The following is a 48,022-nucleotide window of genomic DNA, read 5'->3' as shown; positions in this document are numbered from 1 at the left end:
AGCCGGGCCTGGGCGTGGAGCTGGACATGGCCGAGGTCGAGAAGGCCCACCGCCTGTACCTGCAGCACGGCCTGGGTGCGCGCGACGACGGCGTGGCGATGCAGTACCTGATCCCGAACTGGAAGTTCGACAACAAGCGGCCCTGCATGGTGCGCTGACGACCCGCCGCGGCCTGCGCCGCGGCCCGCCCATTCCAACAACAGGAGACCTCCGTGAACACAGTACCCCGACGCTGGCGCCTGCTGCCTGCCGGCATCACCGCCATCGCCGCCACCCTCGTCGCCTGCGGTGGCAGCGACGACAAGGGCGTGGACCGCAGTGCCTTCCGTGCGGCCGGCATGGTCTACGCCGCGCCGCAAGTCGCCACCGATGCCGCCGGCAACCAGACCGTCAGCGTGGCCGTGCTCGCCAAGGACGGCATGAAGACGTTGAGCACCACGGCGGTTTCCGCGGCGGCGGCCACGGCGATCAGCACCAAGCTCGTGCCCGGCAACCTGGTCGACTGGCTGCCGGCCGCGCAGGCCAACCAGGTCACCGTGGCAACGGACGCCGCCCAGACCTTCAACGTGGTGCTGTCCAAGGGCACTTCCGCTGCCGCGCAGTTCGACCTCGCCAAGTACGGCCCGGAAGTCAGCCGCAACAAGGACATCCCCGGCCCCATGGTCGCGGCGGGCTGGGTCTACGCCAAGTCGGGCAACAGCATCACCGTGGGCGACGGGCGCGTCGTGACGGCCGACATGGCCGGTCGGCCCTACGCCACGCCGATCAAGCGTTACGAGGAGACCTACACCCTCGCGCCGGACGTGAAGGTCTTCAACGTCGACACCAGCGACTACGGCAAGAGCGCAGCCTCCACGGTGGCTGCCATCCCGGTCACGGCCGACTACGCCTACAGCACCACGTCGCGCCAGGCCGCCTACCTGCTGTTCGACACCAACCACACCGAACTGGACAAGGCCAAGGTGGTGGCGATCTGGTACTTCACGCCCCAATCCACTAGCGACGGCAAGCCGGTCTGGGACGTGCCCTCGCAGAGCCCGCTGCTGGCCGACAAGGGCACGGACCCGGTCTCGGGCCAGGCCTACATGGCCATCAACGCCACGGGCGTCACGCAAGCGCCCTACACGCGCAGCACCGAGCCCTTCGAGATGGTCAAGGACACGATGTACTACGTGGGCGACAACGAAGTCGCCTCCTACATCCTGCGCGCCGACATGGGCACGCCTAACGACAAGTCGGACGACAAGCTCATCAAGATCGACGCGGGCTGGCCCAACAGCGGCTACCAGTACTGGAAGAACATGGAGCTGCTGGGCCTGGACCCGCGCGGCGTGACCGACATCTGGCTCACGCACGGCCACAGCGACCACTACGGCACCGTCGTCGAACAGCTGCGCATGATGGACAACGCGGGCAAGCCCATCAAGCTCTGGGCCTCGCGCGAGGACGTGACCGGGATCACGCAGGACCAGCGCGGCAACACCTGGAACATCGCTGGCGCGCTGCCGGCCTCGGAGACCGAGATCCGCGCGCGCACCACCGACTACTACCAGTACGACCAGTGGTACGACTACGGCAACGTGCAGATCATGGTGATCTGGTCGCCGGGCCACACGCCCGGCACCACCAACATGCTGTTCCGCGTGAAGAACCCGAGCGACGGCAAGTTCGTCACCTTCGGCTACCACGGCGGCTATGGCGTGAACGGGCTGACCACGCCGACCGCCGCCAACGGCTTCCTGCGCCTGTCGTTCCAGGCCGGCTTCAGCTACCTGCAGCAAAGCCTGGACGTGGACTTCGTCTCGCCGCAGCACACCAACCAGTTCCCCATCGTCGAGGTCTACCAGGCGCTCAAGGCCTACAACCGCGATCCGGCGAACGCCGGCAAGCAGCTGAGCATGCTGGACGCGATGCGCTCCAAGGTGTTCGACTCGCCGGCCATCAACGGCAGCAACATCACGAGCGAGTTCGCCAACCAGCTTGAGAAGCGCCGTTCGGTGATCTCCTACGCGGCCAGCGACGCGGCCAACAGCGCGTACAAGAGCATCGAGACCTCGGGGCCGTACAAGCCCGGACGCGAGGCGGGGGCCACGGTGACCGCCACGCTGCTGGACGGCGGCAAGATCGTGCAGGGCTTCGTCGGTCCGCAGAACAAGAACCCGGCGATTCCGCTGCTGGCCAACGGCATCGTGACGGCCACCGACCAGTACGTGAACGACCCCACAGGCTTCTACGTGCAGGTCGCGGTGCAGGTCAACGACGGCTACCAGGGCTACCTGCCGAACAACTTCGTGCAGTTCAGCCCCGGCGTGAACCAGACCATCACCTACCGCGGAGGGCCGGTGGAATCCGTGCACGCCAAGCCCGGTGAGGTGCTGCGCACCAGGCGCCTGAACTCGCTGGCCGAGGCCCAGGCCATCCTGGCGACGATCGCGCAGGGCCGCCAGGTCACCATGGGCCTGACGCCCGCCAGCGAGATCGTGGTGCCGGCCGATGTGACGCAGACCTTCCGCTGATGCGCATGCGGCAGGCCCTGCTCGCCGCCTGCATGGCGCTGGCCGGCGCCACCCAGGCCCAGCCTGCGCCCTCGGCGCCAGCGCTGGACGCCCAGGCCGTTTACGCCCGGGCCCGCCATTTCGCCGGCCTGACTGGCCAGGTGGTCGACCTGGCGCAGGCCCATGCCCATCTGCGCCAGGCCGCGGCGTTCGGCCACCTGCAGGCCCAGGTCGATCTGGCCTATCTGTACCTGGACGGCAACGCCCAGGTACCCAAGGACCCGGCCGCCGCGTTCCACTGGTTCCACCAGGCCGCGACCAAAGGCGCCGTACCAGCCCAGTGCATGCTGGGCGATTTCTACCTGAACGGCTGGGGCGGCGCCCGCAAGGACGCGGCCGAGGCCGTGCGCTGGTACCGGCGCAGCGCGGCCGCGAGCGACCCCTGTGCCTCGCGCGCGCAGTACGCGCTGTACCGGGCCCATGCCGAAGGCACCGGCGTGCGCCGCGACATGCGTGTCGCCATCGACTGGCTGCAGCAGGCGGCCGAGGCTGGCAACCCGCGCGCCCAGCGCGCGCTGGGCCGGGCCTACGACCGCGGCGAAGGCGTGGCGCGCGATCCGGCGCTGGCCCGCGTGTGGCTGCGCAAGTCGCGCGAGGGCGTGGCCCCGCACGACGACCACGAGCACGACATGCCCAGCTTCGCGGGCCCGCTGCTGTTCAAGAAGCTGGCGCCGTTCGCGCCGCCGGCGAAGGAGCCCTCGCCATGAACCTGTTGCGCCGCCGCGCCTGCGCGGCCCTGGCCTGCGCCATGCTGGCGCCGGCCTTCGCCAGGGAAGCCGTTTTCCGCACCATCGCCTGGGACGACCTGCTGCCCAGGGACTGGGACCCCTGGGCCGATTTCCACGGCGCCGGCGCGGATCTGCGCCGCCTGCCCGACGACGACCCGCGTGCGGCCGCCGCGCTGCAGCGCCTGCGCAAGGTCTGGGACGAGGCGCCGCTGGTCGCCGCGCTGGACGGCGCCGCGGTCCGCATCCCGGGCTACGTGGTGCCGCTGGAGACCACCGCACAGGGCCTGCGCGAGTTGCTGCTGGTGCCGCATTTCGGCGCCTGCATCCACACGCCGCCGCCACCTGCCAACCAGATCGTCCACGTGCGGCTGGCCCAGCCCCACAAGTCGCTGAGCACCATGGACACGGTCTGGATCAGCGGCCGGCTGCAACTGGCGCGCGCCACCACCGTGCACGGTGTCAGCGGCTACGCGCTGGCGGGGCAGCGCGTGGAGCGCTACGCCGCGCCTGCGCGCTGACCTCCTTCAGACAGCGACGGCCCCTGGGCCTGCGCCGTGCTCAGCGATGGCTCGGCGTGCCGAGCCGCCGCAAGCTGCGCTGCACCAGCCAGGCCAGTGTGACCGTTCCCACCAGGTAGACCCAGCCGGCCAGGTTCGGCGTCTGGCCCGATGGCTGGCCCATGGCATCGCGGATCTGCAGGTAGGCCCAACCCGTGAGCGGATAGTTGTCCGAGAGCAGGGCCAGCACCATGACCACCATGGCCAGCCAGTCGTCCTTGCGCTGGCTGCGTGCCTCGCGCAGGCGTTCGGGGGTGCGCGCCTGTGCGGCGCGGATCTGGATGGGTGCGGACAGCAACACCTTCGCCGCGGCGACGCACCAGAACAGCAGGGCCGCCGCGCTCATTTCGGGGACGGCGCCTTCGGTTCGCCGCGCTGGCGCTTGGCGGACAGCGTGACCAGCACCCAGCCCAGCAGCAAGGGCAGCACGATGGCCAGCATGGCCAACGCGAACGGCAGCAGTTCATTCGCCATGGCCGGTGGCCGAGGTGTTGCGCTTGCCGCCGCGGTGCGCCAGAACGGCGCGTGTGCAGCGCAGGAAGCCGACGAAGCACAGGCCGACGATCAGGACGAAGACGAGGTCTTGCAGGAGTTGGGGCATGCGTCTCGGCACCCGGAAACCAAGGTGCAGAAATCATCCTCCGGGCCTGCCGGCGGCGCCGTCAATTCGGCATCAAATCTTCATGCCCGGAGCGGCGCGCGCCGGCCCCGTCGGCAGATTTGACGGAGATTTGACGCGCGCGCCCGTTTCGCGAATGGAGACTTTACGGGGCCCCGTCGAATACTGGCGGCCGGCACTGTTGCCATTCGATCGCGAACAAGAACATGCGCTCCAAGCACCTGGTCTCCATGCAGGGGACCGCCGCACCGTGCGGTGCACAGATGGCCGCGCCGCTGCCCTTGACGGCAGCGGTCCGACGGGCGGGCACGGCAGCCCGCACCCGACGGCCCGGTCCTCATGTTCCCCATGCCCTCAAAGGCCTGCACCATGGTTGAAACCCTGCTTCTCTTCGCCGCGGCCATCGCGCTGGCCTGGCCGCTGGGCCACTACCTGGCCGCCGTGCTGCGCGGCGCGCCCATGCGTTCGGACCCGCTGTTCGCGTGGATCGAACGGCCCATCTACGCCCTGCTCGGCACGCGCCCGCAGATGGGCATGGGCTGGCGTGGCTACGCCACCGCCTTCCTGCTCAGCAACGGGGTGCTGCTGCTCCTCGTCTGGGCCATCTTCATGACCCAGGCCTGGCTGCCGCTCAATCCCAACGACGCGCCCAACATGACCTGGGACCTGGCGCTGCACACCACCGTCTCGTTCCTGACCAACACCAACCAGCAGCACTACGCGGGCCAGGCCCAGCTGTCCTACCTGGCGCAGATGACCGGCATCGTCGGCCTGCAGGTGGTCACGCCGGTGATGGCGCTCGGTGTGGTCGCCGCCACGCTGCGCGGCCTGTTCGGTGGCCGCCAGGCCATGGCAGGCCAGGCCGGCGCCACGCCCTCCAGCGGCGATGCCGACACGGTCGACGTGGGCAACTACTGGGCCGACGTCGTGCGCGGCTGCGTGCGCGTGATGCTGCCGTTGGCGCTGGTGCTGTCGGCGCTGCTGACCGCGCAAGGCGTGCCCGCCACGCTGCAGGGCGGCCCCACCGCCACGCCGGTGGAGGCCTCGGCGGAGTTCAAGGAACAGAAGATCCCGCTCGGCCCGGTCGCGCCCATGGTGGCCATCAAGCAACTGGGCAGCAACGGCGGCGGCTGGTACGGCCCCAACAGCGCCGTGCCGCTGGAGAACCCGACGCCGCTGTCGAACTTCCTGGAGACGCTGGCCATCCTGCTGGTGCCCGTGTCCGTGGTCTTCATGATCGGCCCGTTCACCGGCCGCCGCAGGTTCGGCGCCATGGTGTTCGGCACCATGCTGCTCATGTCCGCCGCCTCCACCAGCCTGGCGCTGTGGTCCGAGGGCCATTCGGGCACGGCGAGCGACCTGGCCCTCATGGAAGGCAAGGAAGTGCGCCTGGGCGCCGATGCCTCGGCCCTGTGGGCCACGGTCACGACCCAGGTGAACAACGGCTCGGTCAATGCGATGCTGGACTCCACCGCGCCGCTGACCGGCATGGTCTCCATGGTCAACATGCTCATCAACGGCATCTGGGGCGGCATCGGCTGCGGCCTGCAGCAATTCCTGGTCTACCTGCTGCTGGCGGTGTTCCTGGCCGGCCTCATGACGGGCCGAACGCCCGAGCTGTTCGGCCGCAAGATCGAAGGGCCGGAGGTCAAGCTGCTGGCCGTCATCGTGCTGCTGCAGCCCATCGTTCTGCTGGGCCTGACCGCCACGGCGCTGGCCGTGCCCGGCCTGGCCGGCAACTCCAACCCGGGCTTCCACGCCATCAGCCAGGTGTTCTACGAGTACACCTCGGCCTTCGCCAACAACGGTTCTGGCTTCGAAGGCCTGGGCGACGCCACGCCATGGTGGAACCTGTCCTGCGTGCTCGCGCTGGCGCTGGGCCGCTTCCCCGGTCTGGTGCTGCCGCTGGCCATCGCCGCCATGCTGGCCGCCAAGCGCCGCGCGCCCGAAGGCGCGGGCTCGCTGCAGATCGAAACGCCGACCTTCGTGCTCACGCTGATCGGCATCGTCATCATCCTCACGCTGTTGCAGTTCATGCCGGTGCTGGTGCTGGGCCCCGTGGCCGACCACCTGCAGCTGAACGCACTGCTGGCCCGTTAAGGACTGCACCATGTCCAACACACCATCCGGTTCCGCCGCTGCCGGCTTCGACTTCAAGCCGGCCATCGTCGACTCCTTCGTCAAGCTCGCGCCCCAGCACGTGGTCAAGAACCCCGTGATGGCGGTGGTCTGGCTCGGCACCGTGCTGACGCTGGTCGCCACGCTCGCGGGCTGGACCACGGCCGGCTTCGGCTGGGCCGTGACGCTGATCCTGTTCGCCACCGTGCTGTTCGCCAACTTCGCCGAAGCCGTGGCCGAAGCGCGCGGCCGCGGCCAGGCTGCCTCGCTGCGCAGCGCACGCAAGGACCTTGTGGCGCGCCGACTGCAGGACGGCAAGGAGAGCACCGTGCCGGCCGCCGCGCTGCGTCCGGGCGACATGGTCGTCGTCGAGGAAGGCCAGCTGATCCCGGCCGACGGCGAGATCGTGGAAGGCCTGGCCACCATCAACGAGGCCGCCGTCACGGGCGAATCCGCGCCCGTGCTGCGCGAAGCCGGCACCGACCGCTCCGGCGTGATCGGCGGCACCAAGGTGCTGTCCGACCGCATCATCGTGCGCGTCACGGCCGAGCCCGGCCACAGCTTCCTGGACCGCATGATCGCGCTGGTCGAAGGCTCCAACCGGCAGAAGACGCCCAACGAGGTCGCACTCGGCATCCTGCTGGTCGTGATGACCGTCACCTTCCTGGCCGTGGTCGTCAGCCTGCCCTTCATCGCCGGCTTCGTCGACGTGCAGGTCAACGTGGTGCTGCTGGTGGCCCTGCTGGTCTGCCTGATCCCCACGACCATCGGTGGGCTGCTGCCGGCCATCGGCATCGCCGGCATGAACCGCGCGCTCAAGGCCAACGTGCTGGCCAAGTCCGGCAAGGCCGTGGAGGTGGCCGGCGATGTGGACGTGCTGCTGCTGGACAAGACCGGCACCATCACCTACGGCGACCGCCAGGCCACGGCCTTCCACCCGATGGCCGGTGTCGACGCCGCGCAGCTGCGCGAGGCCGCGCTGCTGAGCTCGCTGGCCGACCCCACGCCCGAGGGCAAGTCCGTCGTGAAGCTCGCGCGCGAGAAGGGCGAGAAGCTCGCGGATCCCGAAGGTGCGCACTTCATGCCGTTCACCGCCCAGACCCGCATGTCGGGCGTGGACCTGCCTGGCGGCCGCCAGATCCGCAAGGGCGCGCTGGATGCGATTGCCAAGCATGTCAAGGCGCAGGACGGCCGCGTGCCGGCCGAGCTGCAGGCCCGCGTGGACGATGTGGCGCGCAAGGGCGCCACGCCGCTGGTGGTCAGCGACGGCCGCCATGTGCTGGGCGTGATCGAGCTGTCCGACTTGATCAAGCGCGGCATTAAGGAACGCTTCGCACGCCTGCGCGAGATGGGCGTGAAGACCGTGATGATCACGGGCGACAACAAGCTCACGGCCGCCAGCATCGCCGCCGATGCCGGGGTGGACGACTACATCGCCGAAGCCACGCCCGAGGACAAGCTCGCGCGCATCCGCGCCGAGCAGGCCGGTGGCCGCCTGGTGGCCATGGTGGGCGACGGCACCAACGATGCGCCGGCCCTGGCCCAGGCCGACGTGGGCCTGGCCATGAACTCGGGCACGCAGGCCGCCAAGGAGGCCGGCAACATGGTCGACCTGGATTCCGACCCCGCCAAGCTGCTGGCCGTGGTGGAGATCGGCAAGCAGCAGCTCATCACACGCGGCGCGCTGACCACCTTCTCGCTGGCCAACGACGTGTCCAAGTACTTCGCCATCCTGCCGGCGCTGTTCGCGGCCGCCATCCCGCAGATGGCCGTGCTCAACGTGATGCAGCTGCACAGCCCGAACAGCGCCGTGCTGTCGGCGCTGGTCTTCAACGCCATCATCATCCCGGCGCTGATTCCGCTGGCGCTGCGCGGCGTGCGCTTCAAGCCGGCCAGCGCCACCGCGCTGCTGCGCAACAACATGCTGGTCTACGGCCTGGGCGGCGTGCTGCTGCCCTTCGTGGGCATCAAGCTGATCGACCTGATCCTGGCCACGTTCTTCACCCTCTGAGGTTCACCATGGGCACTGCCATGAACTCCCTGTCGCACAAGACCGGTGCCACCACCGCGGCCACCGCTCCCGCAGAGGCCAACCGGGGCGCCCTGCGCGGCGCGATCGGCCTGGCCATCGTCACGCTGGCCGGCTTCGGTTTCCTCTATTCCCTGGCCGGCGTGGGCGTGGGCCAGGCGGTGGCGCCGACCGGCGCCAACGGCAGCCTGATCGAGCGCAACGGCCAGATCGTCGGCTCCACGCTGGTGGCCCAGCCCTTCGTGGGCGAGGGCTACTTCCAGCCGCGCCCGTCCGCGGCCAGTTACGACCTCATGGCCCTGTCGGGCAGCAACCAGGCCCGCACCAACCCCGAGATGCGCCAGCGCATCGAGGCGGCGCGTGCCGCCGTGGCCCAGCGCGAAGGCGTGGCACCCGAGGCCGTGCCCAGCGATCTGGTCACGCAGTCGGGCGGCGGCATCGACCCGCACATCAGCCCCGCGGCCGCGGCCATCCAGGTCGCGCGCGTGGCGCGCGTGCGCGGGCTGGCGCCCGACGCCGTGCGGCAGCTGGTGGCCCGGCACACGCAGGGCAGGCAGTTCGGCGTGCTGGGCGCGCCGCGCGTGAACGTGCTGGAACTCAACCTCGCGCTGGACGCATCGACACGCGGCTGAGGGGGCGGACCGCGCCAGAATCCAGGCCCATGTCCGCTGCCAACACCGAACAAGCCGATGCCCTGATGGGCGCACTGCGCCGCCAGGCGGCCGGGCGGCTCACGGTGTTTCTGGGTGCGGCGCCCGGCGTGGGCAAGACCTACGCCATGCTGTCGCGCGCGCGCGAGCTGCACCGCCAGGGCATCGACGTGGTGATCGGCATCGTCGAGACCCATGGCCGCGCCGAGACGCTGGCCCTCGTCGAGGGCCTGCCCCAGCTCGCGCGCAAGCGCGTGGAGTACCAGGGCCGCCAGCTCGAAGAGATGGACCTGGACGGCCTGCTGGCGCGCAAGCCCGCCATCGCGCTGGTGGACGAGCTGGCCCACCGCAATGCGCCTGGCAGCCGCCACGAACGCCGCTGGCAGGACGTGGAGGAGCTGCTGGACGCCGGCATCGACGTCTACACCACGGTCAACATCCAGCACCTGGAGAGCCTGAACGACGTGGTGCACCAGATCACGGGCATCCGCGTCAGCGAGACCGTGCCCGATGCGGTGTTCGAGCGCCTGCGCGACATCCGCCTGGTCGACCTGCCGGCCCGCGAGCTCATCGAACGCCTGAACCAGGGCAAGGTCTACCTGCCCGAGCAGGCGGCCCAGGCGCTGCAGGCCTTTTTCTCGCCCTCCAACCTCACGGCGCTGCGCGAGCTGGCGATGCAGACCGTGTCCGAGCATGTGGACGCCGACCTGCGCGAGACGCGCACCGCGCGCGGGCTCGGCAGCATCGCGCTGCAGCGCCACGTGCTGATCGCCATCGACGGCCAGGGCCAGTCCGAATACCTGGTGCGCGCGGGCTCGCGCATCGCCGAGCGCCGCGGCGCGCCCTGGACCGTGGTGACGGTGGACACCGGCGACTCGGCCGACGCCACCGTGCACGGCGCCGACCTGGCCGGCGAGGCCACACCGCGCCACGCCACCGCGCGCGCCGAGCAGCAGCGCCAGATGGAGCTGGACAAGGCCTTCGCGCTGGCGCGCAACCTGGGCGGCGAGACCGAGGTGCTGCACAACACCGACGTGGTGCAGGCCCTGCTGGACGCCGCGGCCGCCCGCGGTGCCCGGGCCATCGTGATCGGCCGCACGCGCGAGCGGCCGGTGGCGCGCATCTTCAACCGCACGCTCACGCAGCAGCTGCTGCAGCGCGGCGCGCGCTACGAACTGACCATCGTGAGCACACCGCGCGCACGCCAGCGCGGGCGCCGCTTCCAGGACCTGGCTGGCGAGCGGCTGGCCCCGCGCGAGCCCGCGCTGATCCTCACCGCCACGCTGGTGTCCGTCGCCGTGGCGGCACTGGCCGAACGCTTTCTCGGCCTGCAGGAGCTCTCGCCCGTGTTCCTGGTGGCGGTGATGCTGGTGGCCTCGCGCACGCGCATGGTGGCCGCCGTCATCACGGCCGTGCTGTGCTTCGGCGCCTTCGATTTCTTCTTCATCGAACCGCGCCTGACCTTCGTCATCAGCGCGCCGCGCGGCGTGGCCACGGTGCTGCTGTTCCTGGCGGCTGCACTGATCGCCGGCCGGCTGGCCTCGCGGCTGCGCATGCAGGTGACCGCGCTGCGCGCGGCCAACACGCACGCCACGGCCATGCAGAAGCTGGCGCGCCAGCTGTCCAAGGCGGCGGACCTGGGCCAGGTGATCGCGGCCAGCGCCGCGGTGCTGGAGTCCACGCTGCATGCCGAAGTCTGGATGCGCATCGGCGATGCCAGCGGACCCGAAGCCGCGCACCGCGCGCTCACCGAGAAGGACGACGGCGCCGCCGCCTGGACCCAGCGCCAGGGCCAGCCCAGCGGCCGCTACACCGACACGCTGTCCGAGTCCAGCTGGTGGTTCCTGCCGCTGCAGGACGGCGCGCAGACGCTGGGCGTGGTGGCGCTGCGCTTTCCCCCAGCCATGGCGCGGCTCTCGTTCGAGCAGCGGCGCCTGGCCGAGAGCATGACCGAAGACATCGCCCAGGCCGCCTCGCGCACGCGGCTGGTGGCCGAGCTGGAAGCCGCGCGCGTGTCTGGCGAGACCGAGCGGCTGCGCTCGGCCCTGCTGTCCTCGGTCTCGCACGACCTGCGCTCGCCGCTGGCCTCGATGATCGGCTCGGCCGACAGCCTGGCCCAGTTCGGCAAGGACATGGGCGAGGCAGACCGCGCCGAGCTGCTGGACACCATCCGCGTGGAGGGTCAGCGGCTGGACCGCTACATCCAGAACCTGCTGGACATGACGCGGCTGGGCCAGCAGGGCCTGACGCTGGCGCGCGACTGGATCGGCGTGGACGAGCTGATCGGCTCGGCCGCGCGCCGGCTGCAGCGCTACCTGCCCGACACGCGGGTGCAGACGCAGCTTGCGCCCGACCTGGGCCCGCTGCACGTGCATCCCGCGCTGATCGAGCAGGCGCTGTTCAACGTGATGGAGAACGCCGCCAAGTTCTCGCCGCCCGGCCAGGCCATCCGCGTTCTGGCCCGGCGGCTGGACGACGGCATGCTGGGCATCGATACCATCGACCAGGGGCCCGGCATCCCCGAGGACGAGCGGCGCCGCATCTTCGACATGTTCTACAGCGTGGAGCGTGGCGACCGCGGCAAGCACGGCACGGGTCTGGGCCTGACCATCGTGCAGGGCATCGTCGGCGCCCACATGGGACGCGTCGAGGCGCTGCCGGGGCCGGATGGCGTGGGCACCACCATCCGCATCGCGCTGCCACTGGATTGAGCCATGACCCTTTCCGCTGAAGTCACACCGCCGCCGCGCGTGCTGGTGATCGACGACGAACCGCAGATCCGCAAGTTCGTCGACATCAGCCTGCGCTCGCAGGGCTACGCCACGCTGCTGGCCGAGACCGGCCAGCAGGGCCTGAGCCTGCTGGCGAGCAAGGGCGCCGACATCGTGGTGCTGGACCTGGGCCTGCCCGACCTCGACGGCCGGGAGGTGCTGCAGGAGCTGCGCCAGTGGTCACGCGTTCCGGTCATCGTGCTGACGGTGCGCTCGGGCGAGGAAGAGAAGGTGGCCTTGCTGGATGCCGGCGCCAACGACTACGTGACCAAGCCCTTCGGCATCGGTGAACTCATGGCGCGGCTGCGCGCACTGCTGCGCAACGCGGTGCCGGCCGACCCGGTGGCGCCCACCTACGACGACGGCACGCTGCGCATCGACCTCGCGCGGCGCGAGGTGCACCTGCACGGTGAGCCCGTGGCGCTCACGCGCAAGGAGTTCGCGCTGCTGTCCATCCTGGCCAGCCACCCCGACCGGCTCATCACGCAGCCGCAGCTGCTGCGCGAGATGTGGGGTCCCACGCACACCGAGGATGCGCATTACCTGCGCGTGCTGGTGGCCAAGCTGCGCCAGAAGCTGGGCGACGCGGCCGCCGCACCGCGCTACATCATCACGGAGCCGGGCGTGGGCCTGAAGTTCGTGACGGAGCGCGCCGCCGGTTGAGACGGCGCGGCGTTGACGCATTCTTTGCGCACCGCTGCCGCGATTTGACAGCGGCTTGACGGGCAGGTCGCGACACTGGATGCCTCTCGACTTTGCGCTGAAGACCCATGGCTTATGCCGCGTACAAGGAGTTCACCCCGGCTGCGACCGCGCCGCGCCGGCCGGTGTTCCAGGTGCTCGATGTCACCGTGCCGCTGGCCGATGCGCACGCCGTGCGCCGCGCCGTGCTGGCCTGCGACGGCGTGGACATCCTGCGCTGCGAGCCGCTGCCGCGTTCGGCTGCCACCTGCGCCAGTGCGGCACCGCGGGCCCGCCTGACCCTGCACCTGGACGGCTGCAGTTTCGAGGCCGTCGCGCACTGCGTGCTGGCCTGTACGTCCGATGGCGAGTTCGGCCGCCTTGCCAGCTGGCGCGAGCACCTGCGCCATCTGGGCTTGCCCAGCGGGTCCTAGGTTCAATCGGCGACGAAGCCCGTCGCCTTGACGATGCGCGCCCAGCGCGCCGATTCCGCGCTCATCTGTTGCAGGAAGGCTTCGCCGCACAGCGGGGCCGCCGGTGCCAGGCCCGAGGTGGCCATGCGCTGGCGGAAGTCCGCCGAAGCCAGCACCTTCTGGTGCGCGGCCGTCAGCCGCTGCACGATGGGCGCGGGCAGGCCCTTGGGGGCCGACAGGCCGAACCAGACCGTGGTCTGCAGCTGCGGCAGGCCGATCTCGGCGACCGTGGGCACGTCGGGCAGTTCGGCCGAGCGCTGGCCCGCCGTGGTGGCATACGCCACGAGCTTGCCGGCCTTGATCTGCGGGCCGGCCGTGGCGGTCTGCACGAAGCCCAGCGGCGCGGTGCCGCCCACCATGTCGGTGATCTGGTTCGGGCTGCTGCGGTAGGGCACGTGGGTCATTTCGACCTTGAGCGCCTCGGCCAGCTGGTAGCCCAGGAAATGGGCGGGCGAGCCCGGCGCGAAGGAGGAGTAGGTCGGCGGCGTCTTCTGCGCCTTGATCCACTGCGCGAGTTGGGCGAAGTTGCGTGGGCCCAGGCCGGGGTGGCTGGCCAGCACCAGGCCGGCCTCCACGCCCTGGCAGATGGGCGTGAAGTCCGCGGGCACGTAGCGCGCCCGTGGGTTGGCGTTGGGCGTGATGGTCATCATGCCGGCCGTGCTGACCAGGAGCGTGTAGCCGTCGGCCGGCGTGCGCGTCATCGCCTGGGCCGCCACCATGCCGCCCACGGCCGGCGAGTTCTCCACCACCACGGGCTGGCCCAGTTCCTTGAACAGCAGGTCCGCGAGCGCGCGCGCGTAAGCGTCGGGCGGGCCGCCGGGCGTGGAGGGCGTGATGAGCTTGATCGGGCGCTCGGGCCAGGTCTGGGCCTGCGCCGGCAGGGTTGCAAGAGCGAGGAGCGCGGCGGCGCACAGCGCGCGGCGGGGGATGGTCATGTCTGTCTCCGGATGGTGGAAAGGAAAGCGGTCAGCGCTGCGGCATGTCCTTGACCGAATAGCCCAGGCTCACGGCTGCGTCGTCGGGAATGGCGGGCACCGTGGCCTCCCAGGCCAGCCAGTCGGCGCGCAGGCGTTCGAGCAGCTCCGGGTGCTTGTGCGCGAGGTTGGCGCGCTCGCGCGCGTCCTGCCGCACGTCGAAGAGGTACTCGTGGTCGTCGACCTTGAGGTACTTCCAGTCGCCGCGGCGCAGCGCGCGCTGGTGGCGGTGGCGCATGCGCCAGTACAGCGGGCGCTCGAAGGTCTGGCTGGGGTCGCGCAGCACGGCGGCCAGCGAGACGCCGTCGATGGGCACCTCGGGATGCGGCCGGCCGCCGCCCAGCTCCAGCAGCGTGGCCGACCAGTCCATGCTCATGCAGTGCTGCGCGCTCGTCGTGCCGGCCGGGATGGCGGCCGGCCAGTGCGCGATCCAGGGCACGCGGATGCCGCCTTCGGTCAGGTCCATCTTGCCGCCCACGAGTGGCCAGTTGTCGGAGAAACGCTCGCCGCCGTTGTCGCTCGTGAAGACGATCAGCGTGTTCTCCAGCAGGCCTTCTCCGCGCAGCGCGGCGACCAGATCGCCGATGCCCTCGTCCATGTGGTGGACCATGCGGCGGTAGGTCTCCACGTCGCCGCCGTCCAGGTGGAACAGGTTGCCGGCCACTTCGGCCGCCAGGTGGGCGTCGTCGCGCGTCTCCCAGGGCCAGTGCGGCGCCGTGTAGTGCAGGCTCAGGAAGAAGGGCCGGCCAGCGCGGGCGGCGGCGGCGCCCGCGTGCACGTGGTCCACGGCGCGGCGCGACAGCAGGTCGGTCAGGTAACCCACGTCGTGGCGCTCGGATTCGTTCTCGTAGAGGTCGTGGTCGCCCTGGCCCGAGCAGTGGCTGAAGTAGTCCACGCCGCCGGCCATGATGCCGTAGAAGTCGTCGTAGCCCGAACGCTGCGGACCGAAGGCCGGCGGGTAGCCCAGGTGCCACTTGCCGATCAGCGCGGTGGCGTAGCCGGCCTCGCGCAACAGCGAGGGCAGGGTCGGCATGGAAGGCGGCAGGCCCAGCGTGGGACTGCCCTTGCTGCGGCTGTTGATGGGCTCCTCCATGCCGCCGCGCAGCCGGTACTGGTAGCGCATGGTCATGAGCGCGAAGCGCGTGGGCGAGCAGACCGGCGAATTGCTGTAGCCCTCGGTGAAGCGCAGGCCGCCCGCGGCCAGCGCGTCGATGTGCGGCGACACGGGACCGAAGCCGGCCGGCCGGCCGCCGTAGCAGCCCAGGTCGGCATAGCCGAGGTCGTCGGCGACGATGAAGATGAGGTTGGGTTTCATGCGGAGGGCGACTGTAGGTCGGTGCAGGCCATCCGTAAAATTGAAAATTGCAACCCAAACAGAAGTTTTTTTATGGACCCGCGCCACCTCGTGCAGCTCGCCACGATCCTCGAAAAGGGCTCCATCACCCAGGCCAGCCGGCACCTGCACCTGACCCAGCCCACGCTCACGCACAACATGCAGACGCTGGAGATGCAAGCCGGCGGCGCGCTGTTCGAGCGCAGCCGCTACGGCGTGCGCAGCACGCCGCTCGGGGAGATGCTGGCGCGCGAGGGTCGGGCCATCATGCGGCGGCTCAAGGACGCGGCCGAGGTCACGGCGCGGCACCGCAGCGGCATCCGCAAGCAGGTGCGCATCGGCGCCGGGCCGCTGGTGGGCGCAGCGGCGGCGGGGGAGCTGGTGCGCGTGCTGTTGGAGCGCTTTCCCGACCTCGCGCTGTCGGTACAGAGCGACCGGCCGCATCTGCTGCTGGAGCAGCTCATCGACGGCCACCACGAGTTCGTGGTCGCGCCCGCCTGGCTGGAGCGCCCGCCGCCCGGCATCGAGCGCCGGCTGCTCGTCGCGGACGCGCTGGGCGTGTTCTGCGCGCGCACGCATGCATTGGCGCAGCGTGGCGGCGCGCTCGACGCGCAGCGCTGGATCAGCCTGGGCTCGGCCTCGCCCTTCGACCAGGAGGTGCGCGAGATGCTGGCCGCCGCCGGCGTGCAGGCCATGCGCGTGGATGTCACGGTGCTGGGCGAGGCCTTCGTCCTGCTCGACACGCTGGCCCAGGGCCGGCACCTCGCGGTGCTGCCGCGCTTTCCGCTGCGCCGGCTGGCCGAGCGCTTCGGCCTCGTGGAACTGACGCTGCCGGCACCTCCGCGGCCGCGGCCGATCTACCTCTGGTGCCGCGCGACCACGCTGGAGGATACGGGCATGGGATCCGTGGCGGAGGTCTTGCAGCAGACCATGGCGGCGCTGGCCGCCTGAGCGTCAGGCCGCCAGCGCGGCCTCCAGCGCATCGATGAACATGGCCGGCACGTCGAAGCCGGTCTGCTCGCTGATCTCCTGGAAGCAGGTCGGGCTGGTCACGTTGACCTCGGTGAGGCAGTCGCCGATCGCGTCCAGCCCCACCAGCAGCAGGCCGCGCGCGGCCAGCACCGGGCCCAAAGCCTCGGCGATCTCGCGGTCGCGTTCGGTCAGCGGTTGGGCCACGCCCTTGCCGCCGGCCGCGAGGTTGCCGCGCACCTCGCTGCCCTGCGGGATGCGCGCGAGCGAGAAGGGCACGGGCTTGCCGCCGATCACGAGGATGCGCTTGTCGCCTTGCACGATCTCGGGCACGAAGCGCTGCACCATGATGGTTTCGGCGCCGTCCTTGTTGAGCGTCTCGACGATGGAGCCCAGGTTCAGCCCGTCGGCCTTGACGCGGAAGATGCCCATGCCGCCCATGCCGTCCAGCGGCTTCAGGATGATGTCCTGGTGCTCGGCATGGAAGGCGCGCACCTCGGCAGCGCTGCGCGTGACCAGCGTGGGGCTCGTGAACTGCGCGAACTCCATGATGGCCAGCTTCTCGGGGTGGTCGCGCAGCGCGGCCGGCTTGTTGAAGACCCTGGCGCCTTCGCGCTCGGCCTGCTCCAGCAGGTGCGTGGCGTAGAAGAACTCGCTGTCGAAGGGTGGGTCCTTGCGCATGAGCACGGCGTCGAATTCGGCGAGCGCGCGCAGCGGCGTGGAGTCGATGCGGTACCAGGCGTCGGGCTGGCCGGTCAGCGTCAACTCGTTGACGAGGGCCTGCACCTGGCCGCCCGTGCGCCAGCCGATGTGGCGCGGCTCGCAGGACCAGATGCGGTGGCCGCGGCGCTGGGCCTCGCGCATCATCGAAAACGTGGTGTCCTTGTAGATCTTGAAGCTGTCCAGCGGGTCGGCGACGAAGAGGAGGTTCATGAGGGGATCTTTCGGGAAGCGCCGTACTGTTGCACAAACAGCGCGAGCGCGCCGGCCACCACCCCCCAAAAGGCCGAGCCGATGCCGGCGATGGCCACGCCCGACAGCGTGACCAGGAAGGTGATGAGTGCCGGCTCGCGGTGGCGTTCGTCGGCGAGTGCGGTGGCCAGGCCGTTGGCGATGGTGCCCAGCAGCGCCAGGCCCGCGATGGCCGCCACGAGCTCGCTGGGGAAGGCCGTGAGCAGCCCCGTGACCGTGGCGCCGAAGATGCCGATCAGCACGTAGATCAGCCCGCAGCTCACGGCCGCGGTGTAGCGCTTGTCGGGGTCCTCGTGCGCCTCGCGGCCCATGCAGATCGCGGCCGTGATGGCCGAGAGGTTCAGCGCGAACGCGCCGAACGGCGCCAGCACCAGCGTGGCGATGCCGGTGATGCTGAGCAGTCTGGAGATCGGCATGCGCCCATAGCCGGCCGCGCGGATCGCGGCCACGCCGGGCAGGTTCTGCGAGGCCATGGTCACGACGAACAGCGGCACCGCCAGGCTCACGGCCGCCTGCCAGCTGAACCGGGGCATCGTGAACTGCGGCACCGCCAGGCCCACGTGCACGCCGGCCCAGGCCAGTTCGCCGCGCAGACCGCAGTAGGCGATGGCGGCCAGCAGGGTCAGCGGCACGGCGTAGCGCGGCAGCAGGCGCCGGCCCAGCAGGTAGACCAGCAGCATCAGCAGCACCAAGCCCAGCGCGGTCCTGGCGGCGATGAAGGCATCGAGCCCGAAGCGCGCCAGCACGCCGGCCAAGAGGGCCGAGGCGATGGCCACGGGAATGCGGTTCATGACGCGCTCGAACCAGCCCGTCGTGCCGGCCACCGTGATGGCCAATGCGCTGAGCATGAAGGCGCCCACGGCCTCGTCCATGCCATAGCCTGCGCCCGCCACGGCCAGCACCGCCGCGCCCGGCGTGCTCCAGGCCACCATGACCGGCATGCGCCAGCGCAGCGAGGGCAGCGCGGTGCACAGGCCCATGCCCAGGCCCAGCGCCCACATCCAGGAACTGATGAGTTCGGGCGTGGCACCGAAGGCCAGGGCGGCCTGGAACACGATGGCCACGGAGCTCGTGAAGCCGACCAGCACGGCCACGAAGCCGGCCGTGAAGGCCGGCAGGCTCAGGTCTTTGAGGAAACGCATAGGCGGCGGATTGTGCCCATGCCGGATTTTTTTCGGCCGGGCTGTCACAAACCGCGGGGCCGGCCCGTCTTGAAGGGAAGAAACCGATTTTTCAACCCCCGAAAGGAAACACCATGACCGCCCGCCTCAACGCCCTGCAACATGCTCCCGAGCTCTACAAGAAGCTCTCGGACTACAGCATCGCCGCCAAGAAGGGCCAGCTCGATGCCCGGCTGCTCGCGCTGATCGAGATCCGCGCCTCGCAGATGAACGGCTGCGCCTTCTGCCTGGACATGCACGTCAAGCAGGCCAAGCTGCATGGCGAGGGCGAGCTGCGCCTGCACCATGTGGCGATCTGGCACGAATCGCCGCTGTTCAGCGCACGCGAGCGCGCTGCCTTGGCCTGGACCGAGGTGCTCACGCAGCTGCCCGCCCATGGTGTGCCCGATGCCGTCTACGAGCAGGTGCGCGCGGAGTTCTCCGAGCAGGAGATCGTGGAGCTCACGCACAACGTGATGGGCATCAATGCCTGGAACCGCCTGAGCGTGGCCTTCCGCAACGTGCCGGGCAGCGCCGACAAGGCCTTCGGCCTGGACAAGGTGCAGTTCTCCTGATCCGCTTTTCCAACCAGGGACGCACCATGAAGATCGTCGTCATCGGCGGCACGGGCCTGATCGGCAGCAAGCTGGTCGCGCTGCTCAAGACCCGTGGCCATGCCGTGCTGGCCGCCTCGCCCAACACCGGCGTCAACACGCTCACGGGCGAGGGCCTGGACGCGGCCCTGGCCGGCGCCCAGGTGGTGGTGGACGTGGCGAACTCGCCTTCGTTCGCCGACCAGGCCGTGCTGGACTTCTTCCAGACCTCGGGCCGCAACCTGCTCGCGGCCGAAGCCAGAGCCGGCGTGCGCCACCATGTGGCGCTGTCGGTGGTCGGTACGCACAAGCTGCAGCGGAGCGGCTACTTCCGGGCCAAGCAGGCGCAGGAAGACCTCATCGAGACGGGCGGCATCCCCTGGACCATCGTGCAGGCCACGCAGTTCCTCGAGTTTCTGGGTGGCATCGCGCAGTCGGCCGGTGCGGGCGGCGAGATCCGGCTGTCGCCGGCCGCCATCCAGCCCATCAGCTCGGACGACGTGGCCGCCGTGCTGGCCGACGTGGCACTGGCCGCGCCCCTGCACGGCCGCATCGAGATCGCCGGCCCCGAGCGGATGTCGTTGGCCGAACTCGTGCAACGCTACCTCGACCTGAAGCAGGACGGCCGCCGGGTCGTGGCCGACCCGCAGGCGCTGTACTTCGGCGCGCCGCTGGACGAGGGCACGCTGGTGCCCGCGGGCCAGGCGCGCCTGGGGACGGTCAGCTTCGCGGCCTGGATGGCGCGCTGAACGCAGGGCGCTTCCTATACTGGGTGGCTCCACCGAACCACCCACCCGAGGACCGCCCATGCCCTTGCAGCTGCGCTCGCTGATCCGCCCCGACGCCACGTTGGAACTCTCGCTGGCCGAGGTCGCCATGCCCCAGCCTGCGCACGACGACGAGGTCGTGGTGCGCATGGAGGCTGCGCCGCTGAACCCCTCGGACCTGGGCCTGCTGTTCGGCGGTGCCGACATGGCCACGGCCAAGGTGTCGGGCACCGCCGAGCGGCCCGTGGTCACGGCCAGCCTGTCGCCTGCGGCCCTGGCCGCTGCCCAAGGCCGGATCGGCCAGTCCATGGTGGTCGGCAACGAGGGCGCGGGCACCGTCGTCGCTGCCGGCGCCGCGGCCGCGGCCCAGTCCCTTCTGGGCAGGAAGGTCGCGCTGCTGGGCGGCGGCATGTACGCCGAATACCGTGCCATCCCGGCCGACCAATGCCTGCCGCTGCCCGAGGGCGCGACGGCCGCGCAAGGTGCTTCGTGCTTCGTCAACCCGCTGACTTCGCTGGGCATGGTGGAGACCATGCGGCGCGAGGGCCACCGTGCGCTGGTGCACACGGCCGCAGCGTCGAACCTGGGCCAGATGCTGAACCGCATCTGCCTGAAGGACGGCGTGCCGCTCGTCAACGTGGTGCGCAAGCCCGAGCAGGCCGCGCTGCTGCGCCGCCAGGGCGCGCAGCACGTGGTGGACAGCAGCCAGGCCGACTTCCAGGCCGCGCTGACCGAGGCGATCGCCGCGACCGGCGCCACGCTGGCCTTCGACGCCATCGGCGGCGGCAAGCTGGCCGGCCAGATCCTCGTGGCCATGGAGGCCGCGATCGCGCGCAAGGAGCAGGCCGCCTACAGCCGCTACGGCAGCAATGTGCACAAGCAGGTCTACGTCTACGGCAGCCTGGATCGCGGCCCCATCGAGATCGCCCGCGGCTTCGGCATGACATGGGGCGTGGGCGGCTGGCTGCTGTTCCCGTTCCTGCAGAAGATCGGCCCGCACCATGTGCAGCAGCTCAAGGCCCGCGTGGCGGCCGAGCTCACGACCACCTTCGCGAGCCACTACACGCGCGAGGTCGGCCTGGCCGAGGCGCTGTCGTTGCAGGCCATCGCCATCTACGGCAAGCAAGCCACGGGCGAGAAGGTGCTGTTGCGGCCGACAGCGGGCTGAGATGCTGGCCAGCCGCATCGACCACCTCGCCATCACCGCGCCCACGTTGCAGGCCGGCAGCGATGCCGTGTTCGCGCAGCTGGGCGTGCGCCCCCAGGCCGGCGGCCGGCATGCGCGCATGGGCACGCACAACCTGTTGCTGCGCCTGGGCGAGGCGCTGTACCTGGAGGTCATCGCGGTCGACCCCGAAGCACCCGCGCCGGGGCGGCCGCGCTGGTTCGGGCTCGACACGCTGGAGCCGGACACGCCGCCGCGCCTGGCCTGCTGGGTCGCGCGCACCGACGACATCCAGGGCGCGGCCGCCGCCCTGCCGCTCGGCGAGGTGCTGCCCATGTCGCGCGGCGCGCTGGACTGGCGCATCACGGTGCCGGGCGATGGCAGCCTGCCCCTGGGCGGCGCGGCGCCCACGCTGATCCAGTGGGACACCGCCGCCCACCCCGCGGCCAGCCTGCCCGACGCCGGCTGCGCGCTGGTGGCGCTGGAACTGCAGCATCCCGAGCCGGCGCGCGTCCAGGCCGTGCTGGACCGCTTGCACCTGGCCGAGCCGGGTGTGGCGCTGTCGCTGCGTGCAGCGGCGCAGCCGGCACTGACCGCGCAGGTGCGCACACCGCAGGGCCTGCGTCGCCTTGCCTGACCCGCGGGCCGGCTGCGGTCTAATCGCGGCCATGAACCAAGACGCAAGCACCCGTCCTCCGCTGCCCGACCACCTGTCCGTCGACCCGCGCAGCCCGCACCATGTCGCGGCCGTGTTCCAGCACGACATCGGCATCCGTTTCAACGGCAAGGAGCGTTTCGACGTGGAGGAATACTGCCTGTCCGAAGGCTGGATCAAGGTGGCCGCCGGCAAGACCGTGGACCGCCGTGGCCGGCCGCTGCTGATCAAGCTCAAGGGCCAGGTCGAGGCCTTCTACCGCGAAGCCTGAGCCGCGCGCCCTCTTCGGGGTGGACCAAGGCCCGCGCCGCAAGGCGCGGGCTTTTTTTGTGGGTGCGGGCGCATCCGGGTAAGTCCCAGGGCCATGGACTGTTGCTCGATGCGAAACGATGCATTGCCCGCCGCGCGGTTTTTCTTTCGGGGTGCGGCTTCGACAATGGAGCCCATCGATGAGGCGCACGACACGGCTCGTCGAGACGGGGCAGGGCAAAGGGCCCGGCTCCGCCGAACGGGAAGTTGTCCTCACCATCGAAAGGAATCCATCATGAACGCCAAGTTTCTTGCCTCCGCCCTGATCGCCGCCGCCGGCTTCGCCGCAGCCCCCAGCTTCGCTGGCGACAACATCAGCGGTGAAGTCGGTTACGTGCCCCAAGTGAGCTCGGTCAAGAGCGATCTGACCCGCGCCGCCGTGCGGGCCGAGTACCTGCAGGCCGAACGCAGCGGCACGCTGCCGGAAGCCGGCGAAGGTGCCGACATCGGCGCTGTGGCCACCGCCAAGAGCGGCCTGACGCGCGATGCCGTCCGCGCCGAAGCCGTGTACGCCGTGCGCCATGGCCTGCTGGGTGGCGGCGAAGTCTGAGCGTTTCGAAGCCCTCGCCAGTCAAGGCCCGCGCCGCAAGGCGCGGGCCTTTCGCTTTGGCAAAAAGGTTCCGCATCACTGTTGCCTCAATGGAAACGATGCTTTGCCTTGGACGGGCTTTTTCAATCGCGTCACGGTTTTTAAACTTCATTTCATCGTCAATGTCAATGAAGGAAAACACCATGAACACCAAGATCCTCGCCTCCGCCCTGCTCGCCGCAGCCGGTCTGGTCGCAGCGCCCGCATTCGCCGGCGGCGGTGTCAACGCCAGTGGTGAAGTCGGCTACATTCCGCCCGTGCCCGCCGCGACGTCCAGCGCCGTAACCCGTGAAGCCGTGCGCAACGAATACCTGCAAGCCCAACGCAACCACCAGCTGGCCGCGACCGGTGAAGTCGGCGATGTCGGCGTCCTGGCCTCTGCCAAGCCCAGCACGCTGACGCGCGACCAAGTCCAGCGCGAATACCTGGCTGCAGCCCAGAACCACCAGCTGGCCCCGGCCGGCGAAGGTGCCGACATCGGCTACCGCCCGACCCAGAGCCTGCTGACGCGTGAGGCCGTGCGTGCCGACGCTGTGCGCGCACTGCGCGCCGGCGAACTGCCGGGCGGCGAAGTCTGACCCTCGCCGGTTGCCCGCAGAAAAAGGCCCGCGCCGCAAGGCGCGGGCCTTTTTCTTGGGCGGTTCAGATTTCGACCTTGGAGCCGAGCTCCACGACCGCGTTGCTGGGCAGCTTGAGGAAATCGGCCGCGGCGCTCGCGTTCAGGTGCATCTGTGCGAAGAGCTTCTCGCGCCAGGGCGCCATGCCGGTGCCCAGCGTGGGCACCACCATGTCGCGCGACAGGAAATAGCTCGTCGTCATGGTCTCCATCTCGCAGCCGCGCCCGCGCATCTGCTCCAGCGCGCGCGGCAGATCGGGGTCGTTCTTGAAGCCGTAGTGCAGCACCACCTGCCAGCAATCGTGGCCCAGGGCCTCGATCTGCAGGCGCTTGTCCATGCCGATCCAGGGCCGCTCGTGGCTGCGCACGGTCACGAACAGGTTGGTCTCGTGCAGCACCTTGTTGTGCTTGAGGTTGTGCAGCAGCGCATTGGGCACGCTGCCGGGTTCGGCCGTCAGGAACACGGCGGTGCCCTCCACGCGCGCGGGCGGGCTCACGAACACCGATTCGAGGAAGCTCTTGAGGTCGATCGCATTGGCGCGCAGCGCCTCGTTGAGCAGGCGCCGGCCTTCGTGCCAGGTCATCATGAGCATGAACATCATGGCGCCGATGAACAGCGGGAACCAGCCGCCGTCGAACAGCTTCATGAGGTTGGAAGCCCAGAACGCGAAGTCGACGACGAAGAAGAAGCCCGTGGCCAGGATGCACAGCCACAGCGGGTACTTCCAGCCGTAGCGGATCACGAAGAAGGTCAGCACCGTGGTGATCAGCATGTCCGTGCAGACGGCGATGCCGTAGGCCGCCGCCAGGTTGCTGGAGGACTTGAACATCACCACGGCCAGCACGATCGCCAGGAACAGGCCCCAGTTGACGAAGGGAATGTAGATCTGGCCGGCCGCCTTGACGCTGGTGTGCTGGATCTGCAGCCGCGGCAGGTAGCCCAGCTGGATCACCTGCTTGGTGACCGAGAAGGCGCCCGTGATGAGGGCCTGGGAGGCGATCACCGCGGCGGCCGTGGCCATGCCCACCAGCGGCAGCAGCGCCCACTCGGGCGCCATCATGAAGAACGGGTTCTTGACGGCCTCGGGCTCGCGCAGCAGCAGCGCGCCCTGGCCGAAGTAATTGAGCGTGAGCGCCGGCATCACCGCCCCGAACCAGGCCAGCCGGATCGGCCGCTTGCCGAAATGGCCGAGGTCGGCATAGAGCGCTTCGGCACCGGTCACAGCCAGCACCACGGCACCCAGGATGATGAAGCTCGTGCCCGGATTCAGCCACATGAAGCGCAGCGCGTGGTGCGGGCTCAGCGCGAACAGGATTTCGGGGTTGTGCCAGATGTGCGAGACGCCCAGCAGCGCGATGGCGATGAACCAGGCCAGCGTGATCGGCCCGAAGAACTTGCCGATGCCGGCTGTGCCGCGCTTTTGCACGGCGAACAGCGCGAACAGGATCACGAGCGTGAGCGGGATCACGGCCTTGCGGAAGGCGGGCGACACCACTTCCAGGCCCTCCACGGCCGACAGCACCGAGATCGCCGGCGTGATCACGCCGTCGCCGTAGAACAGGCAGGTGCCGAAGATGCCGACCAAGAGCAGCACGTGGCGCAGCTGCGGCTTGTCTTTCACCGACTGCGAGGCCAGCGCCAGCATGGCGACCAGGCCGCCCTCGCCGGCGTTGTCGGCGCGCAGCACCAGAACCACGTACTTGAGCGAGACGATGACGGTCAGCGTCCAGAACAGGATGGACAGCACGCCGTAGACGTTGTCCACCGTGAACGGGACATGGCCGGAGCCGAAGATCTCCTTGACCGCGTACAGGACGCTGGTGCCGATGTCGCCGTAGACGACACCGATGGCGCCCAGGGTGAGCGCCGCGAGCGGGGTTTTGGCGTGTTGCAAAGGAAAGCCGCTCGGCCACGGGGCCAGCGGCTGGTGTTTCGCGGGACGGCTATTGTGCGCCTCGCCCCGCAACCGGCAAGCCGCCGCGGCGCTGATGTTGCACTGCAGCAACTTCCGTTGCCATGGCTTCAGTAGACCTCGGCTTCGGGGTCCGTCGCCTCGAGCTCATAGCTGGCCGCGACCAGGGCGAGCCGGCCGATCACGCCGTACATGTAGAAGCGGTTGGGGGCGCTGGCGCCCGGCTTCATGCCATGCTGGGGTAAGTGCGTACTCTCGGCGAAAGCCAAGGGCACGAAGCGCGAGCCCGGCGCGTTGAGGTTCTCGTCGGGGCCGCGGTCGGCATGCACGCGGTAGAAACCACCCACCACGTAACGGTCCATCATGTAGACCACGGGCTCGGCCATGGCGTCGTGCATGCGCTCGGCCGTCAGCACGCCTTCCTGGATGATCACGTCGTGCACGGGCTGCCCGTCCTTGACCACGGCCATCTTGTTGCGCGACTTGCGGTTCAGACTCGTCAACTCGGCAGCGTCGTGCACGGTCATGATGCCCATGCCGTAGGTGCCGTTGTCGGCCTTCACGACCACGAAGGGCTTCTCGTTGATGCCGTATTCCTTGTACTTGCGGCGCACCTTGGTCAGCAGCGCATCGACGTTGGTCTGCAGGCAGTCCATGCCCGCTCCCTCGGCGAAGTCGACCTCGCCGCACTTGGCGAACATCGGGTGGATGAGCCAGGGGTCGATGCCCAGCAGCTTGCCGAAGCGCTTGGACACCTCTTCGTAGCTCTGGAAATGCCGGCTCTTGCGCCGCACCGACCAGCCCGCGTGCAGCGGCGGCAGCAGGTACTGCTCGTGCAGGTCTTCCAGGATGCCGGGCGCACCGGCCGACAGGTCGTTGTTGAGCAGGATGGTGCAGGGGTCGAAGTTCTTCAGCCCCAGCCGGCGCTTGCTGCGCACCACCGGCTCCAGCGTGAGTTCGTCGCCGTTGGGCAACTGGATGGTCTTGGTCTCCTTGATCTCCGGGTCCACCGAACCCACGCGCACGTTCAGGCCGGCCATGTGGAAGATGCGCTGCAGCTGCGCCACGTTGGCCAGGTAGAAGGTGTTGCGGCTGTGGTTCTCGGGGATCAGCAGCAGGTTCTTGGCCTCGGGGCAGATCTTCTCGATCGCCGCCATGGCCGACTGCACCGCGAGCGGCAGCATGGGCTGCGTGAGGTTGTTCCAGCCGCCCGGAAACAGATTGGTGTCCACCGGCGCGAGCTTGAAGCCGGCGTTGCGGATGTCCACGGAACAGTAGAACGGCGGCGTGTGCTCCATCCACTCCAGCCGGAACCAGCGTTCGATGGCCGGCGTGGAATCGAGGATGCGCTGCTCGAGCTCGTTGATCGGCCCGGTCAGTGCGGTGATGAGGTGGGGAACCATGGGGAAGGCCTTGGGTTGGCAGTATTCGAGTGAATTTTAGGGATATGGGGTGGCCATCCCGCGATGCAAGCGCGGTTCATATGACGACCATCATATTTAGTGCTATCGTCCGGGCCATGGACACCGCCCCGGGCCGCAAGCAGCTGACACACGACCGCATCGTCGAGACCGCGGCGGGCGTGCTGCGCGAATCCGGCTTCTGGGGTGTGGGCGTGGCCGATGTCATGAAGCGGGCCGGCCTCACACATGGCGGGTTCTATGCCCATTTCGCCTCGCGCGATGCGTTGCTGTGCGAGGCGCTCGAGCATGCCGGGTCCGACAGCGCGGCCCGCCTGGGCAAGAGCATGGCGCAGCGCCAGGCGCGCGGGGCCAGTCCCCTGCGCGCGCTGGTCGAGGCCTACCTGTCCGACAGCCACCTGGGTGCGCCGACCCAGGGCTGCCCGGTGGCCGCTCTGTCGTCCGAGATACCGCGCCAGTCCGCCGAGGTCGCGCAGGCCGCCGCCGTGCGTATACGCCGCCTGGTGGCCGCGGTGCAGCGCGCCCTGCCGGAAGACGCCATCGAGCAGGCCGGCGTGGTCGCCAGCCAGATGGTCGGCGCGCTGCAGCTGGCCCGCGCACTGGGCGACAACGCCGAAGGCCGCGCGCTGCTGGCCGCCACGCGCCGCAGCCTGCTCGCGCAGTTCGACGCCGCGCCCGCGCGCTGAGAACGTGTGAACGAACCGCTCACACCCACGCGAGGCCCCCAATGAGCTCCTGTTTCCATCATGACCGTCGCGGCCGGGGCCTCGCCCTTCGGGCCGGGGCGCGCCAGGCCGCATGCGGGCGTTGCAGTCCTTGCCCGGGCACCAGCCCGGGCTGCGGCCTGCGCCTTCGCCTGCGGCCCGCCGCACCCCGTCGTGGGTGCGATCGGTTCATTCACACGTTCTGAGCATTCGCCGCCGCCCCTCCCGTTTCCGTCACCCAGAAATATGACGCCTGTCATATTGACCACCCAGGAGTCTTCCATGCAGATCCACAACGCCACCCTTCTCATCACCGGCGCCAACCGCGGCATCGGGCAAGCCTTCGCCCGCGAGGCGCTGGCGCGCGGCGCGCGCAAGGTCTACGCGGCTGCGCGCGATCCGGCCAGCATCTCTCTTGCAGGTGTGGAGCCGATTGCGCTGGACGTGACCCGGCCCGAACAGGTCGCGGCCGCGGCGCAGCGCTGCGGCGATGTGACGCTGCTGGTCAACAACGCGGGCATCGCCATCACCGGCGACTTCATGGCGGACGGTGCGGTGGAGGCGGCGCGCGCGCAGCTGGAGACCAACTACTTCGGCCCGCTGCTGATGGCGCGCGCCTTCGCGCCGGTGCTGAAGGCCAATGGCGGCGGCGCGCTGCTCAACGTGCTGTCCATCGCCAGCTGGATCAGCTCGCCGCTGCTGGCTGTCTACGCCTCCAGCAAGTCGGCCGCCTGGTCGCTGACCAACGGCCTGCGCGAGGCGCTGCGGGCCCAGGGTACGCAGGTCATGGGACTGCACATGGGCTTCGTCGACACCGACCTCACGCGCGGCATCGACATGCCCAAGGCCACGCCCGAGGAGATCGTGCGCGCCGCGCTCGACGGGCTGGAGTCCGGCGCCCAGGAGGTGCTGGCCGACAAGCTCACGCGCCAGGTCAAGCAGGGCCTGTCGGCCGAACCCGGCATCTACCTGGCCCCGGTGCAGCGCTGAGCATGGGCGCCGCCGTCCTGCCCGCTGCCGCCGCCGGCAGCCCGGCCACGCAGCGCACCCAGCAGATGCTGCAGGCGCCGCTGCTGCCCACGCTGCTGCGGCTGGCCACGCCCAACGTGGTCGGCCTGTTCGCGATGACCGTGCAGATCGGCTATGACGGCTACATCCTGGGCCGCCTGGGGCACGAGGCGCTGGCCGGCGTGGCGCTGGTGCTGCCGCTATCCATGCTCATGGTGCAGATGTCGGCCGGGGGCATCGGTGGCGCCACCACGGCTGCCGTGGCCCGCGCGCTGGGCGCAGGCCGGCCCGGCGAGGCCGCACAGCTGGCGCGCCATGCGCTGCTGGTGGCGCTGGCCATGGCGGCGCTGTTCATGCTCGCGCTGCTGGGCCTCGGCCGTCCGGTCTACATGGCCATGGGCGGGCGCGGCGCCGCGCTCGACGCGGCGCTGGCCTACTCGAACACCTTGTTCGGCGGCGCCCTGGCGATCTGGGCCGTCAACGTGCTCGCCGGCATCGTGCGCGGCGGCGGCAACATGCTGCTGCCCTCGCTGGCCATGCTGGGCACCACGCTCGCGCACCTGGCGCTGTGCCCGGCCCTGGTGTTCGGCTGGGGGCCGCTGCCGGGCCTGGGCGTGGCCGGTGCTGCCCTCAGCACGCTGACGGTCAACGCCGTGTCGGCGCTGGTCCTGTTGGCGGCGCTGTGGCGGCCCGGCGCGGCCGTGCGGCTGCGCAGCGGGCCCTGGCGCGCGGAGCGCGCGGCCTTCGCCGGCATCCTGCGCGTGGGGCTGCCGGCCTCGCTGAGCCCCGTCATCAGCAATGGCTCGATTGCCGCTGCCACCGCGGCCGTGGGCAGCTACGGCACCGTGGCGCTGGCCGGCTACGGTGTGGCGGCGCGGCTCGAGTACATCCTCGTGCCGATCGCGTTCGGCTTCGGCACCGCATTGACCACGCTGGTGGCCACCAACATGGGTGCAGGCCAGTTGGCGCGGGCCTTGCGCGCGGCCTGGCTGGGCGGAGGGCTGGTCGCCGCGATCACGGGCGCCATCGGCCTGGCCGTGGCCCTGGCGCCCGGGCTCTGGATGGACGTCTTCACGGCCGATGCCCAGGTCCGCGCCCAGGGCGCGCTGTACCTTCGCATCGTCGGCGCCAGCTATGGCCTGTTCGGCCTGGGCCTGGCGCTGTTCTTCGCGTCGCAAGGGGCGGGCCGCATGCTGTGGCCGCTGGTCGGCAGCCTGGTGCGGCTGGCGGTGGTGGCTGCGGGCGGCTGGGTCTGCGTGGTCTGGCTGCAGGCGCCGGCGCAGGTGTTCTACGCCGTGGTGGCGGTGAGCCTCGCGCTGTACGCGGCCGTCATCGCGGGTGCCATTCGCCTGGGGAGCTGGACGCGCTGATCAGTTCTTCCAGAACGAGGGCATCAGCAGCGCCATGAAGCTCAGCATCTCGAGCCGGCCCATCAGCATGGCCAGCGTGCAGACCCAGATCTGGAAATCGCTCAGCACCGCGAACGAGGACGCCGGGCCGACCGCGCCCAGGCCCGGCCCCATGCAGTTGACGCTGGCGATGATCGCGCTGAAGGCCGTCACCGGGTCCAGGTCGGTCAGCATCAGCACCATGGACAGCACGATGACGGTGGCGCCGTAGACCAGCATGAAGGCCAGCACCGCGAAGATCACGGGCGTGTCGACCACGGCCTTGCCCAGGCGCACGGGCTGCACCGCGCGCGGGTGCGCGAGCCGGCGGATCTCGCGCCGCGCCTGCTGCAGCAGGATCAGCATGCGCACCATCTTGATCCCACCCCCCGTGGAGCCCGCGCTGGTGGCGATGCCCGACAGCAGCAGCATGAAGACCGGCAGGAACACCGGCCAGAGCAGGTAGTCCTGGGTGGCATAGCCCGTCGTGGTGGCGACCGAGACCACGTGGAACAGGCCGTGGCGCAGGGCGTCCAATGGCGCATAGAGGCCCTTGGCCCAGAGCAGCAGCCCGGCCAGCAAGCCACCCCCGACCAGCACCGACAAGGTGGCGCGCAGCTCGGGGTCGGACAGTGCCACGCCGAGGCGCCCCTTGCGCACGGCCGTGAAGTACAGCGCGAAGTTGCAGCTGGCGAACAGCATGAAGACCACGGCGATCAGCTCGAGCAGCGGCGAGTTGAAGTGGCCGAAGCTCGCATCGTGCGAGGACAGGCCGCCCAGGCTCACGGTGGTGAACATGTGCATGACCGCCTCGATCGGTGGCATGCCGCCGGCCCAGTAGGCCAGCGCGCAGGCGGTCGACAGCGTGGCGTACACGCCCCACAGGCCCTTGGCCGTCTGCGCCATGCGCGGCGTGAGCTTGTTGTCCTTGATCGGACCGGCCGCCTCGGCCTTGAACAGCTGGCTGCCGCCCACGCCCAGCAGCGGCAGCACGGCCACGGCCAGGATCAGGATGCCCATGCCGCCCACCCACTGCAGGAAGCAGCGCCAGAAGTTGACCGACACCGGCAGCGTGTCGAGCTTGTTCAGGACCGTGCCGCCCGTGGTGGTGAGCCCGGACACGGCTTCGAAGTAGGAGTGCGTGAAGCTCAGCGGCCGGCCGATCTCCATGAAGGCCAGCTCCAGCGGCAGCGCCGCGAACAGCGGCAGCAGCAGCCAGGCCAGCGAGACCAGCATGACGCCGTGGCGCGGCTGCAGCTCGCGCCGGTAGCGCTGCATGCCCCGCCACAGCAGCACGCCGGCGACCAGGGTCAGCAGCATGGAGGCGATGTAGGCGTCGGCCACGCCGTCCTGCCACTGCCAGGACACGGCCAGCGGCAGCGCCATGCTGAAGGCCATGAACGTGATCATCACGCCCAGCACGCGCAGGACTGGAAAGATGTCGCGCATCGACGAGCGGCTAGAAGAAGGCTGCGCTGACGCGGAAGGCCTTCTCCACGTCGCGGATCAGGCGCTTGTGCGGCACGAACACGACCACGTGGTCGTTGCTCTCGATCACCGTGTCGGCGCTCGGGATGATGACCTGGGGCGCCACGGCCGGCTCCGCGGCTGCGTCGTCCGTGGCCGGCAGCGCCAGCGGGTCGGGCAGGCCGCGCACGATCAGGCCGAAGTGGGCCTGCTCGGGCAGCTTCAAGTCGCGCACGGCGCGGCCGACCACGCGCGAAGTCTTGCGGTCGCCGCGCGCCACGATCTCCAGGCCCTCGGCCACGCCGCGGCGCAGGCTGTGCACGGCCTGCACGTCGCCCTGGCGCACGTGGGCCAGCAGTTCGCCGATCATGGTCTGCGCGGGCGACAGCGCGATGTCGATCTGCGTGCCGTGCATGAGCTCGGCGTAGCTGCGCCGGTTGATCAGGGCCAGCACGCGCCTGGCGCCCATCTGCTTGGCCAGCAGGCTGGACATGATGTTGTTCTCGTCGTCGTTGGTCAGCGCCAGGAACAGGTCGATGGTCTCGATGCCTTCGTCCTCGAGCAGGTTCTCGTCGGTGGCATCGCCGTGCAGCACCAGCACCTCGTGCGGCAGCTTGCTGGCCAGCTCGATGCAGCGCTCGGCGCCATGGTCGATGACCTTGACGTGGAAGCCCGCGTTGGCCGCCGCCAGCTCCTGGGCCAGCCGTTCGCCGACGCGGCCGCCGCCGGCGATCATGATGCGCTGCACGCGGCGCTTGGGCCGGCCCTGGCCGCGCTGCTCGTCGTGGTGCAGCGCGCTCAGCACGCGCGGAATGTCATCACGCGCGGCCAGCACGAAGACCTCGTCGCCCGGCTCCACGCGCGTGCCGCCGCTGCAGGCGATGAAGCGGTCGGGCTCGTCCTCGAAGCGGCGATAGATCGCGACGATGCGCATCGGCACGTCGGGCACGCATTCGCGCAGGTCGGCGATGTTGTGCGCCACCAGCGGCGCACCGGCCACGGCGCGCACCGAGACCAGGCAGGCCAGGCCGCCGGCGAACTCGCGCACCTGCAAGGCCTCCGGGTATTCGATGAGCTTGAAGATGTAGCGCGTCAGGGACTCCTCGGGGCAGATCACGCGGTCGACCGCGAAGCCTTCCTTGTCGACGAGGTCGCTGCCATGCCGGAAGGCCTGCGAACGCACGCGCGCGATGCGCGTGGGGATGTTGAAGCGCCGGTGCGCGATCTTGCAGCAGACCAGGTTGGTTTCGTCCAGCGCGGCGCAGGCGATCAGCATGTCGGCGTCGCGCGCGCCGGCCTCTTCCAGAACGTCGGGATCGACGCCGCTGCCGACCAGGCCGCGCAGGTCGTAGCGCTCTTCCAGCGCGCGCAGGCGGCGCGCATCGGTGTCGATGACGGTGATGTCGTTCTTCTCGGACACCAGGCTGTCCACGACGCTTTCGCCGACACGGCCGGCACCCAGGATGATGACGCGCATGGCCTGCGGGCCGGCTGGCTCAGTGGCGCGTCTCGCCGTTGCCCAGCACCACGTACTTGAGCGAGGTCAGGCCCAGCAGGCCGACCGGGCCGCGCGCGTGGAACTTGTCGGTGCTGATGCCGATCTCCGCGCCCAGGCCGTACTCGAAGCCGTCGGCGAAGCGCGTGCTGGTGTTGACCATCACGCTGGCCGAATCCACCTCGCGCAGGAAGCGCTGGGCATGCATGTGGTCGCGCGTGAGGATGGCGTCGGTGTGGTGGCTGCCGTAGCGGTTGATGTGGGCAATCGCCTCGTCCAGACCTTCGACGACCTTCACGGCGATGACGGGTGCGAGGTACTCCTCGGACCAATCCTGCTCGGTGGCCGGCACGACCTGTGCACCGGCGACGGCCGACAGGATCGCGGCGGCCTCGGCATCGCAGCGCATCTCCACGCCCTTGGCCGCGTAGACCGCACCGATCTTCGGCAGAAATTCAGCCGCCACGCCGCGCGCCACCAGCAGGCCTTCGGCCGCGTTGCAGGGGCTGTACTTCTGCGTCTTGGCGTTGTCGGCCACGGTCACGGCCATGGCGATGTCGCAGGGGTCGTCCACATAGACATGGCAGTTGCCGTCCAGGTGCTTGATGACGGGCACCTTGGCCTCGCGGCTGATGCGTTCGATCAGGCCCTTGCCGCCGCGTGGGATCACCACGTCCACATGCTCGGGCATGGCGATCAGCTGGCCCACGGCCTCGCGGTCGGTGGTCTGCACGAGTTGCACGGCGTCCGCCGGCAGACCGGCTTCTTCCAATGCCCGCTGCACCAGCCGGGCCAGCGCCTTGTTCGATTCGATGGCCTCGGAGCCGCCACGCAGGATGCAGGCGTTGCCGCTCTTGATCGACAGGCTGGCGGCCTCGATGGTCACGTTGGGCCGGCTCTCGAAGATCATCGCGAACACGCCGAGCGGCACGCGCATCTGGCCCACGCGGATGCCGCTGGGCTGTTGCTGCATGCCGCTGATCTCGCCGATCAGATCGGGCATGGCGGCCAGCTGCTCGCAGCCCAGCGCCACGGTCTCCAGCACCTTGGGCGTGAGCTTCAAACGGTCCACCATGGGCGCGGCCAGGCCGGCGGCCTCGGCGCGCGCGATGTCGCGGGCGTTGTCGGCCTGCAGCGGCCCGGTCTGTTCGCGCAGCAGCCGCGCGAGCGCGCGCAAGGCTTGGTTCTTGGTGGCGGCGCTGGCCCGCGCCATGGCGGCGGAGGCCTGGCGGGCCTGCACGCCCAGCGTCTGGGCGTATTCGGCGATGTTCAACGCGTTCATGGCGGCGATTGTCGCGCAGATGGCCTGCGCGGGCCGCCCGCCGGGGCTTTCAGCGGGCCGGCTGCTGCGCGCAGACGCGCGCCAGCGCCAGGGCCAGGCGCTGCAGCGCCTGCCAGCCGTCGGTGGGCCAGTCCGGCACCTTGAGGCCCTTGACGATGCCGTCCACGGCATGGGCGCCGTGCAACAGCCTGGCCAGCGCGCTCGGCGACAGACGGGGCAGCACGCGCTCGAACAAGCGCTCCTTGATGCCCCAGACGCGCTGCTCGCGCAGCGCCATGGGCAGCGGCCGGCCGGCGGCCATGGCATCCTTCACGCGCTTGAGCGCGCGGATGTCCTCGGCCAACGTGTAGTGCACGAGCACGGCGGCCTCGCCCTCGGCCTGCAGGCCGTCCAGCATGCGCTGCACGCGCAGCACCTGGCCGCCCAGCACGGCTTCGGACAGCTTGAACACGTCGTAACGGGCCACGTTGAGCACGGCGCTCTCGACCTGCTCGAAGCCGAGATCGCCGGGCGGGTACAGCAGCGCGAGCTTGCTGATCTCCTGGTGCGCGGCGAGCAGGTTGCCTTCGACGCGGTCGGCGAAGAACTGCAGCGTGCGCTGGCCCTCCTCGCCAGCGGCCACCTGCTGGCCCTGGGCCTTGAGGCGCTGGGCGATCCAGGCCGGCAGCGTGGCGCGCTCGATCGGGTCGATCTGCACGGTCACGCCGTGGGCGTCCAGCGCGGCGAACCAGGCACCGGTCTTGGTCGTGCGGTCCAGCCGCGGCAGGCTGACCAGCACCAGCGTGCCGTCGTTGCCCTGGGCCTGCTCGGCCAGCTGCTGCAGCGCGGCGCTGCCGTCCTTGCCGGGCTTGCCCGAGGGGATGCGGATGTCCAGCAGCTGCTTGTCGGCGAACAGGCTCATGGCGCCGCCCGCGGCCAGCACGCCGGCCCAGTCGAAATGGGCGCCCTGCACCGTGAACACGCGGCGCTCGGTGTAGCCCTGGGCGCGCGCGGCCGCGCGGATGGCGTCGGCCGCCTCCTGCAGCAGCAGCGGCTCGTCACCGTGCAGGGTGTAGAGCGAACGCAGGCCGCGCTGCAGTTGTTGCGGGAGTTGGGCCGGGGCCAGTTGCATGCCGGCAGTTTACGTGCCGAGCTCCAGCGTCAGGCAGCGCGCGGAGCCGCCCGAGCGGCGGAACGCATCCAGCGGCACCACACGCGCGCGGTAGCCGCGTTGTTCCAGCCGTGCGCGCAGCGCCGGGCTGCAATGGCCCATGACCAGGTCGCGGCCGATGCAGACGGCGTTGGCGGCCAGCTGCAAGGCGTCCTCCTCGGGCATCTCGATCAACTGCGGGCCCGCGATCGCCTGCAGCTGGGCCCAGCCCGCGGGCGAGAACGCCCGCTTGACCGCGAGCAGCTCGCCCCCCGAGAGCAGGCTCAGGCAGGTGTCGAGGTGGTAGAAGGCCGGATCGACCAGTTCCAGCGTCCACACCGGCCGGCGCGCCACGGCCTGCAGCGTGGTGCTCGCGCGCAGGTCCGAGCGCGGGCCGTAGCCCATCCAGCAGATGCCGCGGGTGTTGTCCACCACGACGTCGCCGTTGCCTTCGAAGCGCACGCCCTCGGGCATGGTGTGCAGGCGGTCGACCAGCCCGCGTGCGCGCAACTGGGCGAACAGGGCGCGGCCATGGGTTTCTTCGCCCTGGCGCTCGGGGTGGCGAAAGCGCGCCAGCAGCACCTGGCGGTCGATCACCACGGCCGCATTGGCGGTGAACACCATGTCGGGCAGGCCGGCCACCGGGGGCATGGTCTCGACCACGGCGCCCAGGCTTTCATAGGTGGCGCGCAGCGCGTCCCAGCCCGCGCGCGCCTGCCGGCGCAGCGTGGCGTCGTCGGGCCGCCAGCGGTCCGGTTCCATCCAGGGGTTGATGGCGTAGGACACCTCGAAATGCTCGGGAGCGCTCATGAGCAGGCGCGGGCGCGGCGGCGCCACGGCGGGCGTGGCTTGCGCGGCCACGGCGCTGCGCGGCGCGCCGACCCCGGGCAGGGCGGCCAGCACCTCGGCGAAGCGGTCCACGCCCTCGTCGATGAGCGCGCGCGTGATGGTCAGCGGCGGTGCGAAGCGGATCACGGTCTCGTGCGTCTCCTTGGACAGCACGCCGGCCTGGGCCATGCGCTCCACCACGGCGCGCGCGCTGGCGCGGGCCGGGTCCAGCTCCACGCCGACCCACAGCCCGCGGCCGCGCACGGCACGCACCAGCGTGGGCCACTTGGCCTGCACGCTGCGCAGGCGCGCCAGCAAATGCGTGCCCAGCGCGGCCGAGCGTGCGACGAGTTGCTCGTCCTCCATCACGCACAGTCCTTCGTGCGCCACGGCCGCGGCCAGCGCATTGCCGCCGAAGGTGGAGCCATGGCTGCCGGGCGAGAACACCTGCATGAGCTTCCTGTCCGCCAGGAAGGCGCTGACCGGCAGCAGGCCGCCGCCCAGCGCCTTGCCCAGGATCAGCGCGTCCGGCCGGATGCCTTCGTGCTCGAACGCGAACCAGCGGCCCGTGCGGCCCAGGCCCGATTGCACCTCGTCCATGACCAGCAGGATGCGGTTGGCATCGCACCAGGCGCGCAGCGCCGCGAAGAAGCCGGGTGGCGGCAGCACCACGCCGGCCTCGCCCTGGATGGGTTCGACCAGCACGGCGCAGGTACTGGCCGTGGTGGCGGCGCGCACGCTGGCCATGTCGCCGAAGTCGAACCAGCGGAAGCCCGGCGTGAACGGGCCGAAGCCGGCGCGGTAGGACGGCTCGCTGGATGCGCTGATGACGGTGGTGGTGCGGCCATGGAAGTTCTGGCGCGCCACGAGGATCTCGGCCGTGCCATCCGGCAGGCCGCGCACCTGGTGGCCCCAGCGGCGTGCGGCCTTGATGGCGGTTTCCACGGCCTCGGCGCCGGTGTTCATGGGCAGGGCCTGCTCGAAGCCCGCCAGCGCGCAGAGCTTTTCGAGGAAGGGCCCCAGCGTGTCGCCATGGTAGGCGCGCGAGGTCACGGCCACGCGGCCCAGCTGGCGCTGCGCGGCCGCCACGATGCGCGGGTGCAGGTGGCCATGGCTGACGGCGGAATACGCACCCATCATGTCTAGATAGCGTTTGCCGTCCACGTCCCAGACGTGGCAGTCGAGGGCGCGCTCGATGACGACGGGGATCGGCTGGTAATTCGGGGCGCAGTGCTGGCGCTCTGCTTCGATCAGCAGTTCGGAGCGGATGGGGTGGCGGTCCATGGCGGTTCTCCTTGTTGTCCCGGAAACTGTAGGAAAACCAGGCGACCGCCGCGGTGATTGCAAGGCCTGCACGCTGCCGGGCACGGCACAGTTGACACGCGTTCATTTCCGATTCGGAAGTGTCGGTCCCGGCGCTACAGCTGCAACACGGGCGGCGCCTGCCGTCATCGGACGCTGCGGGCCGCTGGCGAGGATGGGGACATCGTCAACACCGGAGTTCGTGCCATGCACACCGTTTCCATGCCCCGTTTTTCGCGTCGGCGCGCACTGGCCGCGCTGCTTGCGGCCAGCACCCTGCTGGGCGCCTGCACCACCGTCGTGCAAGAGCCGGCGCATCCCCATGCCGTCGTGCGCGAGGTGCCGGCGCCGCTCGTGGAAGTTGTGCCCGCGGCGCCAGGCCCCGGCCTGCATTGGGTGCCTGGCCATTGGGCCTGGCGCGAAGGCAACTGGCGCTGGATCGGCGGCCGCTACGTGGCCACGGCCGTGCCGCCCATGCCCGCTCCCTATGTCGAGATGGTGCCGGCGCCGCCTTCGCCCGCGCATGTCTGGGTGCGCGGACACTGGTATTGGGGCGAGCGCGGTTGGGTCTGGGCGCGCGGCAGCTGGGTGCTGCGCTGAACTTCAGGCCAGCGGAAAGCCGCTGAACTCCTTGACCGTCTGCAGTTCGGTGTTGGTCACGATCTTCTCGATGCCCAGCGCAGCGTCCTCCAGCCAGCCATTGGTCAAGCCCTGGTACTGCGCGAGGTCGGTGCAGGCGATGCGCACGAGGTAGTCGTAGCGGCCGCTGAGCAGGTAGCAGGCGACCACCTGGGGGGTGGCCAGCATACGGGCCTCGAAGCGGCGCGAGGCGGCCTGGCGCTGGTCCTTGAGCGCAATCTCGGCGAAGAAGGCGATGGCCGGGCCCACGGCCTGGCGGTTCAGCACGGCGCGGTAGCCGGCGATGAGGCCCTGCTGCTCGAGCTTGCGCACGCGGTTCAGCGTGGCGCGGGCCGACAGATGCACCTGTTCGGACAGCGATTGCACGCTGGCGCGGCCGTCGCGTTGCAGCAGTTCCAGCAGGCGCAGGTCGGTGCGGTCGAGCTCCATCGGCCGCCGCGCCCTCAGATCGCCTTGACCGCGGCCAAACGCCGCATGATCTGCTGCACGGTGTCCGACTGCATGCTGCGGTAGAGCAGGGCCTCTTCAGCGTCTTTGGCCAGGACCACGGACTCGTTGAAGCTCAGCTCGCGCTGCTGAAGGATCTCGGCCTCGGGGATCAGCTCCGTGCCCTGCAGATTGCGCAGCCGGAAGCGAAAGCGCAGGCGCAGCTGCAGCTCGCGCACTTCGCCCGAGGAGGTGCGGCCCACGACCACGCGTTCGCGCTGGTCCATGGTCGGCTCCAGCCGCACGTCGGCCTTCTGGCCGGCCACGGGGTCGGTGATGACCTCCACGCGGCCCGTGCCCATCAGGTTGCGGCGCAGTTCCAGGCCCATGGGCGAACTCGGCGGCATGGCCAGGTAGATGGTCTTGAACGCGAATTCCGGCGGCTGGCGCAGCTGGAAGCCGCAGCCGGCCAGGGGCAGGGCGGCGGCGCCGGCGAGGAAGCTGCGGCGGTTGGCCATCACAGCACCACGTTGACGAGACGGCCCGGCACCACGATCACCTTCTTGGGCGTGGCCCCTTCGGCGAACTTGGCATACATCTCGTGCGCCAGTGCGGCGGCTTCGATGGCGGCCTTGTCGGCACCGGCCGGCACGCGGACTGCGCCGCGCAGCTTGCCGTTGATCTGCAGCATGAGCTCGACCTCGTCCTGCTCCAGCGCGCTGGCGTCGACCTGCGGCCATGGCGCGTCGAGCAGCTCGCCGAAGCGTTGCACATAGCCCAGTTCGGTCCACAGCGCGTGCGTGATGTGCGGCGTCGCGGGGTACAGGCAGCGCAGCAGGATGCCGAAGCCCTCGGCCAGCGCGATCTGTGCGCCCGGGGCATCGATGGTCTTGAAGTTCTCCAGCGCGTTGAGCAGCTTCATGGCACCGGACACCACGGTGTTGTACTGCATGCGCTGGTAGTCGTAGTCGATCTGCTTGAGCACGCCGTGCACTTCCAGCCGCAACGCCTTGGCCTCCTTGCCGAAGGCCACGTCCTGCAGGCGCGTGGCGCCGTGCGCAGCGTCCAGCGCGGTCGAGAAATCGCTGGCGGCCAGCTTGACGCCGAAGTTCCAGACGCGGCGCAGGAAGCGGTAGCTGCCCTCGACGGCTGCGTCGTTCCACTCCAGCGTGGCCTCGGGCGGTGCCGTGAACATGGTGTACAGGCGGGCCGTGTCGGCACCGTACTTCTCGATCAGCTCTTGCGGATCGACACCGTTGTTCTTGGACTTGGACATGGTGCCCACGCCCTCGTAGTCGATCACCGTGCCCGCGGGCAGCTCGCCGACGGCATTCTTGAGCTTGGCGCCGACGATCTTGCCGCCTTCGTCGAGCTGGTGCTCCACGTCGTGCGGCCAGAAGTACTCCTTGCCGCCCTTGTCCGTGCGCCGGCTGTAGATGTGGTTGAGCACCATGCCCTGCGTGAGCAGCTTGGTGAAGGGCTCGTCGATCTTCACGAGGCCCAGGTCGCGCATGACCTTGGTCCAGAAGCGTGCGTACAGCAGGTGCAGGATGGCGTGCTCGATGCCGCCGATGTACTGGTCCATGCCGCTGCCGCCGGTCGGCAGGCTCTGGTCGCGCATCCAGTAGGCCGTGCCCTCGCCGACCATGGCCCCATCCAGCGTCGGGTCGCAGTAGCGCATGAAGTACCAGGACGAGTCCACGAAGGTGTCCATGGTGTCGGTCTCGCGGCGCGCGGCTTGGCCGCAGACCGGGCAGGTCACGCCGGCATGGAAGCCGGCGTGCTTGTGCAGCGGATTGCCCGAGCCGTCGGGCACGCAGTCCTGCGGCAGCACCACGGGCAGGTCCTTCTCGGGCACCGGCACGGCGCCGTGCTCTGCGCAGTGGATGATGGGGATGGGCGTTCCCCAGTAACGCTGGCGGCTCACGCCCCAGTCGCGCAGCCGCCAGGTGGTCTTCTTCTCGCCCAGGCCCTTCTCGGCCAATGTGCGGGCCACGGCGTCCACCGCGTCGCGGTACTCCAGGCCGCTGAAGATGTCGGAGTTGATGGTCACGCCGCGCTGCTTGTCGCCGTACCAGTCGTGCCAATGGTGGTAGTCGTAGTGCTCGCCGTCCACGTGCACGACCTGCGTGATCGCAAGGCCGTACTTGAGCGCGAACGCGAAGTCGCGCTCGTCGTGCGCGGGCACGCCCATCACGGCGCCGTCGCCATAGCCCATCAGCACGTAGTTGCCGACCCACAGCGGCACATCCTTGCCGCTGATGGGGTGCACGACGGACAGGCCGGTGGCCATGCCTTCCTTCTCGCGCAGCGCAAGCTCGGCTTCGGTCGTGCCGCCCTGCTTGCAGCGCACGATGAAATCGGCCAGCGCCGGGTTGCTGGCGGCGGCGTGCGTGGCCAGCGGGTGCTCGGGCGCCACGGCGCAGAAGGTCACGCCCATGATGGTGTCGGCCCGCGTGGTGAACACGTACATGCGGCCGCCGCCAATCAACTGGCCGTCGGCGCCCTGGATGGCGTGCGTGAAGGCGAAGCGCACGCCCTCGCTCTTGCCGATCCAGTTCTCCTGCATGAGCTTGACGCGCTCAGGCCAGCCGGGCAGCTTGTTCTGCACGTGGTCCAGCAGCTCTTCGGCGTAGTCGGTGATCTTGAGGTAGTAGCCCGGGATCTCGCGCTTCTCGACCACGGCGCCCGTGCGCCAGCCCTTGCCGTCGATGACCTGCTCGTTGGCCAGGACGGTCTGGTCCACCGGATCCCAGTTGACGACCTGGGTCTTGCGGTAGGCGATGCCCTTCTCAAGCATCTTGAGGAACAGCCACTGGTTCCACTTGTAGTAGCTCGGATCGCAGGTGGCGACTTCGCGCGACCAGTCGATGGCCAGCCCCATCGCCTGCATCTGCTTCTTCATGTAGGCGATGTTGTCGTAGGTCCACTGCGCCGGCGGCACGCCGTTCTTGAGCGCGGCGTTCTCGGCCGGCAGGCCGAAGGCGTCCCAGCCCATGGGCATCAGCACGTTGTGGCCGTTCATGCGCAGCTGGCGCGTGAGCATGTCGTTGATCGTGTAGTTGCGCACGTGGCCCATGTGCAGCTTGCCGCTGGGGTAGGGCAGCATGGAGCAGGCGTAGAACTTCGGGCGGCCTGCGTCCTCGCCCACGCGGTAGGCGTCGCGCGCACGCCAGTGCGCCTGGGCGGCGGGTTCGACTTCGAGATGGTTGTACTTGTCTTGCATGGGAGGCGGCATTGTGCGTGTCGCACGGCGCGATCACGCGAGAACAGGGCAGGAAACGGGCGGCGGACGGGCGAGACCGTGCCGGGCGCCGGGATTTTAGGTTCAGCGCGCGGGCTTGCGTTCCGCGACGAAGCCGATGCGCGACAGGCCGGCCGCCTGCGCCATGTCCATGAGCTCGACCACCTTGCCGTAGGGCACCTGGGCGTCGGCGCGCAGCTGCACTTCGGTGTCCGGGTCCTGCGCGGCGCGGCGCTCCAGCGTCTGGCGCAGCTGCTCGGGCGTGACGGGGCGCTCGTCCAGGTGGATCTGGCCGTCCGGCGTCAGCGCCAGCTGGATGGACTCGGCCGGCAGGCCGGGCTCGGCCGATTCGCTGTGCGGCAGGTCCATGCGCAGGCTGCCGGCCATCAGCGGCGCCGTGATGATGAAGATCACCAGCAGCACCAGCATCACGTCCACCAGCGGCGTGACGTTGATGTCGGCCATGGGCTTGGCGCCTTCCCTGCGTTCGAGGCGGCCGAAGGGCATGGCTCAGGCGTCCGGCGCCAGCAGGTCGCGCAGGTCGAAGGCGAAGCCTTCGAGCTCGGCCTCGATGCGCGCGATGCTGCGGCCGAACCAGTTGTAGGCCAGCACGGCCGGAATGGCCACGGCCAGCCCCGCGGCGGTCATGACCAGGGCCTCGCCGACCGGCCCCGCCACCTGCGAGATCGTGATCTGACCGGTCGAGGAAATGCCGGTCAGGGCGTGGTAGATGCCCCAGACGGTGCCGAGCAGGCCGACGAAGGGCGCCGTGGACCCCACCGTGGCCAGCAGCACCTGGCCGAACTGCAGGCGCTGCGTGCCCTGGTGCAAGGCGCCGCGCAGCAACCGCGTGAGTTGCTGGCCGCGCGGGCCGGTGCCGGCCAGCGTGCCGGCGGCCGGTGCCTGGGTGGCTTCCAGCAGCGGGCGCAGCAGGCCGCCGCGGTCGAAGGCGGCCACGCGCTCGGCCGCGCCCTCCAGTGCGGGCGCCTGCCAGAACGCGGCCGTGCCGCGCAGTACATCGCGGCCGGCGCGGCGCAGCACCCACAGCTTGTAGAGGATCACGACCCAGCTGGCGACCGACATGGCCAGCAGCAGCCAGGCAACCAGCCGGTGGATGGCGTCGCCGGCGGTCAGCAGGTCCAGCGCGTTCATCGCCGCTGGCGGATCAGTCGTTCAGGCCCAGCACGTCGAACATGCTGTACAGCCCGTTCTTGCGGCCAGCCAGGAAACGCACGGCCCGCAGGCTGCCGATCGCGTAGTTCATACGGCTGGTGGCCTTGTGGGTGATCTCGATGCGCTCGCCGGTACCGGCGAACAGCACGGTGTGGTCGCCCACCACGTCACCACCGCGCAGCGATTGGAAGCCGATCGTGGACGGGTCGCGCTCGCCCGTCACGCCTTCACGGGCGTAGACGGCACACTCCTTGAGGTCGCGGCCCATGGCCTCGGCGATGACCTCGCCCATCTTGAGCGCTGTGCCTGAAGGCGCGTCGATCTTGTGGCGGTGGTGGGTCTCGACGATCTCGATGTCGTAACCCACGGGCATGGCCTTGGCCGCCAGTTGCAGCAGCCTGAGCGTGACGTTGACGCCCACGCTCATGTTGGGCGCCATGACGATGGCGATGTCGCGCGCCGCCGCGGCGATCTCGGCCTTTTGCGCCTCGCTGAAGCCCGTGGTGCCGATCACCAGCGCGGTGCCCTGGGCGCGGCAGGCGCGCAGGTGGGCCAGCGTGCCCTCGGGCCTGGTGAAGTCGATCAGCGCCTGGGCGCCCTGCAGGCCTTGCGCCAGGTCGGCCGTGATCGCCACACCGGCCGGCTTGCCGAGGAAGGCCGCGGCGTCCTGGCCCAGGGCTGGGCTGGCGGCGACGTCGAGCGCGCCGCTCAGGCGGCAGTCGCCCGAGGCCAGCACGGCCTCGATCAGGGTGCGGCCCATGCGGCCGGAAGCGCCCGCGATGGCCACGGCATGCGTGGTCGGGGCAGAGGTCGAAGTTGGCGTCATGGCAATGGCAGGACAGGGATGCGGATGCCGCCGCAGGCCGGCGCGGTCAGCGCGCCGGGGTTTCCAGCGGCGGATAGGACGAGGGCAGCGGGGCGACCGGCTGCGGCGTGGCCTGGGCGGCCGGCTCGCGGGGCGCGAAGGGCTTGAGCTTGTCTTCGCTGGCTTCGAGCACCGGCACGGCCTTGGTCTTGCGCTCGGCGCCGAGCAGGGCCACGAACTCGGTCTCGCTGGGCATGGGATCGCCCTCGGTGCGTTCGAGCAGGTCGTCCTTGAAGAACACGGTGAGCTGGCGCGCCTGCGGCTCGGTACCCTGGCGTTTCATCGTGAACACGTAGTCCCAGCGGTCGGCATGGAACACGCTTTGCAGCAACGGCGTGCCCAGCACGTCACGCACCTGCGCGCGCGACATGCCCGGCCGGAGCGCCTCGACCTGCTCCTTGGAGACGAAATTGCCCTGCACGATCTCGATCTTGTAGGGCACGATGGCATTGGCCGCGCGGCGGGTGGCGTCGGTCACCGTGCTGCAACCTGCGAGCACGGCGCAGCACAGGATCAGCAGGCCGAAGGGCAGGGGCATCGAACGGGAAGCGGGCATGGAGACGGGGCGGCGCTATGATCGCGCGATTGTAGCGGCGGCCTTTTTTGCCCCTTTGCCCGTCCGGGCGCGGCGATTCTGCCGCCCCACCACGACATCCAGAGCGCGCATGTCCAATATCGACGAACTCAAGAGCACCGGTCTGAAGGCCACCCTGCCCCGGTTGAAGATCCTGGAGATCTTCCAGAAGGGCGAGCTGCGCCACATGACGGCCGAAGATGTGTTCCGCGTGCTGCTGATGGAGCGCTCGGACATCGGCCTGGCCACGGTCTACCGCGTGCTGACGCAGTTCGAGCAGGCGGGCATCCTCTCGCGCAGCCATTTCGAATCCGGCAAGGCCGTCTACGAGCTCAACGAAGGCCGGCACCACGACCACTTCGTCTGCACCTCGTGCGGCAAGGTCGAGGAGTTCTTTGACGCCGAGATCGAAAAGCGCCAGTCCATCGTCGCCAAGGCCAAGGGCTGGACCATCCAGGACCATGCCATGTCGCTGTACGGCCTATGCGCCGATTGCGGCGGCAAGCAGGCCAAGGCCTGAAGCGCGCGCTTCAGTCGCCTTCCATGGCGCGGCGGTGCCGCTCCACGAATTCCTGGTAGGTGTCGATGCCGCGCAGCTGCAGGATGGTGTTGCGCACGGCCGCTTCCACGAGCACGGCGATGTTGCGGCCCGCCACCACCTGGATGATGACCTTGCGCACGGCCACGCCCAGCACGTCCTGCGTGAGCGGCTCGTAGGGCAGCCGCTCGTGCTCGCGCTCCATGGTCTCGCGGCGCACCAGGTGCACGATGAGTTTCAGCCGCATCTTGCGGCGCACGGCGGTCTCGCCAAAGATGCCGCGAATGTCCAGGAGGCCGATGCCGCGCACCTCCAGCAGGTTCTGCAGCAGCTCGGGGCAGCGGCCCTCGATGGTGGTCTGGTTGATGCGGTACAGGTCGACCGCGTCGTCGGCCACCAGGCCGTTGCCGCGCGAGATCAGCTCCAGCCCGAGTTCGCTCTTGCCCAGGCCCGATTCGCCCGTGATCATGACGCCCAGGCCCAGGATGTCCATGAACACGCCGTGCATGGTGGTGCGGTCGGCGAAGTGCTTGGACAGGTAGGCGCGCAGCACGTCGATGACGAAGGCCGAGGATTCCTCGGTCGCGAACATCGGGATCTGTGCCCGCTCGCACATGGACAGCAGCGCCTGCGGGGCCGACTGGCCGTCGGCCAGCACCAGCACGGGCGGCTCCAGCGTGACGATGCGGGCGATGCGGCGCGCGCAATCCTCGGGCGTGGCATTGACCAGGTAGGCGATCTCGCGCTCGCCCAGGATCTGCACGCGGTAGGGGTGGATGTAGTTCAGGTAGCCGACGAGATCGGCGCCCGAGCGCGCCGCGCGCACGGCAATTTCGTCGAAGCGCCGCTCGGAGGCGCCCAGGCCGGCCACCCATTCCCAGCGCAGCAGCGCCCGGAATTCCTCGAACAGGACGTCGGCACTGACGACATTGGGCTTCATGGCCGGGCAGCGTCGCCGGGGCCGGGGTTCAGGCCGGCTGGGACGATTGCCAGCCGTCGATCAGCGCATGCAGCGCGGCGGCATCGGCCGTGCTCTTCAAACGCTCGCGCAAGGGCGCGTCGCTGAGCAGTTCGGCGATTTCCGACAGGATTTCCAGGTGTTTCTGGGTCGCCGCCTCGGGCACCAGCAGGAAAATCAACAGCTTGACGGGCTGCTCGTCCGGCGCATCGAAGCCGATGGGCTGCTCCAGCTGCAGCACCGCCGCCATCGGCGATTTCAGGCCCTTGATGCGGCCATGCGGAATGGCGACGCCATGTCCAAGGCCGGTCGAACCCAGGCGTTCACGCGCGAACAGGCTGTCGGTCACCAGCGCGCGCGAGAGCGCGTGCAGGTTCTCGAACAGCAGGCCGGCTTCTTCGAACGCGCGCTTCTTGCTGGTGGCATCGACGCTGACGAGGACCTGCGCGGCAGGCAGGATGGACGCTAGGCGGTTCATACGAAGGGCGGATTATGCACGCCGTCCCATTGCGGTGCAGCAACAAAAAGGCCGCCCATTCCGGCGGCCTCGTTCATTCGTCGGTTGCCGGCGACACGCTGTAGGCGCCGGCGCGGACTTCACATCAGGCGCTTGGGCGCCTCGTGATGGTGTTGCTGGATACGGTCCTTGTGCCGCACCACTTGGCGGTCCAACTTGTCCACCAGTTCGTCGACGGCGGCATAGAGATCAGCGTGTGCACTCTCTGCAAACATGTCGTTGCCCTTGACGTGGATGTTGCATTCGGCGCGTTGCCGGTTCTGCTTCTCCTTCTGCTTTTCCACAGTCAGCAGGACCTTGACATCGACCACCTGATCGAAATGCCGCGTGATGCGATCGAGCTTTGTGATGACATAGCTGCGCAGCGCGGGAGTCACTTCGAGGTGGTGACCGCTGATCGTCAAATTCATGGAGCCTCCTTCTTGCAGTTCATGGTTGACGGGCGATTCACTATGCGCGCGAAGGTCCCGAAATGCAAGGCTGGTTGGACAAGGTTACAGGGGTTTGCCGGTGCCATAATTTCCGGCTTCCCGTACGGAGCCCACCGCGTGGAATCCTCGTCTTGTGCGAGGCCGAAAGCACCCCCCATCCGCCCTGGCGCGGGCCCGAGAACACCACAGGGGATTCCCCATGCTCAACATCTTCACCCTGGCCAACGGGCGGCTGGTCCAGGAAGAAATCGATTCGCTCGAAGAGCTCTCGCAGTTCCAGCCGATCTGGGTCGACCTGGAGTCACCCAGTCCGGACGAGAAGCGCTGGATCAAGCAGTACTACGGCCTGTCCATCCCCGAGGACGTGACGGACGAGGACATCGAGGAATCGGCGCGCTTCTACGAGGAAGACAACGGCGACCTGCACGTGCGCAGCGACTTCCTGATCGCCGACCCGGACGATCCGCGCCACGTGCGCGTGGCCTTCATCCTGAACCAGCACAACGCGGAACTGAAGAGCCGCGGCGTGCTGTTCTCGATCCACGACGAGGACGTCCCGGTGTTCCGCCTGCTGCGCATGCGCGCGCGCCGCGCGCCCGGCCTGATCGCCGATGCCAAGGAGGTGCTGCTCAAGCTGTTCGACGCCGATGCGGAATACTCGGCCGACACGCTGGAAGGCGTCTACGACGAACTCGAGAAGGCCGGCACCCTGGTGCTCAAGGGCAATGTCAGCGACGAGACCGCTGGCGAGGTGCTGGGCCTGATCGCGCGCCAGGAAGACCTGAACGGCCGCATCCGCCGCAACGCCATGGACACGCGCCGTGCGGTCAGCTTCATGATGCGCAGCCGCATGCTCAACGCCGAGCAGTTCGAGGAGGCGCGCCAGATCCTGCGCGACATCGAATCGCTGGACAGTCACACGGCCTTCCTGTTCGACAAGATCAACTTCCTGATGGACGCGACCGTCGGCTTCATCAACATCAACCAGAACAAGATCATCAAGATCTTCTCGGTGGCCAGCGTGGCGCTGCTGCCGCCCACGCTGATCGCCAGCATCTACGGCATGAACTTCAAGTTCATGCCCGAGCTGGATTGGGCCATGGGCTACCCCTATGCGCTGGGGCTGATGGCGGCCAGCGCGCTGGTGCCCATGCTGTACTTCCGCCGGCGCGGCTGGCTCAAGTAGCCGCGAGCAAGGCCTGCACGATGGCCGCCGAGGCCGGGCTGGCCACCGTACGCACGAACTGCAGGAAGTCGCCGTGCGCGGCCTCGTCGGCGCGGTCCGAGATGGTTCGCACGGCCGCGAAGGGCAGGTCGAAGTCGTGGCAGACCTGGGCGAAGGCGGCGCCTTCCATCTCCACGGCCAGCACGTCGGGCAGCGCCGCGCGCAGCGCGCGCACCTCGGCCGTGCTGCTGACGAAGCGGTCGCCGCTGACG

Annotated in this window: 48 protein-coding genes and 2 pseudogenes (1 of these 50 only partly in view); 24 read left to right on the top strand and 26 right to left on the bottom strand. The window is 69.7% G+C overall.

Translation table 11 applies throughout. From position 1 onward, the window contains the following. The 4 genes and pseudogenes from gudD to IE209_RS26500 all read left to right on the top strand — a co-directional run. A pseudogene (gene gudD / locus IE209_RS26515) lies at positions 1 to 158 on the top strand (glucarate dehydratase); the annotation flags it as partial. Between the two features lie 54 nt (positions 159 to 212). Further along, complete coding sequence (locus tag IE209_RS26510; protein WP_189689881.1) at positions 213 to 2,516, top strand: MBL fold metallo-hydrolase; 2,304 nt, start codon at positions 213 to 215, stop codon at positions 2,514 to 2,516. A 5-nt stretch (positions 2,517 to 2,521) separates the two neighbouring features. Next, a complete protein-coding gene (locus tag IE209_RS26505; RefSeq protein WP_189689880.1) occupies positions 2,522 to 3,262 on the top strand; it encodes a tetratricopeptide repeat protein in 741 nt (246 codons plus the stop codon). Further along, the gene (locus IE209_RS26500; RefSeq protein ID WP_189689879.1) at positions 3,259 to 3,801 is read left to right on the top strand and encodes a DUF3299 domain-containing protein; all 543 of its coding nucleotides are present in this window, start codon (positions 3,259 to 3,261) and stop codon (positions 3,799 to 3,801) included. The genes IE209_RS26505 and IE209_RS26500 overlap by 4 nt, the downstream gene beginning before the upstream one ends. A gap of 40 nt (positions 3,802 to 3,841) precedes the next feature. On the opposite strand, the gene IE209_RS26495 is transcribed toward IE209_RS26500, so the two are convergent. Genes IE209_RS26495 through IE209_RS26490 form a run of 3 tightly spaced genes read right to left on the bottom strand, consistent with a single transcriptional unit; the run spans position 3,842 to position 4,441 of the window. Next, positions 3,842 to 4,186 (bottom strand): hypothetical protein, encoded by a 345-nt coding sequence (locus IE209_RS26495; protein ID WP_189689878.1) that lies wholly within the window; start codon positions 4,184 to 4,186, stop codon positions 3,842 to 3,844. Then, the gene (locus IE209_RS34240) at positions 4,183 to 4,314 is read right to left on the bottom strand and encodes a hypothetical protein (RefSeq protein WP_268245975.1); all 132 of its coding nucleotides are present in this window, start codon (positions 4,312 to 4,314) and stop codon (positions 4,183 to 4,185) included. Before IE209_RS34240 ends, IE209_RS26495 begins: the two co-directional genes overlap by 4 nt. After that, complete coding sequence (locus IE209_RS26490) at positions 4,304 to 4,441, bottom strand: hypothetical protein (protein ID WP_189689877.1); 138 nt, start codon at positions 4,439 to 4,441, stop codon at positions 4,304 to 4,306. Before IE209_RS26490 ends, IE209_RS34240 begins: the two co-directional genes overlap by 11 nt. Before the next feature lie 387 nt (positions 4,442 to 4,828). Here IE209_RS26490 and kdpA point away from each other — a divergent pair, with 387 nt between their 5' ends. The 6 genes from kdpA (at position 4,829) to IE209_RS26460 (ending at position 13,142) form a co-directional block, all read left to right on the top strand. Further along, on the top strand, positions 4,829 to 6,559 hold the full coding sequence (gene kdpA, locus IE209_RS26485; protein WP_189689876.1) for a potassium-transporting ATPase subunit KdpA: 1,731 nt from the start codon (positions 4,829 to 4,831) through the stop codon (positions 6,557 to 6,559). Positions 6,560 to 6,569: 10 nt separating this feature from the next. Further along, complete coding sequence (gene kdpB, locus IE209_RS26480; protein ID WP_189689875.1) at positions 6,570 to 8,588, top strand: potassium-transporting ATPase subunit KdpB; 2,019 nt, start codon at positions 6,570 to 6,572, stop codon at positions 8,586 to 8,588. Positions 8,589 to 8,596: 8 nt separating this feature from the next. Beyond that, positions 8,597 to 9,238, top strand: coding sequence for a potassium-transporting ATPase subunit KdpC (gene kdpC / locus IE209_RS26475; RefSeq protein ID WP_189689874.1), 642 nt, complete (start codon positions 8,597 to 8,599; stop codon positions 9,236 to 9,238). Positions 9,239 to 9,267: 29 nt separating this feature from the next. Next, positions 9,268 to 11,967 carry an ATP-binding protein gene (locus IE209_RS26470; RefSeq protein ID WP_189689873.1) on the top strand — a complete coding sequence of 900 codons (2,700 nt, stop codon included), beginning with the start codon at positions 9,268 to 9,270 and terminating at the stop codon, positions 11,965 to 11,967. Positions 11,968 to 11,970: 3 nt separating this feature from the next. Next, positions 11,971 to 12,690, top strand: a complete 720-nt coding sequence (locus IE209_RS26465) for a response regulator (RefSeq protein WP_189689872.1) — start codon at positions 11,971 to 11,973, stop codon at positions 12,688 to 12,690. A 107-nt stretch (positions 12,691 to 12,797) separates the two neighbouring features. Next, on the top strand, positions 12,798 to 13,142 hold the full coding sequence (locus IE209_RS26460) for a hypothetical protein (protein ID WP_189689871.1): 345 nt from the start codon (positions 12,798 to 12,800) through the stop codon (positions 13,140 to 13,142). A gap of 2 nt (positions 13,143 to 13,144) precedes the next feature. Here IE209_RS26460 and IE209_RS26455 read toward each other — a convergent pair whose 3' ends face one another. Next, a complete protein-coding gene (locus IE209_RS26455) occupies positions 13,145 to 14,116 on the bottom strand; it encodes a tripartite tricarboxylate transporter substrate binding protein (protein WP_189689870.1) in 972 nt (323 codons plus the stop codon). Between the two features lie 31 nt (positions 14,117 to 14,147). Next, a complete protein-coding gene (locus IE209_RS26450; protein ID WP_189689869.1) occupies positions 14,148 to 15,470 on the bottom strand; it encodes a sulfatase family protein in 1,323 nt (440 codons plus the stop codon). 72 nt (positions 15,471 to 15,542) lie between these two features. Between IE209_RS26450 and IE209_RS26445 the strand changes: the two genes are divergently transcribed. Next, a complete protein-coding gene (locus tag IE209_RS26445) occupies positions 15,543 to 16,439 on the top strand; it encodes a LysR family transcriptional regulator (protein ID WP_189689868.1) in 897 nt (298 codons plus the stop codon). 3 nt (positions 16,440 to 16,442) lie between these two features. Here IE209_RS26445 and gshB read toward each other — a convergent pair whose 3' ends face one another. Next, positions 16,443 to 17,390, bottom strand: coding sequence for a glutathione synthase (gshB, locus tag IE209_RS26440; protein WP_189689867.1), 948 nt, complete (start codon positions 17,388 to 17,390; stop codon positions 16,443 to 16,445). Then, the gene (locus tag IE209_RS26435) at positions 17,387 to 18,571 is read right to left on the bottom strand and encodes a benzoate/H(+) symporter BenE family transporter (protein ID WP_189689866.1); all 1,185 of its coding nucleotides are present in this window, start codon (positions 18,569 to 18,571) and stop codon (positions 17,387 to 17,389) included. The genes gshB and IE209_RS26435 overlap by 4 nt, the downstream gene beginning before the upstream one ends. Positions 18,572 to 18,684: 113 nt before the next feature. Between IE209_RS26435 and IE209_RS26430 the strand changes: the two genes are divergently transcribed. The 7 genes from IE209_RS26430 (at position 18,685) to IE209_RS26400 (ending at position 23,245) form a co-directional block, all read left to right on the top strand. Beyond that, on the top strand, positions 18,685 to 19,164 hold the full coding sequence (locus tag IE209_RS26430) for a carboxymuconolactone decarboxylase family protein (RefSeq protein WP_189689865.1): 480 nt from the start codon (positions 18,685 to 18,687) through the stop codon (positions 19,162 to 19,164). 26 nt (positions 19,165 to 19,190) lie between these two features. Further along, the gene (locus IE209_RS26425) at positions 19,191 to 19,931 is read left to right on the top strand and encodes an SDR family oxidoreductase (RefSeq protein WP_189689864.1); all 741 of its coding nucleotides are present in this window, start codon (positions 19,191 to 19,193) and stop codon (positions 19,929 to 19,931) included. A 58-nt stretch (positions 19,932 to 19,989) separates the two neighbouring features. After that, positions 19,990 to 21,117 carry a zinc-binding dehydrogenase gene (locus IE209_RS26420; RefSeq protein ID WP_189689863.1) on the top strand — a complete coding sequence of 376 codons (1,128 nt, stop codon included), beginning with the start codon at positions 19,990 to 19,992 and terminating at the stop codon, positions 21,115 to 21,117. A gap of 1 nt (position 21,118) precedes the next feature. Then, on the top strand, positions 21,119 to 21,751 hold the full coding sequence (locus IE209_RS26415) for a VOC family protein (RefSeq protein WP_189689862.1): 633 nt from the start codon (positions 21,119 to 21,121) through the stop codon (positions 21,749 to 21,751). A gap of 31 nt (positions 21,752 to 21,782) precedes the next feature. Then, on the top strand, positions 21,783 to 22,040 hold the full coding sequence (locus IE209_RS26410; RefSeq protein ID WP_145549171.1) for a DUF3297 family protein: 258 nt from the start codon (positions 21,783 to 21,785) through the stop codon (positions 22,038 to 22,040). Between the two features lie 273 nt (positions 22,041 to 22,313). After that, the gene (locus IE209_RS26405; protein ID WP_189689861.1) at positions 22,314 to 22,628 is read left to right on the top strand and encodes a DUF4148 domain-containing protein; all 315 of its coding nucleotides are present in this window, start codon (positions 22,314 to 22,316) and stop codon (positions 22,626 to 22,628) included. A gap of 182 nt (positions 22,629 to 22,810) precedes the next feature. Next, complete coding sequence (locus tag IE209_RS26400; protein WP_186329784.1) at positions 22,811 to 23,245, top strand: DUF4148 domain-containing protein; 435 nt, start codon at positions 22,811 to 22,813, stop codon at positions 23,243 to 23,245. 64 nt (positions 23,246 to 23,309) lie between these two features. Here the strand turns inward: IE209_RS26400 and IE209_RS26395 are convergent, their stop codons facing one another. Together IE209_RS26395 and gshA are read right to left on the bottom strand one after the other, a co-directional pair. Beyond that, positions 23,310 to 25,178, bottom strand: a complete 1,869-nt coding sequence (locus tag IE209_RS26395) for a potassium transporter Kup (RefSeq protein WP_189689860.1) — start codon at positions 25,176 to 25,178, stop codon at positions 23,310 to 23,312. 128 nt (positions 25,179 to 25,306) lie between these two features. After that, positions 25,307 to 26,599 (bottom strand): glutamate--cysteine ligase, encoded by a 1,293-nt coding sequence (gshA, locus tag IE209_RS26390; RefSeq protein WP_189689859.1) that lies wholly within the window; start codon positions 26,597 to 26,599, stop codon positions 25,307 to 25,309. A 116-nt stretch (positions 26,600 to 26,715) separates the two neighbouring features. Here gshA and IE209_RS26385 point away from each other — a divergent pair, with 116 nt between their 5' ends. The 3 genes from IE209_RS26385 to IE209_RS26375 all read left to right on the top strand — a co-directional run bounded on the left by IE209_RS26385 (position 26,716) and on the right by IE209_RS26375 (position 29,699). After that, positions 26,716 to 27,303 carry a TetR/AcrR family transcriptional regulator gene (locus tag IE209_RS26385; protein ID WP_189689858.1) on the top strand — a complete coding sequence of 196 codons (588 nt, stop codon included), beginning with the start codon at positions 26,716 to 26,718 and terminating at the stop codon, positions 27,301 to 27,303. A 300-nt stretch (positions 27,304 to 27,603) separates the two neighbouring features. Continuing rightward, positions 27,604 to 28,311 carry an SDR family oxidoreductase gene (locus IE209_RS26380; RefSeq protein WP_189689857.1) on the top strand — a complete coding sequence of 236 codons (708 nt, stop codon included), beginning with the start codon at positions 27,604 to 27,606 and terminating at the stop codon, positions 28,309 to 28,311. A 2-nt stretch (positions 28,312 to 28,313) separates the two neighbouring features. Further along, on the top strand, positions 28,314 to 29,699 hold the full coding sequence (locus tag IE209_RS26375) for an MATE family efflux transporter (RefSeq protein WP_189689856.1): 1,386 nt from the start codon (positions 28,314 to 28,316) through the stop codon (positions 29,697 to 29,699). On the opposite strand, the gene IE209_RS26370 is transcribed toward IE209_RS26375, so the two are convergent. The 6 genes and pseudogenes from IE209_RS26370 to rocD all read right to left on the bottom strand — a co-directional run. Beyond that, the gene (locus IE209_RS26370; RefSeq protein WP_145549179.1) at positions 29,700 to 31,166 is read right to left on the bottom strand and encodes a TrkH family potassium uptake protein; all 1,467 of its coding nucleotides are present in this window, start codon (positions 31,164 to 31,166) and stop codon (positions 29,700 to 29,702) included. It abuts the gene before it with no gap. 10 nt (positions 31,167 to 31,176) lie between these two features. Continuing rightward, on the bottom strand, positions 31,177 to 32,661 hold the full coding sequence (trkA, locus tag IE209_RS26365; protein ID WP_189689855.1) for a Trk system potassium transporter TrkA: 1,485 nt from the start codon (positions 32,659 to 32,661) through the stop codon (positions 31,177 to 31,179). 19 nt (positions 32,662 to 32,680) lie between these two features. Beyond that, positions 32,681 to 33,961 (bottom strand): glutamate-5-semialdehyde dehydrogenase, encoded by a 1,281-nt coding sequence (locus IE209_RS26360; protein ID WP_189689854.1) that lies wholly within the window; start codon positions 33,959 to 33,961, stop codon positions 32,681 to 32,683. A 49-nt stretch (positions 33,962 to 34,010) separates the two neighbouring features. Beyond that, a complete protein-coding gene (gene holA / locus IE209_RS26355; protein WP_189689853.1) occupies positions 34,011 to 35,072 on the bottom strand; it encodes a DNA polymerase III subunit delta in 1,062 nt (353 codons plus the stop codon). A 9-nt stretch (positions 35,073 to 35,081) separates the two neighbouring features. Next, positions 35,082 to 35,852 carry a dimethylarginine dimethylaminohydrolase family protein gene (locus IE209_RS34500; RefSeq protein WP_444544357.1) on the bottom strand — a complete coding sequence of 257 codons (771 nt, stop codon included), beginning with the start codon at positions 35,850 to 35,852 and terminating at the stop codon, positions 35,082 to 35,084. Positions 35,853 to 35,957: 105 nt separating this feature from the next. Continuing rightward, positions 35,958 to 37,202 (bottom strand): annotated as a pseudogene (rocD, locus tag IE209_RS34495) (ornithine--oxo-acid transaminase); the annotation flags it as partial. Positions 37,203 to 37,427: 225 nt separating this feature from the next. Between rocD and IE209_RS26345 the strand changes: the two are divergent. Continuing rightward, positions 37,428 to 37,820, top strand: coding sequence for a YXWGXW repeat-containing protein (locus tag IE209_RS26345; RefSeq protein ID WP_189689851.1), 393 nt, complete (start codon positions 37,428 to 37,430; stop codon positions 37,818 to 37,820). 3 nt (positions 37,821 to 37,823) lie between these two features. Here IE209_RS26345 and IE209_RS26340 read toward each other — a convergent pair whose 3' ends face one another. From IE209_RS26340 to IE209_RS26310, 7 genes are all read right to left on the bottom strand, one after another. Beyond that, complete coding sequence (locus tag IE209_RS26340) at positions 37,824 to 38,288, bottom strand: Lrp/AsnC family transcriptional regulator (RefSeq protein ID WP_189689850.1); 465 nt, start codon at positions 38,286 to 38,288, stop codon at positions 37,824 to 37,826. A 14-nt stretch (positions 38,289 to 38,302) separates the two neighbouring features. Next, a complete protein-coding gene (locus IE209_RS26335) occupies positions 38,303 to 38,803 on the bottom strand; it encodes an LPS-assembly lipoprotein LptE (RefSeq protein WP_189689849.1) in 501 nt (166 codons plus the stop codon). Beyond that, entirely contained in the window at positions 38,803 to 41,511 is a 2,709-nt protein-coding gene (leuS, locus tag IE209_RS26330) for a leucine--tRNA ligase (protein ID WP_189689848.1), read from the bottom strand. The genes IE209_RS26335 and leuS overlap by 1 nt, the downstream gene beginning before the upstream one ends. A 102-nt stretch (positions 41,512 to 41,613) precedes the next feature. Further along, a complete protein-coding gene (locus IE209_RS26325) occupies positions 41,614 to 42,036 on the bottom strand; it encodes an ExbD/TolR family protein (protein ID WP_189689847.1) in 423 nt (140 codons plus the stop codon). 3 nt (positions 42,037 to 42,039) lie between these two features. Next, positions 42,040 to 42,681 (bottom strand): MotA/TolQ/ExbB proton channel family protein, encoded by a 642-nt coding sequence (locus IE209_RS26320; protein ID WP_189689846.1) that lies wholly within the window; start codon positions 42,679 to 42,681, stop codon positions 42,040 to 42,042. A 13-nt stretch (positions 42,682 to 42,694) separates the two neighbouring features. Beyond that, positions 42,695 to 43,528, bottom strand: coding sequence for a 4-hydroxy-tetrahydrodipicolinate reductase (gene dapB / locus IE209_RS26315; RefSeq protein ID WP_189689845.1), 834 nt, complete (start codon positions 43,526 to 43,528; stop codon positions 42,695 to 42,697). A gap of 46 nt (positions 43,529 to 43,574) precedes the next feature. Beyond that, complete coding sequence (locus IE209_RS26310; RefSeq protein WP_229883061.1) at positions 43,575 to 44,105, bottom strand: outer membrane protein assembly factor BamE; 531 nt, start codon at positions 44,103 to 44,105, stop codon at positions 43,575 to 43,577. Positions 44,106 to 44,232: 127 nt separating this feature from the next. Here IE209_RS26310 and fur point away from each other — a divergent pair, with 127 nt between their 5' ends. Further along, positions 44,233 to 44,661 (top strand): ferric iron uptake transcriptional regulator, encoded by a 429-nt coding sequence (gene fur, locus IE209_RS26305; protein WP_145549191.1) that lies wholly within the window; start codon positions 44,233 to 44,235, stop codon positions 44,659 to 44,661. 10 nt (positions 44,662 to 44,671) lie between these two features. On the opposite strand, the gene hprK is transcribed toward fur, so the two are convergent. From hprK to hpf, 3 genes are all read right to left on the bottom strand, one after another. Further along, positions 44,672 to 45,619 (bottom strand): HPr(Ser) kinase/phosphatase, encoded by a 948-nt coding sequence (gene hprK / locus IE209_RS26300; protein WP_189689843.1) that lies wholly within the window; start codon positions 45,617 to 45,619, stop codon positions 44,672 to 44,674. 28 nt (positions 45,620 to 45,647) lie between these two features. Next, positions 45,648 to 46,115, bottom strand: a complete 468-nt coding sequence (locus tag IE209_RS26295; RefSeq protein WP_189689842.1) for a PTS sugar transporter subunit IIA — start codon at positions 46,113 to 46,115, stop codon at positions 45,648 to 45,650. Positions 46,116 to 46,234: 119 nt separating this feature from the next. After that, positions 46,235 to 46,564, bottom strand: a complete 330-nt coding sequence (gene hpf, locus IE209_RS26290; RefSeq protein WP_145549194.1) for a ribosome hibernation-promoting factor, HPF/YfiA family — start codon at positions 46,562 to 46,564, stop codon at positions 46,235 to 46,237. 220 nt (positions 46,565 to 46,784) lie between these two features. Between hpf and corA the strand changes: the two genes are divergently transcribed. Beyond that, positions 46,785 to 47,771: a magnesium/cobalt transporter CorA gene (gene corA / locus IE209_RS26285; RefSeq protein ID WP_189689841.1), complete on the top strand. Its 987-nt coding sequence runs from the start codon at positions 46,785 to 46,787 to the stop codon at positions 47,769 to 47,771. On the opposite strand, the gene IE209_RS26280 is transcribed toward corA, so the two are convergent. After that, positions 47,764 to 48,022, bottom strand: the final stretch of a protein-coding gene (locus IE209_RS26280) for a 5'-methylthioadenosine/adenosylhomocysteine nucleosidase (protein ID WP_189689840.1). Its footprint extends 440 nt past the window's final position; 259 of the gene's 699 nt are visible here — the last part of the coding sequence; the start codon falls outside the window, past its right edge; its stop codon occupies positions 47,764 to 47,766. The two genes, corA and IE209_RS26280, sit on opposite strands and share 8 nt — an antisense overlap.

Origin of the sequence: Pseudorhodoferax aquiterrae, assembly GCF_014652235.1 — a bacterium.
GTDB lineage: Bacteria > Pseudomonadota > Gammaproteobacteria > Burkholderiales > Burkholderiaceae_C > Pseudorhodoferax > Pseudorhodoferax aquiterrae.
Note: the sequence above shows the minus strand (reverse complement) of the source record. Positions and strands in the feature narration are given on the sequence as shown.

Bases quoted from the DNA above. Each gene is read 5' to 3' on its own strand.
- IE209_RS26505 (WP_189689880.1), top strand. From the start codon at position 2,522: ATGCGGCAGGCCCTGCTCGCCGCCTGCATGGCGCTGGCCGGCGCCACC.
- IE209_RS26500 (WP_189689879.1), top strand. From the start codon at position 3,259: ATGAACCTGTTGCGCCGCCGCGCCTGCGCGGCCCTGGCCTGCGCCATG.
- IE209_RS26495 (WP_189689878.1), bottom strand. From the start codon at position 4,186: ATGAGCGCGGCGGCCCTGCTGTTCTGGTGCGTCGCCGCGGCGAAGGTG.
- IE209_RS34240 (WP_268245975.1), bottom strand. From the start codon at position 4,314: ATGGCGAATGAACTGCTGCCGTTCGCGTTGGCCATGCTGGCCATCGTG.
- IE209_RS26490 (WP_189689877.1), bottom strand. From the start codon at position 4,441: ATGCCCCAACTCCTGCAAGACCTCGTCTTCGTCCTGATCGTCGGCCTG.
- kdpA (WP_189689876.1), top strand. From the start codon at position 4,829: ATGGTTGAAACCCTGCTTCTCTTCGCCGCGGCCATCGCGCTGGCCTGG.
- kdpB (WP_189689875.1), top strand. From the start codon at position 6,570: ATGTCCAACACACCATCCGGTTCCGCCGCTGCCGGCTTCGACTTCAAG.
- kdpC (WP_189689874.1), top strand. From the start codon at position 8,597: ATGGGCACTGCCATGAACTCCCTGTCGCACAAGACCGGTGCCACCACC.
- IE209_RS26470 (WP_189689873.1), top strand. From the start codon at position 9,268: ATGTCCGCTGCCAACACCGAACAAGCCGATGCCCTGATGGGCGCACTG.
- IE209_RS26465 (WP_189689872.1), top strand. From the start codon at position 11,971: ATGACCCTTTCCGCTGAAGTCACACCGCCGCCGCGCGTGCTGGTGATC.
- IE209_RS26460 (WP_189689871.1), top strand. From the start codon at position 12,798: ATGGCTTATGCCGCGTACAAGGAGTTCACCCCGGCTGCGACCGCGCCG.
- IE209_RS26455 (WP_189689870.1), bottom strand. From the start codon at position 14,116: ATGACCATCCCCCGCCGCGCGCTGTGCGCCGCCGCGCTCCTCGCTCTT.
- IE209_RS26450 (WP_189689869.1), bottom strand. From the start codon at position 15,470: ATGAAACCCAACCTCATCTTCATCGTCGCCGACGACCTCGGCTATGCC.
- IE209_RS26445 (WP_189689868.1), top strand. From the start codon at position 15,543: ATGGACCCGCGCCACCTCGTGCAGCTCGCCACGATCCTCGAAAAGGGC.
- gshB (WP_189689867.1), bottom strand. From the start codon at position 17,390: ATGAACCTCCTCTTCGTCGCCGACCCGCTGGACAGCTTCAAGATCTAC.
- IE209_RS26435 (WP_189689866.1), bottom strand. From the start codon at position 18,571: ATGCGTTTCCTCAAAGACCTGAGCCTGCCGGCCTTCACGGCCGGCTTC.
- IE209_RS26430 (WP_189689865.1), top strand. From the start codon at position 18,685: ATGACCGCCCGCCTCAACGCCCTGCAACATGCTCCCGAGCTCTACAAG.
- IE209_RS26425 (WP_189689864.1), top strand. From the start codon at position 19,191: ATGAAGATCGTCGTCATCGGCGGCACGGGCCTGATCGGCAGCAAGCTG.
- IE209_RS26420 (WP_189689863.1), top strand. From the start codon at position 19,990: ATGCCCTTGCAGCTGCGCTCGCTGATCCGCCCCGACGCCACGTTGGAA.
- IE209_RS26415 (WP_189689862.1), top strand. From the start codon at position 21,119: ATGCTGGCCAGCCGCATCGACCACCTCGCCATCACCGCGCCCACGTTG.
- IE209_RS26410 (WP_145549171.1), top strand. From the start codon at position 21,783: ATGAACCAAGACGCAAGCACCCGTCCTCCGCTGCCCGACCACCTGTCC.
- IE209_RS26405 (WP_189689861.1), top strand. From the start codon at position 22,314: ATGAACGCCAAGTTTCTTGCCTCCGCCCTGATCGCCGCCGCCGGCTTC.
- IE209_RS26400 (WP_186329784.1), top strand. From the start codon at position 22,811: ATGAACACCAAGATCCTCGCCTCCGCCCTGCTCGCCGCAGCCGGTCTG.
- gshA (WP_189689859.1), bottom strand. From the start codon at position 26,599: ATGGTTCCCCACCTCATCACCGCACTGACCGGGCCGATCAACGAGCTC.
- IE209_RS26385 (WP_189689858.1), top strand. From the start codon at position 26,716: ATGGACACCGCCCCGGGCCGCAAGCAGCTGACACACGACCGCATCGTC.
- IE209_RS26380 (WP_189689857.1), top strand. From the start codon at position 27,604: ATGCAGATCCACAACGCCACCCTTCTCATCACCGGCGCCAACCGCGGC.
- IE209_RS26375 (WP_189689856.1), top strand. From the start codon at position 28,314: ATGGGCGCCGCCGTCCTGCCCGCTGCCGCCGCCGGCAGCCCGGCCACG.
- IE209_RS26370 (WP_145549179.1), bottom strand. From the start codon at position 31,166: ATGCGCGACATCTTTCCAGTCCTGCGCGTGCTGGGCGTGATGATCACG.
- trkA (WP_189689855.1), bottom strand. From the start codon at position 32,661: ATGCGCGTCATCATCCTGGGTGCCGGCCGTGTCGGCGAAAGCGTCGTG.
- IE209_RS26360 (WP_189689854.1), bottom strand. From the start codon at position 33,961: ATGAACGCGTTGAACATCGCCGAATACGCCCAGACGCTGGGCGTGCAG.
- holA (WP_189689853.1), bottom strand. From the start codon at position 35,072: ATGCAACTGGCCCCGGCCCAACTCCCGCAACAACTGCAGCGCGGCCTG.
- IE209_RS34500 (WP_444544357.1), bottom strand. From the start codon at position 35,852: ATGGAACCGGACCGCTGGCGGCCCGACGACGCCACGCTGCGCCGGCAG.
- IE209_RS26345 (WP_189689851.1), top strand. From the start codon at position 37,428: ATGCACACCGTTTCCATGCCCCGTTTTTCGCGTCGGCGCGCACTGGCC.
- IE209_RS26340 (WP_189689850.1), bottom strand. From the start codon at position 38,288: ATGGAGCTCGACCGCACCGACCTGCGCCTGCTGGAACTGCTGCAACGC.
- IE209_RS26335 (WP_189689849.1), bottom strand. From the start codon at position 38,803: ATGGCCAACCGCCGCAGCTTCCTCGCCGGCGCCGCCGCCCTGCCCCTG.
- leuS (WP_189689848.1), bottom strand. From the start codon at position 41,511: ATGCAAGACAAGTACAACCATCTCGAAGTCGAACCCGCCGCCCAGGCG.
- IE209_RS26325 (WP_189689847.1), bottom strand. From the start codon at position 42,036: ATGCCCTTCGGCCGCCTCGAACGCAGGGAAGGCGCCAAGCCCATGGCC.
- IE209_RS26320 (WP_189689846.1), bottom strand. From the start codon at position 42,681: ATGAACGCGCTGGACCTGCTGACCGCCGGCGACGCCATCCACCGGCTG.
- dapB (WP_189689845.1), bottom strand. From the start codon at position 43,528: ATGACGCCAACTTCGACCTCTGCCCCGACCACGCATGCCGTGGCCATC.
- IE209_RS26310 (WP_229883061.1), bottom strand. From the start codon at position 44,105: ATGCCCCTGCCCTTCGGCCTGCTGATCCTGTGCTGCGCCGTGCTCGCA.
- fur (WP_145549191.1), top strand. From the start codon at position 44,233: ATGTCCAATATCGACGAACTCAAGAGCACCGGTCTGAAGGCCACCCTG.
- hprK (WP_189689843.1), bottom strand. From the start codon at position 45,619: ATGAAGCCCAATGTCGTCAGTGCCGACGTCCTGTTCGAGGAATTCCGG.
- IE209_RS26295 (WP_189689842.1), bottom strand. From the start codon at position 46,115: ATGAACCGCCTAGCGTCCATCCTGCCTGCCGCGCAGGTCCTCGTCAGC.
- hpf (WP_145549194.1), bottom strand. From the start codon at position 46,564: ATGAATTTGACGATCAGCGGTCACCACCTCGAAGTGACTCCCGCGCTG.
- corA (WP_189689841.1), top strand. From the start codon at position 46,785: ATGCTCAACATCTTCACCCTGGCCAACGGGCGGCTGGTCCAGGAAGAA.